Here is a 55308-nt window from a genome sequence, read left to right as displayed (position 1 = left end):
TCTTTTGACCCTCGTGATCCTCACCTTTCTGGCGATGCAGCCCGATTTCGGGCAGGCCGCGCTTGTTCTCTTTGGCTGGGGCGTGATGTATTTCGTGGCAGGGGCCCCGGTGACGTTGCTTTTGGGGATGGCAGGGGGCGTGGTGCTCGTGGGCAGTTTCGCCTATGCCAATTCCGAGCATTTCGCACGCCGGATTGACGGGTTTCTCAGCCCTGAGGTCGACCCGACCACACAGCTTGGCTTTGCCACCAATGCGATCCGCGAAGGCGGTTTCTTTGGCGTGGGCGTGGGGGAAGGGCAGGTCAAATGGAGCCTGCCGGACGCGCATACGGATTTCATCATCGCGGTCGCCGCCGAAGAATACGGGCTGGTTCTGGTGCTCTGCATTATTGCGCTTTATGCCAGTGTCGTGGTGCGCTCGCTTTTGCGCCTGATGCGGGAACGTGATCCCTTCATCCGCCTTGCGGGCACCGGCCTTGTGGTGATGTTCGGGGCACAGGCGATGATCAACATGGGCGTCGCCGTGCGCCTTCTGCCAGCCAAGGGCATGACCCTACCCTTTGTCAGCTATGGCGGTTCGTCGGTGGTGGCGGGAGGGATCGCCGTGGGTATGCTTTTGGCCTTTACCCGAACGCGGCCTCAGGGACAGATCGGGGATATCCTGCGGGGGCGCTCATGACTGCGCGACAGCCGCTGTTGATCATCGCTGCGGGCGGCACGGGTGGACATATGTTTCCCGCGCAGGCCCTGGCCGAGGTGATGCTGCGGCGTGGTTGGCGGGTGCGATTGAGCACGGATGCACGCGGTGCGCGCTATGTTGGCGGCTTTCCTCATTCGGTCGAAATTGAGCAGGTGGCAAGCGCCACCTTCGCGCGCGGCGGCCTGCTCAACAAACTGCTGGCACCGTTTCACATCGCGGGCGGCGTGTTGGGGGCAAGCCTGCGGATGATGCAGGACAAACCGGACGTGGTCGTGGGATTTGGCGGCTACCCAAGCATTCCGGCGCTCACGGCGGCGTGGCTGCTGCGCCGTCCGCGTATGGTGCATGAACAAAATGGGGTGCTTGGTCGGGTCAACCGGTTCTTTGCGCGCCGGGTCGATGTTGTTGCCTGTGGCACTTGGCCCACGACCCTGCCCGAGGGCACGCAGGCGGTGCATGTGGGCAATCCGGTGCGGGCCGCGGTGTTGGAGCGGGCGGGCGCGGGCTATATCGCGCCGGGCGATTATCCAATGTCGGTGCTGGTGATTGGCGGCTCACAAGGGGCGCGTATCCTCAGCGATATGGTGCCAGCCGCTGTCGCAGCCCTGCCGGAGGCGATCTTGCGCAATGTCCGGGTCAGTCATCAGGCGCGCGAGGAAGATATGGACCGCGTGGCGCGGTTTTATGCCGGGGCGGGGATTGATGCCGATGTGCAGCCATTTTTCCGCGATGTGCCTCGCCGCATGACCGAGGCGCAATTGGTGATCAGCCGGGCGGGCGCGTCGAGCATCGCTGATGTTTCGATCATCGGGCGGCCTGCGATCCTCATTCCTTATGCTGCTGCCGCTGGCGACCATCAGGCCGCCAATGCTCGTGGTCTGGCGGCGGCGGGTGGGGCAATCGTGATCCCCGAAAGCCGCTTGACTGAAACGGTGCTGCGCGAGCAGATCGGTGCTGTACTGGGCGATCCGACCGGCGCGTCGATGATGGCGCAGGCGGCGTTGAGTTGTGGCATGCCGGACGCCCCCCAACATCTGGCCGATATGGTCGAAGACCTTGCGAATAAAGGGCAAAAGCAATGAATGCAGCCACCAAGCTTCCGACTGATATCGGCCCCATCCATTTTGTCGGGATCGGCGGTATCGGGATGTCGGGCATTGCCGAAGTGTTGATCAATCATGGCTACCAGGTTCAGGGGTCTGACCTCAAATCCACGCCCATCACCGTGCGGTTGGCGGGCATGGGGGCTACGGTCTTTGAGGGGCAGCGCGCAGAAAACCTCGAGGGTGCCGCGGTGGTGGTCATCTCATCTGCCATCAAGCCCGGCAATCCTGAACTGGACGAGGCGCGCAAGCGCGGCTTGCCTGTCGTGCGCCGCGCCGAGATGCTGGCCGAACTGATGCGGCTCAAATCCAACATTGCGGTGGCGGGCACCCATGGCAAGACCACGACGACAACGCTGGTTGCAGAGCTTTTGGTCAAGGGCGGAATTGATCCCACGGTCGTCAATGGCGGCATCATCCATGCCTATGGCAGCAATGCGCGCATGGGGCAGGGCGAATGGATGGTGGTCGAGGCCGACGAGAGCGACGGCACCTTTAACCGCCTGCCGGCGACCATCGCCATCGTGACCAATATCGACCCCGAACATATGGAGCATTGGGGCAATATCGAGCGGTTGCGGCAAGGCTTTTACGACTTTGTCAGCAATATTCCCTTTTATGGGCTGGCGGTCTGTTGCACCGATCACCCCGAGGTGCAGGCCCTTGTGGGCCGCATCACCGACCGCCGCGTGATGACCTATGGGTTCAACGCGCAGGCCGATGTGCGGGCGGTCAATCTGCATTACGAAAAGGGTGTCGCGCATTTCGACGTGGCGCTTCAGGCTGAGGGGCGGATGATCGAAGGCTGCACCCTTCCAATGCCCGGCGATCACAATGTCAGCAACGCGCTGAGCGCGGTTGCAGTGGCGCGGCATCTGGGGATGAAAGGCGATGAAATTCGCACCGCTTTGGCAAGTTTCGGAGGCGTCAACCGGCGCTTTACCCGTGTGGGCGAAGTGAACGGCGTGACCATCATCGACGATTACGGCCATCACCCGGTCGAGATTGCCGCTGTGTTGCGTGCGGCGCGGCAGGCCACGACGGGGCGGGTTATCGCGGTACATCAACCGCATAGGTACACCCGGCTTTCGAGCCTTTTTGACGATTTCTGCGGTTGTTTCAACGAAGCCGATGTGGTGGCCATCGCCGAGGTCTATGCTGCGGGCGAAGATCCCATTCCCGGGGCCAGTCGCGATGATCTGGTGGCGGGGCTGATCCGCCACGGCCACCGCCACGCCCGTGCCATCCGCGACGAAGACGATTTGGAGCGTTTGGTGCGTGAGCAGGCGGGACCGGGGGATATGGTTGTCTGTCTTGGCGCGGGCACGATCAGTGCTTGGGCGAATGGTCTGCCAGCACGCCTTGAAGGGTTGGGATGACGCTCTCTTTGGTTCTGGCGTGTTGTTGGGCAGTCGCTGCGAATGTGCTGGCGATGCTGCCTAGCCGCAACAATTACTGGCGGCGGGCCTATGTGCTGATGGCCCTTGGTGTGCCGATCCTTGGCTTTGTCACGTGGCAGAATGGGCCGTGGGTTGGCCTATTTGTCATGGTTGGCGGGATGAGCGTGCTGCGATGGCCGGTGATCTACCTTGGGCGGTGGATGCGGCGGAAACTGGGGTAGGGAATGCGCAGGGCTTTACCTTGGGCGCGGCAAAAGGCAGAAGCGCTGTCATGATGACTATGCCACAGACACGGGGCGCGCTGACGCCCGACCGGCCCTTGGCTGACCTGACCTGGCTGCGTGTGGGCGGGCCTGCGGATTGGTTGTTTCAACCAGCAGATCTTGACGATTTGGCAGGGTTTCTTGCGGGGCTTGACCCCAGCCTGCCGGTGTTTCCCATGGGCGTGGGCAGCAACCTGATTGTGCGCGATGGCGGGGTGCACGCGGTGGTTATCCGGTTGGGGCGCGGGTTCAATAGCATTCGTGTTGAGGGCAGTCGCGTGATCGCCGGGGCTGCTGCCCTTGATGCGCATGTGGCACGGCGGGCAGCCGAGGCGGGCGTTGATCTGACGTTCTTGCGCACGATTCCGGGGAGCATCGGTGGCGCGGTGCGGATGAATGCGGGCTGTTACGGGGCCTATGTGGCCGATCATCTGATTGAGGCGAAAGCCGTGACACGGGGCGGCGAGGTGGTGACCCTCGCGCATGATGCGCTGCACTTCGCCTATCGGCACAGCGCTGTTCCTGACGGGTGGGTGATCGTAGAGGCAACCTTTGAGGGGGGCTTGGGCGATCCGTCGGCGCTGGAGGCCAAAATGGCCGACCAAATCGCCAAGCGTGACGCCACGCAGCCAACGAAAGAGCGCAGCGCAGGCAGCACTTTTCGCAATCCGGCGGGATTTTCCTCGACCGGGAGGGCGGATGACGTGCATGATCTGAAGGCGTGGAAAGTGATCGACGAGGCGGGATTGCGCGGCACACGGCGCGGTGGGGCGCAGATGAGCGAGATGCATCCCAACTTCCTGATCAACACCGGCGGGGCGTCTGCCGCCGATCTGGAAGGTCTTGGCGAAGATGTGCGAAAAAAGGTTTTTCAAATGCGTGGAATAGAGTTAGAGTGGGAAATCATGAGGGTCGGCGAACCGGCTCCGGGCGCAAGCCCACAGGCAGACTAACAAAAACAAATCGACAACAGGGCTGGTGAACCAGCCCGGGACATTGAGGCACATGGTGGTTGGTTCGAGCAGAACAACCCCGAAAGTGGCGGTGATCATGGGCGGCCCCTCAGCGGAGAGGGACGTGTCGCTCTCTTCAGGGCGTGAGTGCGCCGTCGCATTGCGGGAAGCAGGGTTTGAGGTGGTTGAGGTGGATGCCGCGGCCGACCTCTGCACATGTTTACAAGCGATAAAGCCGGACGTGGTATTCAATGCCCTGCATGGGCGTTGGGGCGAGGATGGGTGCGTGCAGGGGATGCTGGAATGGTTGCGCCTGCCTTACACCCATTCGGGCGTGCTGTCCTCAGCACTTGCCATGGACAAGGAACGCACCAAGGCGGCCTATCGCGCGGCTGGCCTGCCGGTGGTCGAGAGTGTGCTGGCGCGGCGCGATGAGGTGCGCACGCGCCATGTCATGCCCCCGCCCTATGTGGTGAAACCATGTAACGAGGGCTCTTCCGTCGGCATCTATCTGGTTGAGGCGGGCGCCAACAATCCACCCGCCCTGTCCGATGACATGCCCGAGGTGGTGATGGTCGAGGCCTATGCGCCGGGGCGCGAATTGACCACGACGGTTATGGGCGACCGCGCCCTGACCGTGACGGATATTCTGACTGATGGCTGGTATGACTACGACGCCAAATACAAACCTGGTGGGTCGCGCCATGTGGTGCCCGCTGAAATTCCGCAAGAGATTTTTGATGCCTGTCTGGATTATGCGCTGCGGGCGCATGCGGTGCTGGGGTGTCGCGGGGTCAGCCGCACTGATTTTCGTTGGGACGCGGCGCGTGGGCGTGATGGGTTGATCCTGTTGGAAACCAACACGCAGCCGGGAATGACCCCCACGTCGCTCGCCCCGGAACAGGCACAAGCGGTCGGCATTACCTTTCCCGAGTTGTGTCGCTGGATGGTGGAGGATGCGTCATGCAACCGGTAATTCCGCGCGCTGATCCTGCGCCGTCGCGCATGTCCTACCGTCTTCAGCGCCTGATGCTGACGCCGCTCTATCGGCGTCTGATCCGGTTTGGCTTGCCGATACTGGTGGTGGCGGGGATCGCTGGCGGATATCTCAGCAGCGAGACGCGGCGCACCGCCCTTGTCGAGCAGGTTGCCGAAATCCGCCACCAGATCGAAACCCGCCCCGAGTTCATGGTCAACCTTCTGTCAGTCGAAGGGGCGAGCACCAGCGTGCAAGAGGATATCCGCGAGATTTTCCCCTATGACCTGCCCGCGAGCTCGTTTGACCTTGTACTCGATGATATCCGCGTGATGATCGAAGAGCTGCCTGCGGTCGCGCGCGCCGAGGTGCGTATCCGTCAGGGCGGTGTTCTGGTCGCCGAAATCACCGAGCGGGTTCCGGTCGCTCTTTGGAAAACGCGCGACGCGCTCAATGTGATCGACATCGAAGGGCAGGTGATCGGCGTGGTCAAAGCCCGCGCCGAGCGTGCTGACCTGCCGGTGGTGGCGGGCGATGGAGCCCCGGATCAGGTGGCTGAGGCGATTGAACTTCTACGGGCGGCTGTTCCGCTTGGCATGGACCTGCGCGGTCTTGTGCGGATGGGAGAGCGGCGGTGGGATCTGGTGTTGGCGGATGGCAAACGCATCCTGTTGCCCGAAACCGGGGCGGTGCGCGCTTTGGAGCGTGTGATCGTGCTGCACGGGGCGCAGGATATGCTGGGGCGTGATCTGGCCTCGGTCGACATGCGCATTGCCGCACGCCCGACAATCCGCCTGAACGAGAATGCCATGGAAGACTGGTGGACCATAACACAGATGAGTTTGGGGACGAACTGAACCATGATCGAGCTCTACGAATCCCAACGGGCGATGCGCAACATGCGCAAGGCGGCGATGCAGCGGGGGGTGGTCGCTGTCCTGGATGTGGGCACTTCCAAGATAGCCTGCCTTGTATTGCGCTTTGACGGCACCGAGCGGCTGCACGAGGCCGAAGGCATCGGCCGGATGGCGGGACAAGCTGGCTTTCGGGTGATCGGTGCGGCCACGACACGGTCGCGCGGGGTGCGCTTTGGCGAGATCGACGCCATGGCCGAGACCGAGCGCGCCATTCGCACCGCCGTTCAGGCGGCGCAAAAGATGGCCAACATTCGTGTTGATCACGTCATTGCCTGTTTTTCGGGCGCAGGGCCGCGCAGTTATGGGTTGGCGGGGCAGGTCGAGCTTGAGGGCCATACCGTCAGCGAGCAGGACATCAGCCGCGTGCTGAGCGCCTGTGATGTGCCTGATTTTGGCGAGGGGCGTGAGGTGCTGCATGCGCAGCCGGTCAATTTCGCCTTGGATCACCGCAGTGGATTGATTGATCCGCGTGGGCAGATGGGGCAGGTGCTGGCCACCGATATGCATATGCTGACCGTTGATGGTGCGGCGATCCAGAACCTTGCCTATTGTGTCAAGCGCTGCGATCTGGAACTCGCAGGGGTTGCCAGCTCTGCCTATGTGTCGGGCATTGCCGCTTTGGTCGAGGACGAGCAGGAGTTGGGCGCGGCCTGTATTGATCTGGGTGGCGGCACCTCGGGCGTGTCCATTTTCATGAAGAAGCATATGATCTACGCCGACAGTGTGCGGATGGGTGGCGACCACGTCACCAACGACATTTCCATGGGCCTCCAAGTGCCGCAGGCCACCGCCGAGAGAATTAAGACCTTTTATGGCGGAGTGGTTGCCACTGGAATGGACGACCGCGAGATGATCGATATCGGTGGTGATACCGGCGATTACGAGCATGATCGCCGCCGCGTAAGCCGGGCCGAATTGATCGGCATTATGCGCCCTCGGGTCGAGGAAATTCTCGAAGAGGTGCGCGCACGGCTTGATGCGGCCGGGTTCGATCACCTGCCAAGCCAGCAGATTGTGCTGACCGGCGGCGGCAGCCAGATCCCCGGCCTTGACGGGCTGGCCAGCAAGATATTGGGACAGCAGGTACGGCTTGGGCGGCCTTTGCGGGTGCATGGTCTGCCGCAAGCGGCAACCGGGGCAGGCTTTGCCAGTGCCGTGGGCATGTGTCTCTTTGCGGCCAATCCGCAAGACGAATGGTGGGATTTCGAGATTCCGGTGGATCGCTATCCGGCGCGGTCGCTCAAGCGGGCAATGAAATGGTTTCGGGACAACTGGTGATCGCAAGATATGGCGTAGTCGGCGAAATCCCGCGAAAAAGGCTGGAAATATGACCATATTTAGTGGTCAAAACGTGTTTTTTAGGTGACGATTGGGCTAACCATCGGTAAGAATGGGCGCAATCAGGCGGAAAACAGCCCGCGAATGTGGGCATCAGGACAGGCGGACAAGCTATGACACTCAACCTCACTATGCCCGGACATGACGAGCTGAAGCCCCGTATCACCGTTTTCGGTGTGGGTGGGGCGGGTGGCAATGCCGTGAACAACATGATCGAAAAGCGTCTCGATGGTGTGGATTTCGTGGTGGCCAACACAGATGCGCAGGCCCTGAGCCAGAGCAACGCAGAGAGCCGCATCCAACTGGGTGTGAAGGTGACAGAGGGTCTGGGTGCAGGCGCGCGGGCTTCTGTCGGGGCCGCCGCCGCCGAAGAGAGCATCGAGCAGATCGTTGATCATCTGGCTGGCGCGCACATGTGCTTTATCACTGCGGGCATGGGCGGCGGAACCGGAACCGGTGCTGCACCGATCATCGCGCAGGCCGCGCGGGAATTGGGCGTACTGACGGTGGGTGTTGTCACCAAGCCGTTCCAGTTCGAAGGCGCCAAGCGGATGCGTCAGGCAGAAGAAGGCGTTGAGGCGCTGCAAAAGATGGTCGATACATTGATCATCATCCCCAACCAAAACCTGTTCCGTCTGGCGAACGAAAAGACGACCTTCACCGAAGCGTTCAGCATGGCCGATGACGTGCTCTATCAGGGCGTCAAGGGTGTGACAGACCTGATGGTGCGTCCGGGCCTCATCAACCTCGATTTCGCCGACGTGCGCGCGGTGATGGACGAGATGGGCAAGGCGATGATGGGCACAGGCGAGGATAGCGGCGAAGATCGCGCCATCCAGGCCGCCGAAAAGGCGATTGCCAACCCGCTCTTGGATGAAATCAGCCTGCGGGGCGCCAAGGGTGTGTTGATCAACATCACGGGTGGGCATGACCTCACGCTGTTCGAGTTGGACGAAGCCGCCAACCGTATCCGCGAGGAAGTGGACCCGGATGCCAATATCATCGTGGGCTCGACCCTTGATCCGTCGATGGAAGGCTCGATCCGTGTCAGCGTTGTGGCAACGGGCATCGACGTAAGCCAGGTAGCCGCCGATCTGCCAGTACCGCGCCGCTCGATGGCGCAGCCGCTCAAGCAGCACGTCAGCGCCGAGGCTGCCCCGGTGGCCAAGCCCGAGCCTGCACCGGTCGCCGCGCGTGTGGCAGAGCCGGAGCCGTCGCTCTTTGCGGCGATGGAGACGCAGCGCGCAGCCGCCGAAGATCAGATGGAAGATATTTTCGAAGAGGAAATCGCAGAAGACGATCTTCCGCCGCCTGCCTATCAGCCGCGTGTCGAAGAGTTTGCGCGCAACACCTATGACGATGAAGACGAGCTCGAAGCCTACCTTGCGCCGCGTGCACCGGCCCCCGGCACCCCCTCGCCCGAGGCGCTCCAACGGTTGCAGGCGGCTGTCGGTCGTGCCCCGGTACAGCCTCAACAGCGCCGCCCCGAGCCCGAGGCACGGGCCGCAGAAGAGCGTCCGCGCTTTGGCATCAACTCGCTCATAAACCGCATGACCGGCCATTCTGCCGAGCCAGAACGTGCGCAGCCTGTCGCGCGCCCGAGCCGCCAACAGCCAACCATGGGCGGCGCACAGCCCCAGCAGGCCCCGGCGCGTGCCCATGACGAGGACGAGCAGATCGAAATCCCAGCCTTCCTGCGTCGTCAGGCGAACTGATTATCGTTTCAAGCCAAATGAAAAAGCCGCCCATTTGGGCGGCTTTTTTATTTCATTTCGGTTTGGTGCGTCTCTTCACATCCGCAGGAGGATCTTGCCGTGGTGTTCGGCGGCCTCCATCAACCGATGCGCTTCTGCCGCCTCGGCCATCGGCAGGACGCGGTGCGTTACCGGGCGCAGCTTCTGAGCAGTGAAGAGAGGCCAAACCGTCTCGTGCAGGGCTTCGGCCACTTGCGTCTTGAAGCCTTCGGGGCGCGAGCGCAGAGTAGAGCCGGTATAGCTCAGGCGTTTGAGCATCACAGGCATCAAATCAATCTCGACCTTTGAGCCCATGTTGAATGCCAATTGGATGATCCGGGCATCGTGCCGCGCGGCTTTGATGTTTCGCGCTACATAATCGCCGCCTATGATATCGAGGATGATGTCGGCCCCGCCAGCCTCGCGAGTGAGAGCGACGAAATCCTCGGTGCGGAAATTGATGGCTCGGTCTGCGCCCAATTCGGTCACGAATTGCGCCGCTGCGTCATCGCCAATCGTCGTCAGCACCGTGAGGCCCATAGCCTTGCCCAATTGAACTGCGGTTGAGCCGATCCCACCTGCTCCGCCATGCACAAGGAAAACGCCGTCCTTGGGCAGATTGTGCCCCAGAAACACATTGCTCCAGACGGTAAAAAAGGTCTCGGGCAGGCCCGCGGCCTCGACCTCGTCCACACCGTTCGGGATGGGCAGGCAATGGCTGGCGTCGACCGCCACAAACTCGGCATAGCCCCCGCCGTTGGTCAGGGCGCAGATGCGGTCTCCGGGGTGCCATTTGGTGACACCCTCGCCACAAGCAACCACTTCGCCAGAAACCTCAAGGCCAAGGAGGTCCGACGCGCCCTTGGGTGGAGGGTAATGCCCGCGTCGCTGCACAAGGTCCGGACCGTTGACGCCAGCGGCGGTGACGCGGATCAGAACCTCGCCTGTGCCACAGTCGGGCAGGGCGCGCGTGCCCGGGATCAGAACCTCGGGGCCACCGGGGGCGGCCATTTCGATAACGCGCATGGTTTCGGGCAAGGCGCTCATCGGGCAGCCGCCTTTTGCGGTGTCTTGGCGCTCGCGCGTGCTACGGCGGCCACCACGTCATCGGCATGGGTTGCAATCTCGACCCCGGCACCGCGCAGACGCGCGATCTTATCCGCCGCCGTGCCACCGCCCAGAACCGAAAGCGTGCCAGCATGGCCCATCCGCCGCCCGCGCGGCGCATGGCGTCCGACCACAAGGGCAACGACGGGCTTGCCATAGTCCACCGCTTCGAGATAGGCGGCGGCCTCTTCTTCGCCGCGCCCGCCAATCTCGCCGATCATAACGACAGCCTCGGTCTCTGGATCGTCACGAAATGCCTTAAGACAGTCGACAAAGCCCACGCCATGCAATGTGTCACCCCCAATGCCCACGGTGGTCGATTGTCCAAGCCCCGCCTTGCTACATTGCGCAAGGATTTCCGAGGTAAGCGAGGCCGAACGTGAGGCAATACCGATATGGCCCGGCATTGCATTCACCGTCGGCATGACGCCGATTTTGCATTGGCCCGGGGTCAGGATGCCCTGCGAGTTGGGGCCAATCAATATGGTATCGGTGCCCGCAAGCGCCTGTTTGACGCGGCTCATGTCATGTTGTGGCACGCGCTCTGTCACGCAGACGACCACGCTGACCCCGGCCTCGATCGCCTCGATCATCGCGGGGCCAGCCTGAGGTGCGGGTACGATCACGAGGCTGGCGTTGGCCTGTGTCGCTTCAACCGCCTCGCGCACGGTGTTGAAAAGCGGCAGGCCCAGATGCCGCGCGCCGCCCTTGCCGGGGCGCACGCCGCCCACGCAGGTGGTGCCATAGCGCATCGCCTCATCGGTGTAGAAGGTGCCGGAGCGCCCGGTCATGCCCTGAACAATGAGCCGTGTTTCGGAATTGACAAAGATCGCCATCAGCGTGCCCTCCTCTGGCCTGCCAGCTCTACTACCCGTCCAACCGCAGCCGACAGCGTGTCGCAGCTCTCAACCGGCACTTTGCGTTCGCGCAGGATGCGGTGGCCCCAATCGGCATGTTTCCCCGAGATATAGGCAATCACCGGCAGCTTCCGCGTGGCTTTAGCATAGGCAAAGTTTACGCCTTCGGCTACCGTATCGGCAGAGGTCATGCCGCCGCCGTGAATGGTGAGCAGGATCGCCGATACTCGATCATCGGCGAGAAGTATCTCGACCCCGCGCGCCACATCCATACTGCTCGCGGTCGTGCGGATATCCATGAAGTTTGCAGCCTTGCCGCCAGCGTCTGTGATCATGTCATTAGTAGCAAGGCCAAGCCCCGCGCCATTGGCAACAACGCCGATGTTCCCCTCGAGCCGTACTAGGTTGATATTGTGTTTCTGCGCGGCCAACTCATCCGCTGGTGCGGGACGGTCCGCGACCATGGAGGCGAATTCGGGGCGGCGAAAGCCGGCGTTTGGATCAATCGCAACCTTGGCATCCACGGCCATCCAGCGGCCATCGGTCGTTCGGGCAAAGGGATTGATTTCGATAAGTGTCATGTCGTTTTCGGTAAAGGCGAGGCGGGCGGCAAAGATCGCGTCGATGGCCGCGTCTTGCGCTTCGCTGATCCCGACACCAGTCAGAAAGGGTGCAATCTTGGCGCGCGCCTCGGGGCTATCCGAAGGTAGCGGGCAGCTTTGAGCCGTGTCCTCGTCCATGCGGGCGCGCTGCTCGAATTCCACCCCGCCCGCACCCGAGGCCAAAAGCATGGGCTGCCCTGTTTCCGGGTCAAAGGCGATGGCGACGAAACAGCTTTGTGCGATGTCAATCGCCGCCTCGATCTGCACGAGGGTTACGGTCTCTCCTGCCGGTCCGGTCTGGTCTGTTACTAGGGTCGATCCAAGAAGGCGGCGCGCCTCGTCAGCCACGGCAGAGGGCGTCGCGGCAAAGCGGATACCCCCAGCAAGCCCGCGCCCACCTGCGCCGATCTGGGCCTTCACCACGTATTTTCGCGCGTCAATTTCCTTGCACAGGCGTTGCGCTTCGTCCGGGCTACGCGCGGGACGCCCGTCGGGGGCAAGCACGCCATATTGCGCGAGCAGCTCTTTAGACTGATATTCGGCGAGAAACATGGGATGTGCCTCCTGTTCGGCTATGGTTCTTGGTATACCAGGTGCCAGATCTAGTCAACGGATGCCATTCCATTCTGGGGACCGGCAGGCGGTTTCGGCCAGACTCTTTCCTCGTGCCGTTCTACCATGCGCTTGCCCTGCTCATTTGGCAATTTCTTGCAAGGTCAACTGTTCTACGGTGCGTTGCAACCCATCAAAGCCATGGCTTGCCCCTTTGACAGGAACATATGCGGCGGGAAGTCCACGCGCCTTGGCGGCGGTGACGAATGCTTCTGAGAATTCAGGGTAGGTATTCGTGTCCTTATCGCCCACGACCGCAAAAATACGAGTGCCACGCGCGATGGAACCGACATAGTCAGAAGGAGAGAGGCTGTTTTTCCAAGCGGATTTGCCACGTTTGGCGCGCCATGCGGGAATGTTGCAGGGGCAGGAGACAAGAATCACGCTGTCTAACAGGCCCGGATACAGACCGGCGATCGCCCCAAGTTGCGCGGCCCCGCCTGAATGGCCTACGCCGATTACCTTTGATGCTCCGACGGTTTTTGCAAGATTCTGGATTGTCTGTGCCACCAGTGCATTATTCTGCTTGGTGTAGTGATCGCTGCGCCCGTTGTTGGAGCCGGGGGATTTCTGACCCTTTTCACCCGTGTATCCGGGCCTTATGAGGGCAAAGACACTGGTCCCTTTGCCTTGCTTTGCGACCTGTTCCGCGAAATCATAATGATAGGTGGCTGGCCCGCCCTTGCTGACATCGCCGTGAACCACGACCACGAGAGCGCGGTTGCCTGCGCCAAACATCTGACCGTTCAGAGGCCCGGGGGACTGGGCCATCGCCATATTGGCGAGGCCCAGAACCAATAATGCACTTAGACGGAACAATGAGAGCGGTAGCGGCATGGTGAATTCCCTTCACGTTGTGCATGCGCTCCCATTGTTACCGGTCTTAAGTGATTCAGCCAATCGCCTTGAGCACGGCCTCGCCGAGGCCAGCGGGGCTTTCGGCCACGGTGATGCCGGCGGATTTCATGGCTTCGATCTTGCTCTCGGCGTCGCCTTTGCCGCCCGCGACGATGGCGCCGGCGTGGCCCATGCGGCGGCCCGGCGGGGCTGTGCGCCCGGCGATAAAGCCTGCGACAGGTTTTTTACGCCCGCGTTTGGCTTCGTCTTTCAGGAACTGCGCCGCCTCTTCTTCCGCGCTACCGCCGATTTCGCCGATCATGATGATCGACTGCGTTTCGTCATCGGCCAGGAACCATTCCAGCACGTCGATATGTTCGGTGCCCTTGATCGGGTCGCCGCCGATGCCGACGCAAGTCGACTGGCCAAGGCCCACATCCGAGGTCTGCTTGACCGCCTCATAGGTCAGCGTGCCCGAGCGGCTGACCACGCCGACGCTGCCGCGCCGGTGGATATGGCCGGGCATGATGCCGATCTTGCAGGCGTCGGGCGTGATGATGCCGGGGCAGTTCGGGCCGATGAGGCGCGATTTCGACCCTTCGAGCGCGCGCTTGACGCGCATCATGTCCAAAACCGGGATGCCTTCGGTGATGCAGACAATCAGCTCCATCTCGGCATCAATCGCCTCGAGAATGGAATCCGCAGCAAAGGGCGGCGGCACGTAGATGACGCTCGCATTGGCCTCTGTCACATGCTTGGCCTCATGTACTGAGTTGAATACGGGCAGGTCGAGATGCGTCGTGCCACCCTTGCCGGGGGTCACGCCGCCGACCATCTGGGTGCCATAGGCGATGGCCTGTTCAGAGTGGAATGTGCCCTGCGAGCCGGTAAGGCCCTGACAGATCACGCGGGTATGTTTGTCGACGAGGACTGCCATTTTGTTTGGCTCCTGAGTTCTGCGGCGGGGCCGCGTTATGGTATGGTCGGATGATCCGGGGCTCCGCCCGTTCGCGCCTCAAACGCTCCACCGGAGCGTTTGCCGGGGCCAAGGCCCCGGACCGGCGCTCACCCCTTGACGGCCTTAACGATCTTCTGCGCGCCGTCCTTCAGATCATCGGCGGCAATCACGTCGAGGCCGGAGGTGTTGATGATCTCCTTGCCCTTTTCCACGTTGGTGCCTTCGAGACGGACCACGAGCGGCACTTTCAGCCCCACCTCTTTGACCGCAGCCACCACGCCCTCGGCGATCACATCGCAGCGCATGATGCCGCCGAAGATGTTGACGAGGATGCCTTTGACCTGCGGATCAGAGGTGATGATCTTGAAGGCCTCGGTGACCTTTTCCTTGGTCGCCCCGCCGCCCACATCGAGGAAATTGGCGGGCTCGGCGCCATAAAGCTTGATGATATCCATCGTCGCCATCGCCAGACCCGCACCATTCACCATACAGCCAATCTCGCCATCGAGCGCGATATAGTTGAGGTCGTATTTCGAGGCCTCAAGCTCCTTGGGGTCTTCTTCCGAGGTATCGCGAAGTTCGGCGATATCGGCGTGGCGGTAGATCGCGTTGCCGTCAAAGCCAAGTTTGGCGTCGAGCACCATCAGATTGCCGTCGGTGGTAACGATCAACGGGTTGATCTCGAGCATCTCCATGTCTTTTTCGACAAAGGCACGGTAGAGCAGGCCCATCAAAGATACGCATTGTTTAATCTGACCGCCGGTCAAACCAAGCGCAAAGGCGATGCGTCGTCCATGATAGGGCATGTAGCCGGTGGCGGGATCGACAGCGAAGCTGAGGATTTTCTCAGGCGTTTCTGCGGCGACCTCTTCGATATCCATGCCGCCCTCGGTCGAGCAGACAAAGCTGATGCGGCTGGTCTGGCGGTCGATCAGCAGGGCAAGATAGAGTTCGCGCGCGATGGCCGAGCCGTTTTCGATGTAAATGCGGTTGACTTGTTTGCCCTCAGGTCCGGTCTGATGCGTGACAAGTGTACGGCCCAGCATGCGCTTGGCCTCTTCTGCCGCCTCGTTCACAGACTTGGCAATGCGCACGCCGCCTTTTTCTCCGGCACCCGCCTCTTTGAACTTGCCCTTACCACGGCCACCAGCGTGGATCTGCGCTTTGACCACCCAGACGGGGCCATCGAGCGCGCCAGCGGCGGTCTTGGCCTCTTCGCCGCGCAAGACGACCCGGCCCTCACTGACCGGTGCGCCATAACTGCGCAACAAGGCCTTTGCCTGATATTCATGGATGTTCACGCTCTTCCTCCCTTGGATAATACGACCGCGGCCGTCATTTGATCAGTGGCAACAGTTTCTTGAAGGCCGGTGTTCCAGCCTGGCCCAGCCATTCGAACACGACCATTTCCGTGGTGGCGATACCTGCACCCGCTGCGCTGAGCCGCGCGATGCAAGCATGTTCACTCTCCAACGTGCGTGAGGCGGTGGCATCTGAGACAACAAAAACCTCAAATCCCTCTTCGATCAGGCTTGCGGCGGTTTGCAGCACGCAGACATGCGCCTCCATTCCCGCAAGCACGGCTTGTTTGCGGCCAAGAGCGCGGAAATGCGCTGCAAAATGGGTGTCTTCCATACAGGAAAAATGCATTTTGCTGAGGACGACGGCATCTGGCCCCGGTTTGAGATCCGGGACGGTGCGACCAAGACCTGACGGATACTGCTCGGTCATCACCACGGGTACAGCCATTTCTTGCGCGCAGGCCATGAGAGTGCGCGCATTGCGAATCGTCCGCGCCGGAGCCTGCATGGCGGGGACGAGCCGCTCTTGCATATCAATGATCACAAGCGCGCTGTCGGCGGCACGGATAAGCATGATCGTCCCCCTGATGTCATCCACAAATGTGGTGTTCATTCTTGTGGTATTCCAAATACCACAGATGATTTTGCCCAGCAACCCAGCAATTTTCAGGCGTGATCTGCAGGTTTCAAGCTAAGACAATGCAAGACCCGGTGAAGCGGTTTCATTGTGCGATGCGATGCTGCAGTGCGACACGCGCGATGTGATTCGGTGAGAGTGGGCATCCTCTCTAGATTGTAATAAAATTAACAAAAAACAAATATAATCAGATATTTATCATTGCCTCGTTAGGATTGAGCCGTCGTCGATGACCGTTAGGTCCGCACGCCTGAATTCTGCTTGATAAACAAGGCTGTCATGGTCATTTCCGGTGAGTCATGCTGCACCTGCGGCGACGAATCTTGGAAAAATGATTTGCCCGACCTGATATGCTGGTCTATGGTATACCACAGAAATGAGCATGGCCGCCTAAGGGCGCGGGCGCATTGGAGGGATAACATGAAGCTACGCCCGATCGCGTCGAAATTCACGCTCAAGGATCATGTTTACGACCGTCTGCGCGAGGCGATCCTAGAGATGGATATCTACGATCAGAACGCAGAACTGCGGTTGGACGAGCGTTCGTTGGCGGAGCAACTGAATATTTCGCGCACCCCGCTACGGGACGCGATTGCGCGGCTTGAGTCTGATGGGCTGGTGACGGTGGTCCCGCGCAAAGGTGTGTTTGTTCAGCGCAAGAGTCTGGAAGAGATCCTGGAGATGATCGTGGCCTGGGCGGCGCTTGAGAGTATGGCGGCACGGCTTGCGGTTGATAATGCGACTGACACAGAGATTGCGACACTGCGCAAGATCGCCTCGAAATACAATGACGAGCTCTCCGCGACGCGGATCGCTGAATATTCTGACGACAACCTAAAGTTCCACATGCACATCTTGGAAATTTCGCATTGTGGCCTGCTCAAGACTATGGCGGAGGGGCTGTTTCTGCACATCCAAGCGGTGCGGCTTCGGTCTATGTGGGAGGGTGATCGCGTCAAGCGATCGGTTGTCGATCATGCTGAAATCATCGAGGCGTTGGAGCGTCGCGATGCCGAGGAGGCCGCTGAACGGGTGCGGGAGCATACGATGCAGTTGCATCAGCACCTTCGCAGAACTTGGGGCCGGCTGGAATTAACCCGCAACGCTGCGGCGAACACGGGCTGAACATCATCCTCACACCCGGCAGCATAGACGGGGTGAGACAGATTTGAAACGGGAGGGAAACCATGGCAGTCGCCAGCGCACACGTAGCACATAGCAAGGCACCTGAAGGGGATATCGAAAATCTCACAGATGGGTTTCACCTGCTGATTGATGCACTCAAACTCAACGGGATTGAGACGATCTATAACGTCCCCGGCATCCCGATCACCGACCTTGGCCGCTATGCGCAGGCACAGGGAATGCGGGTGATTTCCTTTCGGCATGAGCAGCATGCGGGCTATGCCGCGTCGGTTGCGGGGTTCCTCACGAAGATGCCCGGCGTATGCATGACAGTGTCTGCCCCCGGTTTCATGAACGGGCTGACCGCTCTTGCGAATGCGACCACGAATTGCTGGCCGATGATCCTGATTTCCGGTTCGTCCGAGCGCGAGATCGTGGACCTTGCCCAAGGCGATTACGAGGAAATGGACCAATTGGCCATGGCGCGGCCATTCTGCAAGGCGTCCTATCGCCTGACATACGCGCAGGACATCGGCATTGCTGTGGCCCGTGCCATTCGTTCGGCCATTTCCGGTCGGCCCGGTGGGGTCTATCTCGACATTCCCGGCGCGATGCTGGGGCAGGTGATGGATGCGGCTGAGGGCGCGCGCTCGCTTGTCAAGGTGATCGAGCCAGCGCAGCGGCAAATCCCGGCGAAATCCGCAATTGATCGCGCCATCGAAGTGATGAAGACCGCGAAGCGCCCGCTGATCGTGCTGGGCAAGGGCGCGGCCTATGATCAGTGTGATGATCTGATCCGCGAGCTTGTTGAAAAGTCCGGCTATCCTTTCCTGCCGATGTCGATGGCCAAGGGTCTGTTGCCTGACACCCATCCGCAATGTGCCGCGGCGGCGCGTTCGATGGTGCTCAAAGATTCTGATGTGGTCATCATGATGGGCGCGCGGATCAACTGGCTGCTCAGCCACGGTAAGGGCAAGCAGTGGGGCGAACCGGGGGCCAAACGCTTTGTCCAGATGGATATCGAGGCCGAAGAGATGGACTCGAACGTCGAGATTGCAGCCCCCATCGTGGGGGATGTCGGATCGTGCTGTGAGGCGCTGCTCAAGGCGATGGACGGGGCTGGGATCGCCCCGCCGAAAGAGTGGCTTGATGCGGTAAACTCCAAGGCCACGGCCAATATGGAGAAAATGGACGCACGCCTGCGCAACAACAATGATCCGATGGATTATCACGGCGCGCTCGGGGTGATCAAAGACGCGATCAACGACAATCCCGATACGATCCTTGTCAACGAGGGGGCCAATACGCTCGATATGTGTCGCTCTATCGTCAACATCCACAAGCCGCGTCACCGGATCGACGTGGGCACCTGGGGTGTGATGGGGATTGGCTTGGGTTCGGCCATTGCGGCCGCCATCGAGACCGGCAAGCGTGTGCTTGCGGTTGAGGGCGACAGTGCCTTTGGCTTCTGCGGAATGGAGATCGAAACGGTCTGCCGCTACAACCTGCCGATTTGCACGGTCGTGTTCAACAATGACGGTATCTATCGCGGTGATGGCGAAAATTGGGGCGGCGGCGATGATCCCGCGACCACGGTTTTTGTCAAAGGATCGCGCTATGACCTGATGATCGAGGCTTTTGGTGGCGTCGGTGTCATCGCACGTTCGCCGGATGAACTGCGCAAGGCGGTTTATGAGGCGCTCGACAGTGGCAAGCCGACGCTGATCAATGCAATCATTGACCCGGCAGCGGGCAAGGAAAGTGGCAATATCGGCAATCTCAACCCGCAATCTGTGGTGGCGCAACGCCTCTATCCGCAGGCGCGTAAAGACTGAATGAAAACGAAACTGGGGCGTGGGCACTAGGCCCACGTGACTCAGAAGATGGAGAACTCAATGAAAGCTCTTGAAGGCGTCAAGATCCTCGACTTTACCCATGTGCAATCAGGCCCGACCTGCACGCAATTGTTGGCATGGTTCGGCGCGGATGTGATCAAGGTCGAGCGCCCCGGTGTTGGTGATGCCACGCGCAAGCAGCTCGTGGACGTGCCGGGGGCGGATAGCCTCTATTTCACAATGCTCAACCACAATAAGCGCTCGATCGAGCTCAACCCCAAGAATGAGGCAGGTAAAGAGGTGTTGACGCGCCTTGTCGAGACTTGCGACGTGCTGGTTGAGAATTTCGCGCCGGGTGCTCTTGACCGTATGGGATTTAGCTGGGAGCGGATTCAGGAAATCAATCCGCGGATCATCATGGCCTCGGTCAAAGGGTTTGGCCCCGGCAAATACGAGGATTGCAAGGTCTACGAAAACGTCGCGCAATGCGCAGGCGGTGCGGCCTCGACCACTGGCTTCCTCGATGGTCCGCCGCTTGTGACCGGCGCACAGATTGGCGACAGTGGCACCGGCCTGCATCTAGCACTTGGCATCGTGACCGCGCTTTATCAGCGCGAGCGTTCGGGTCGGGGGCAAAAGGTGCTGGCGCCGATGCAGGACGGGGTGATCAACCTCTGCCGCGTCAAGCTGCGCGATCAACAGCGCCTCTCTGTTGGTCCCCTGACCGAGTATTCGCAATATGGCGCAGGTATCCCGTTTGGCGACTCGACGCCGCGCGCGGGCAACGATTCAGGCGGTGGTCAGCCGGGCCGCATCCTGAAATGTAAAGGATGGGAGACCGATCCCAACGCCTATACCTATTTCATCACTCAGGCGGCTGTCTGGGAAAAGGTCTGCGACGTGATCGGCGAGCCTGATTGGAAAGATGCGCCCGGTTATGCCACACCGGCCGAGCGGCTGGACAAGCTGGATGCGATTTTTGCGCGCATTGAAGAATGGACCATGACCAAGACGAAGTTCGAGGTGATGGACATCTGCAACCCGCATGACATCCCCGTGGGTCCGATCCTGTCGACCAAGGAAATCATGGAGGATGAGGGCCTGCGCAAGACCGGCACCATCGTCGAGGTCGATCACCCGACGCGGGGCCGCTACACCAGCGTCGGTTGCCCGATCAAGCTGAGCGATAGCCCGGTCGAGGTTACGCGGTCGCCCCTTCTTGGGGAACATACGGCGGAAATCCTGAAGGATGTGCTGGGCTATTCCGGCGAGGATCTGGCGCGGATCATGGAGTCCGGTGCCGTTGGCACAGCCAAGCAGGCTGCAGAATAACGAATAGGTGTCGGTAAGGCCGGCGTAGACCGGCCAACCGCACAAACGGGAGGAGCGAATGCGACTTATAGTGATGGGGCAACAGGCCTTTGGCAAAGATGTGCTGGCCAAATTGCTCGACACCGGGACAGACGAAGTTGTCGCGGTCTATTGCGAACCTGATCGGGATGGAAAACCTGTCGATCCGATCAAGGAGCTTGCGCTGGAAAAGGGCCTGCCGGTCCACCAGCCTGCCAATTTCGATGATCCTGCCTCGCTTGAGGTGTTGGCGGGGCATAAGGCGGACCTGATGGTCATGGCCTTTGTGAATGTCTTTGTCCCTGAGGCTGCGCGCGATACGCCGACCCATGGCTCGATCTGCTTTCACCCCTCTTTGTTGCCGCTGCATCGTGGGCCGTCTGCCGTCAACTGGCCCATCATCATGGGATCCACCAAATCTGGCTATTCGTGGTTCTACCCGTCGGATGGGTTGGACGAGGGCGACAGCCTTTTGCAGTGGGAATGCGAGATCGGGCCCGATGACACGGTGATCGACCTCTATTTCAAAAAGATCTATCCGCATGCTGTCGACAGCGTGCTGACGGTCTGTGATCTCTTTCGGGCAGGTAATCCGCCGCGCATCGTGCCCGACGAAGATCAGGCAACGTACGAGCGCCGCTGCACGCGCACCCATGCGCGGATCGAATGGCATCGACCGGTCAAACAGGTCTATGACCTCATCCGGGGAACCAATCCGGCCCCCGGGGCCTGGACCACGCTGAATGGCGCAGAGGTTGATGTTTACGATTGCGCGATCGTGGCGGGGGACGGGATTTCGGGCCGCGTGCGTGACGTGTCTGATGCGGGCGTTGCGGTGCAATGCGTGGGCGGGCGTATCCTGATCAAGCGGGTGCGACCGGCAGGCGGAGCCAAGATGCCCGCAAGTGATTGGGCGGCATCGGTCGGGCTTGCACCGGGGGCCACCCTCGGAAGCTGATTTCGACACCAGAGCAATGGGAGCGCATCATGGCTGATTTGGACCATTCCCACGCCACCACAGGAGGGCCAAGGCAGATTGCCGATAGCCCAAAGGGTCGAGGTCTGACAGGCTGCACCATCGTGACCGCGCCGATTTCGGGCGACATGCCTTTGGCGCGGTTCCTATCCACCAACGCCGCAGGCGTTCCCAACGGGTTGTATTGATCATGGGCAAGAGCACACTTCACACCATCATGATGCCGGTTCGCGAAGACGGGCGGGGGCCGATCCTGTTTGCCCATGCCGCAGCCCTCGCCAAGCGCTATGACGCCCATGTGCGGGTGGTCCATTGTCACCCTAAGGCCGAAGATATGATGCCCTATGGCGTGGTTATCCCCGCGTTCCTGCGAAAGCAGTTGGAAGAAGCCAGCCAGAAACGGGCGGATTACGAGCAAGGCTATATGCGCGACAAGTTTCTTGAGGATGCCAAGCGTCACGGCATCAGCGTAGAGCCGCGCGCCATCGGCAAGGCCACGGCTGCCTTTCGCGAATACGAGGGCAAGCAAGTCGAGGTGGTGCGCCACTACGGACGTCTGGCCGATCTAATCTGTGTGGCGAAGCCGAGCCAAGAAGAGAACCTTGGGTATAACACATTGAAATCGGCACTCTTCACGTCTGGGCGCCCAGTTCTTGTGTGTCCCGAAACCGAGGTAGTGGCCCCGGATATCGGCAGCCATGTGGCGATTGGCTGGAACGGCTCACTCGAGGCCTCGCGGGCGGTGGCCATGGCGATGCCACTCATCGAGGGTGCGGACCAGGTGACGATCCTGACCGGAGGCCGAATCGATCACACCGCCACGCCCGAGGAATTCCGCCATTATCTCGCGCAGCGGGGGATAACATCGCAGATTAACACCTTTGAGCGCAGCGGAAACGTTGGCCGGACGCTTTTGGAAAAATGCACCGAAGTAGGGGCAAACATGCTGATCATGGGTGCCTATCATGAGAGTTATGAGCGGGAGTCGCTCTTGGGCGGCAATTCCGCAACGATTGTCGCGGAAGCGAAAATCCCCGTCGTCATGGTGCATTGAGGCCGCGAGCAAGCGGGTCGGAAAAGTTCTGGACAGAAAAGGGAGGACGACAGCAAACTAAAATCTGGTTCGGATAAGCCCCAAAAAACATGGCCGAGGAGGGTCAAGGGCATGTCAGAACCTCTAACGCATCTGGCCAAACAAACAGGCCATCAACGGGAGGAAGACATGAATATTCTAAAGACGTTAGCAGTCGGCATCGCCGCGCTCGGGCTCTCTGCCCCAGCCGCCATGGCCGAATGGCAGCCGCGCAAGCCCATCGACTTTGTCATCATGGCGGGTCCGGGTGGTGGTGCAGACCAGATCGCCCGCTTTATTCAGTCTGTGGCTGAAAAGAAGGACATGACAAACCGTCCGCTCATCCCCAACAACAAGGGTGGCGGTTCTGGTGCAGAGTCGCTGATCTGGCTCAATTCTACCAACGATCCGGATCACACAATTCTGGTGACGCTGAACTCGTTCTTCTCTACGCCGATCCGTCAGCCAGAGCTGGGCATCGACATCCAGACCTTTACGCCGATTGCGATGATGGGCGTTGATCCTTTCGCCCTCTGGGTCCACAAGGACAGCGGCATCGAGACCTTCGAGCAGTGGCTTGATGCGGTCAAGGCGGCGGATGGCGAGTATGTCACTGGCGGCACCGGAACGGGGCAGGAAGACAGCATCGTTTTCGCCTACATGAACAACGCGTTTGACCTCAAGACGAAGTATATTCCCTTCGACGGTGGTGGCGCGGTTGCGGCGGCCCTTGCAGGCAAGCAGATCATGGCGACTGTGAACAACCCGGCTGAAGCGCGCGGTTTCTTCCAGTCGGGCGATGTACGTCCGCTTCTGGTGTTTTCGGACGAGCAGATGAGCGCCTATCCGGGCATTCCGACGCTCAAGGAAAAAGGCCAAGACTTCAGCTACTACAACCAGCGGGCCGTCGTGGGCGCGCCGGGCATGTCGGACGAGGCTGCAGCCTATTACCAAAAGCTGTTTGAGGACATCTTCAACTCGGAAGAGTGGCAGGGTTACTTGGAAGCTGAATCCCTCTCGCCGCTGTGGATGAACGCCGACGAGCAGCGTGCGTACTGGCAGTTGCAGGTGGAAAACCACACCAAGCTGCTTGAAGGCATGAAGTGATCTGAACCGAAACTGAAAACAAGGAGGGCTGGCCATGCGGGTTGGCGAACTAGTGACGGCGGGCGTGCTGGCCCTCCTCTCCATCTATCTGATGTACAAGTCATCGGCGAACGGGATCGGCTTTGTTGCCGGAACCGGACCACAGGGCGGCTTCTGGCCATTCTGGCTGTCGCTTGGCATGCTGATCTCGACCGGTTTTATCGCCCTGAACTGGGTGCGGGGCACGTCTCCGCAATCCCAGTCGGACGAACCGGTTCTCGACTCTTACGGGCTCAAGACATTGTTGCTCGTAGGGGGCGGTATCATAGGCTTTGTTGCCCTGATCGACATTGTGTCGATGTATGGCGCGGTTGCGATCTTCATGATTTACTACCTCAAAGTCCTCGGCCGACATGGCTGGTTTCTGACCAGCATGATGGTCGTGATGTTCCCGCTCGGACTGTTCTTCTTCTTCGAAGGGCTGATGCAAATCTCGATGCCAACAGGCATGGGATTCACCGAGCCGGTGTTCAATGTCCTCTACGAAATCATCTACTGAGCCGGTCACGGCCTAGCTGACAAAAAGGGCGACCAAACCCATGGAAATTCTATCTCTACTTGGCGACGGCATATTTGTCGCATTGCAACCTCTTAACCTTTTGCTCATCTTTGTTGGCGTGACTCTCGGGCTCTTTATCGGCGCAATGCCGGGTTTGGGTTCGGTGAACGGTGTGGCAATCCTGTTGCCGATCACCTTTCTTGTCCCGCCGGGATCAGCAATCATCTTCTTGGCCGCCATCTACTATGGCGCCATGTATGGGGGGGCGATTTCGTCGATTACCTTGGGTATTCCCGGGGCCTCGACGGCGGTCGCAACCACCTTTGACGGACGACCACTGGCCCTCCAAGGCAAGGCGCGTCTTGCCCTCGTGGCGGCAGCGATCGCGTCTTTCGTCGGGGGAACGGTATCTGTTGTTCTCTTCACCGGTTTTGCCCCGCTCTTGGCAACGGTGGCGCTCAGCTTTGGTCCGCCAGAAATCTTTGCGCTGATGCTTTTGGCCTTTGCCACATTCGTGGGCCTCGGCGGCGACGATATCCCCAAGACGGTGTTTTCGATCTGCTTTGGCCTCGTGCTGGCAACAGTGGGCTTTGACCAGATTTCCGGTGCGCCGCGTTTGATCCTGCTCGACATGAACGGGTTTCTGGGCGGTATCAGCTTTCTGGTTCTGGCCATCGGTGTCTATGGCATCGGCGAGATGATCTGGACGATTGAATCCACACGCGGGGAAGTGACCAATACCGAAGCAAAGATCTCGGTTAAAGGGATCATTGAGGATAGTGGCACGACCATCAAAAAGGGGTGGAAAGGCATATCTGTCGGTTCGTTCCTTGGCTTCTTTGTTGGCGTGCTTCCTGCTGCAGGGGCAACCCCGGCCTCGCTCATGTCCTATGGCGTGACCAAGATGCTCTCGAAACGCCCCGACGAATTCGGCAAGGGCCATGTTGGTGGTGTGGCCGCCCCTGAAGCGGCAAACAATTCTGCTTCGACCGGGTCCATGCTGCCGATGCTGACCTTGGGTATCCCAGGGTCTCCGACCACGGCCATTCTGCTCGGCGGGATGGTCATCTGGGGTCTGACACCTGGTCCGCGCCTCTTTGTGGAGCAGTCGGATTTCGTCTGGGGTTTGATTGGGTCGTTCTATGTGTCCAACCTGTTTGCCCTGATCGTGAACCTTGCCTTCATCCCGCTCTTTATCTGGATGCTGCGCATGCCCTTTACGGTGCTGGCACCACTGATCTTTGTGTTGTCGGTCGTTGGCGGCTATGCGGCGATGCAGGATATGTTCGACATCTGGCTGCTGCTGATCTTCGGCTTTGGCGCGTTCTTCCTGCGCAAGTTCGACTATCCGGTGGCTCCTGCGGTTCTGGCCATCGTGCTGGGTCCGATTGCCGAACCGACGCTGCGCCAATCGCTGCTGTTGTCTTCGGGTGATCCCTCGATTTTCTTCACCCGTCCGATTTCGGCACCGATCATGATCGTGGCGATCGTCCTGATCCTGATGCCCGCGTTCAAGTATCTGCGCCCGCGCCGGGCCAAGCCGGCCGAATAAAGACCTATCGAGTAAAATGGAAAGGGGGGCCAATCGGCCCCCCTTTCAGCTTTCATACCGGGTGCTGCCGCGCCGGTTCTCGTCAATCGGCAATTCCATCAACAAGGGCTGATGTGCGCGCTGCGAACAGGCCTGACGCGGACAAAGGTTGCAATTGAGGCCGATAGGCGCATAGAGCTTGGGGTCGTCGAAATTGTAGCTCGATGCATAGCGCAGGCGGTGCGCGTATTTCGCCTCGCATCCAAGGGCAAGTGTCAAGCGGCGGTCCTGCGTTTCCTCACTGAAAACGGGGCGGTGCACCGTGCGGCTGACCGTGAAATAGCGCGCGCCATCGGGCATTTCGACGAATTGCGGCATCATCACGCCGGGTTGGTAAAACGCCGTGTGAATATTCCAGACCGGGCAGGAGCCGCCATATTCCGCCAAGTGGAACGAGGTGGAATTGAACCGTTTGGTAACATTTCCAGCCTTGTCGATCCGCAAGAAGAAGAACGGCACACCACGCGCGCCCTCACGTTGCAGAGTGGTCAGGCGTTGACAGACCTGTTCAAACGAAGTGCTGAAGACGGCGGCAACGCGGTCGATGTCATAAGCGGCCAACTCAGCTTCGCGCAGAAAGGCGTCATAGGGCATGAGAAACGCGGCGGCAAAGTAATTGGCTAATTCCACCCGGAGCCGCGCCAATGCATGCTGCGAGCCAAGACCGCTGCGGTCCACGACCCCTAACAATACGTCAGGATAGGCGACAAGGCAGAGCACATGCGCCAGCTGAAAGGCACGGTTGGAGGTATCAAGCGCCTGTGACAGATGCACAACGCCCGTTGCCTCATCGTAGTAGCGCAGCGCGTCGCCCATCTCTCCGATCCGTCGAATGCGTACGCTGATGCCATGGCGTGTTCTCAGGCGTTCGCGCAGGTCGAAATAGCGATCTTCGGGCGAAGAAAAGTCACCTTCGCGCGCGCTCTCAGCGGCGCGTTCCAACTCGGGAAAGTGGTTTTCGTGGTCGCGGAAGAAGTTGTGGATCACGGTCTCGGGCGAACTGCGCAAGAGTTCATCGGCGGCGTTCTCTCCGGCGAGGCTCAGGATCTTTTCCAGCGCGGTGCGATAGGCGCCATGCAGTTCAAGAAAAAGATCGACAAGCCGGGGGGCGTGATCGACGGCACCGCGCAATTCCTGCAGGTCTGGGCGGTCTAAGGCAAATACTGGATCGCGCACAGCATGGCGCAGATCCGCCACCCGTCTTGCGGTCTCGTCTCGGGTCAGGTCACGCCAGTCTACCGCATAGGCATCGGCAATCGACATCAGCATCTGGACGGAAAGGCTACGCTGGTTGTTTTCCAGTAGGTTGATGTAGGACGGGCTGACGTCCAATTTGCGCGCCATATCGGCCTGAGTTTGCCCACGTTCGCGCCGCAACTGCCGCAGACGAGGACCAATGAGGGTCTTTGCCATAGAGAAACCTTACAACATTACAGATTTTCGCATTGTAAAGTTTACCGTACACACATTGACATAAATTTCGTAGTGAAATCGCGGGGCTCCTGTATAGTAAATTCATCACCTACACGCGCAAGATTCTTTCGAAAGGACTATCATGGCATATCGTATCGTTATCCTAGGGGCCTCTTATGGCTCTTTGCTTGGCACCAAGCTCTTGATGGCCGGGCAGGATGTGACGCTCGTCTGTCGTCAGTCCACTGCTGACCTCATCAATTCAGAGGGCACGGATGTGCGTATCAAGCTGCGAGATGAGGCAGAGCACCGTTCGTTCCGCTCCCATGACCTTCCGGGCAAATTGAATGCCTTGACGCCTGAGGATGTGAATCCTGCCGATTATGATATGGTGGCGCTTGCCATGTCAGAACCGCAGTATTGTGCTGACAATATCGTTGATCTGTTGGGCCGGATCGCGGCTGCGGGCACGCCGTGCCTGTCGATCATGAACATGCCGCCGCTGCCTTATTTGCGTCGGGTGCCGGGGTTGGATACCTCGAAACTTGAGGCCGCTTACACCTGCCCGCGGGCATGGGCTGCGTTCAAACCGGGCACTGTGACACTTTGCAGCCCCGATCCGCAGGCCTACCGCGTCGCAGAGGATGGTGCCAACACCCTGCATGTTGGTTTGCCCACCAATTTCAAAGCCGCGATTTTTGAGGATGAAGCCCATAACCGCATCTTGCGCGACCTTGAGGCTGCGATTGATGCGGTGACGGTTGAAGGCAAAGATGTGCCGGTCAAGCTGCGCGTGTTCGACTCGATCTATGTGCCTTTTGCCAAGTGGAGCATGCTTCTTACGGGCAATTATCGCTGCGTGCTGCCCGAAGGGGCGCGGCCGATCAAAGAGGCGGTGCATGGTGACGTGGCGCTGTCGGAAAAGATCTATAGCACGGTCGACGAGGTTGTGCGCCGCTTGGGTGCAGAGGCGGACGACGCCGTGCCCTTTACCAAATATGCCAGTGCTGCCAATGGCTTGCTCAAGCCGTCCTCAGCCGCGCGTGCGATTGAAGGTGGGGCAGACCGGATCGAGCGCGTGGATATGCTGGTCAAGCTGATTGCTGATCAGCAGGGTCTTGATTGCGCTGAGTTTGCTGGGATCGTTGACACCGTTAATGCACGGCTCAAGGCAAATCGGCGCGACGCCGCTTGAGAATAGATCAGTGCTCGCGGCTCAGGCCGCGAGCCCTTTGGTTCCCATTCGCAGGAATTTTTCGCGCCGATCCTTTATAAGGGCGGCGCGATCCTTTTTCGCCAACTCGCTGAGCATGGCTTCGATTGTCTTACCCACGGCGGCGATGGTGCGGGCGGGATCGCGATGCGCGCCGCCCAAAGGTTCGTCAATCACCCGATCCGCAACGCCAAGTCGTGTCAGATCCTGTGCCGTCAGGCGGAGTGCTTCGGCAGCCTCGCGCATTTTCTCGGAATCTTTCCACAGGATTGAGGCGCAACCCTCGGGGGAGATGACGGAATAAACGGAATGTTCCAGCATCGCCACACGGTTGGCCGAGGCAAAGGCCACGGCACCGCCTGATCCACCCTCACCGATAATCACACTGACCAACGGCACACCGATGGCAAGGCAGGTTTCAGTGGCGCGGGCAATAGCTTCGCTTTGGCCGCGTTCCTCTGCCCCTTTGCCGGGATAGGCGCCGGGGGTGTCCACCAGCGTGACAACCGGGAGGCCGAAACGGTCGGCCATTTGCATCAGGCGGACGGCCTTGCGATAGCCCTCGGGGCGGGCCATGCCGAAATTACGTGCAATCCGGCTTTTTGTATCATTGCCTTTCTCATGGCCGATCACCATCACGGGATTTCCATTGAGCCGGGCAAGACCACCCATGACCGCGTGATCCTCGCCAAAGGCGCGGTCGCCGGCCAGCGGGGTGTAATCGGAAAACAGCGCCTCGACATAATCGCGGCAATGCGGGCGGTCAGGGTGACGGGCCACCTGACATTTTCGCCATGGAGTCAAAGTCTTATAAAGATCGCGCAACATTTCGGCAGCCTTGGCATCCAGTGCTGCAGCCTCTGCTTCGACGTTCATTTCGGCATTTCCGCGCGCAATGGCGCGCAGCTCTTCGGCCTTGCCTTCAATCTCGGCCAGCGGCTTTTCGAAATCGAGGTAGTTGGTCATCGCAATGCTGTCTCCACGGTTGCCGTGGCGTTATATGGCTGCAAGAGCGGTGATTTGCAATCACAACCCGGTCAGGTGGGCCAAAGGACGGGGATAAGGGTTGCGATCAGCAGGCTGGCCATGATCCAATTGAAGATGCGTAAGCGAGTTTGGTTCTTGAGGAGGCGGCGGAGTTGTTGGCCGAGCAGGGTCCAGCTTGTGGTGCTGACCATGGATACCGCAACATATACCCCTGCCACCCAGAGAACCGAGGCCAGATCACGGCCAGTAGCATAGAGGGTGATGGCCGAAAGAGCCATGCTCCACGCCTTTGGATTGACCCATTGAAACGCCGCAGATTGTAGGAAAGTCAATGGCTTACCAGACGCTTCTGCGTCGCGGGGCGGGGCGGCGTTGGCAATTTTCCACGCCAGATAGACGAGATAGGCGACGGAACCGATCTTGAGCAGGGTGTAGCTGAGCGGCCATAGGTCAAAGACCTGCATCACGCCAAGGCCCACAAAGGCCACCATTAGCGGAAAGCCCAAACCAACCCCCAACATATGGGGAATTGAGCGGGAAAAACCGAAGTTTGTCCCTGATGCCATGAGCATGAGATTGTTCGGTCCCGGTGTCATGACCGTGACAAAGGCGAAAGTGGCGAGGGCGGTGAGCAAATCGAGTGTCATAGCCGCAATCCTATGCGATAATGGTAGGCATGGAATTGCGTTTTGTTGTGATGGTAATCAAAACATGCAATATAATTCGGCCATGGACAAAATTAGCGAACGTATATTGCAAGAGTTAACGCGCGATGGTCGGATCAGCAATCTGGAGCTGGCCGAGCGGGTGGGGCTGTCGGCTTCGGCTTGCTTGCGGCGGGTGCAAGACCTAGAGCGGCGCGGGGTGATTGCAGGCTATCGTGCCGTGCTGGATCGGGGCGCGCTTGGCATCGGATTTCTGGCCTATGTCACGGTCGGTTTGAACAGCCATACCAAGGCCAGTCAGGTGGCGTTTGAGCAGGCAATGGGCCGGGCACCCGAGGTGGTGGAATGTCACAACATCACCGGCGCGGTGGAGTATATCCTGCGGGTCGAAGTAGCGGATCTGGTGGCCTACAAACGGTTTCACACCGATGTTCTGGGCACCTTGCCGCAGGTCAATGCGATCACGTCTTATGTGGTGATGGGATCGCCAAAGGATGGCCGCGGATAAACTGAGCGCCTAAAAATGAAAGGGGGCCGTTGGTTCGGCCCCTCGATCATTCCTGCCATCGTAACTGTGAAACCCTGTAAGGTCAGGGTGTTGGAAGGTTGAGAACCTGACCGACGCGCAAGCGATCAGTCGGTTGCATTGTGTCTGCGTTGGCGGCGAGGATATCAGCCTGCCGCCCGAAATCACCATAAAAACGATAGGCGATAGAGGCGAGACTGTCGCCTGTGGCCACGGTGTAGCTATTTGGCACGCGAGGGCGGGCGGGCTGTGACAGGGCGCTGAGCAGGAGGGCCGTATCAACCCGGCCTTCGGCGGTCACAAGACCTTGGGGAACCTCGACCTTGCCCTTCTTCGCGGCGTCATTCACGAGCGCGTCAATGTAGGTTTCGGACTGGCCTTGTTGCAGGGCCCCAAGCACCATGGATTCAAGCGCTTGCCCAACCGGCATGGAAGCCTGAGGTGCGGCAGCGGGGGTGGGTGTGGGGTCTGGTAGCGCCGGACGCGTGGCAACGGTCGTGCCGTTTACCAATGGCTCAGGGGCCAAGGCGGGCGCGGCGAGCGTTGAGAGGTCTGGCGCTGCGCGGGTGACATCGCTGTCGGTCACGGGGGGCAGGTCCGCCAGAGTGCGCGGTTTTCCGGGTTGAATGAGGATCAGCGCAAGGGTGATGGCGACAAAACCCGCCGCGATCAGTGTCGCACGCAACATATGAAAACCTCACTAAAATCAATACATTGGGAAAGGCTGGTCCGGGATGGGCAGCAGCCATAGCCTAGCTCTGCTTGGCCAGTGACGTGATAGTGCACGGCGCTTCCCCCCTTGATGATTATGCAGTCCGGCGGGCACGAAAGCCGGTTTTTATTGCCTATATCTAGTCTGAATTTCACGATTTCGTCAATATGGGGTGATTCGGAAAGAGCCCAAAACGGCCCGAAAAGCCGTTAAATGCGCCGATTTCTGTCGCAGCGTCGCAGGGAGGGGGCAACCTTACAATCTGTAAGGTTGTTACGTGGATTTTGTAAGCTTTTTGCGTGTGTCCGGTTCGTTCCGCTTTGCCAAAAAGCGCCTAGCCGTTCTCGCGCAGAATTCCGCCAGCGAGATAGAGCGACCCGCAGATCAAAATTCGCGCCTCGGGGCAGATTTTCACGATGTCGGTGACAGCGGCAAGGGCGGTATCGGCGGTGTTGGCGGGAAGGCCTGCGGCGCGGGCGGCCTCTGCCGTTACTTCGGCGGGTAGGGTGTTGGCCTCGCCGGGAATTGACAGGGCGGTGAGGGCGGTGGCATGGGCGGCCAGCGGTGTGAGATAGCCCGCGATGTCCTTGGTGTTGAGCATGCCGCAGATCAGATAGGTCGGGCGTGCGGGCAGGCTGGCCAGATGGCGGGCGAGCGCCTGCCCGGCGGCGGGGTTGTGGCCCCCGTCCAGCCACACCTCGGCGTGCGGGGCGGCATCGGTCAGCGGGCCGGTTTGCAGGCGTTGCATGCGGGCAGGCCAGAACGCACGCGTAACGGCGGCCTCAAAGGCGGCATCGCCCATGGTCAAATGGCGCAGGGCGGCAAGGGCGGCACCGGCATTCTCGATTTGATGCGCGCCGGGAAGATTGGGCAGGGGCAGATCAAGCAAGCCAGTTTCGTCCTGATAGATCAGGCGGCCGCGTTCTTGGGTGACGTGCCAGTGCTGGCCATGGGCCAAGAGAGGCGCGCCGTGGCGGGCGGCGACGGCCTCGATCACCTCCAGAGCCTCATCTGGTTGCGGGCCGACAACGCAGGGCACGCGGCGCTTGATGATCCCGGCCTTCTCAGTGGCGATTTTGGCCAGCGTGTCGCCCAGATATTGTTCGTGGTCGATGGAGATGGGGGTAATGACGCTGAGCGCCGGTTGGTCGATCACATTGGTGGCGTCAAGCCGCCCGCCAAGACCCACCTCAAGCAAGGTATAGTCGGCGGGTGTTCGGGCCATGGCGAGAAGGGCGGCGCAGGTGGTGATCTCGAAATAGGTGATCGCATCGCTGCCATTGGCGGCGTAGCATTCATCCAAGACGGCGGTCAGGTGCTCTTCGGTGATCAAGTTGCCTGCAAGGCGGATGCGTTCGTGAAAGCGCGCGAGATGGGGCGAGGTATAGGCATGCACGGTCTTGCCCGCCGCCTCGAGCCCTGCACGGATCATCGCCTGAGTGCTGCCTTTGCCATTGGTGCCTGCGATATGGATCACGGGCGGCAAATCGTTCTGGGGATTGCCCAAAGCATCGAGCAAACGCCAGACGCGATCGAGCGTGAGGTCGATGATCTTGGGGTGCAGCGCCATCATCCGGGCAAGGATGGCGTCAGATGTGGGAGCGGTCATTTCTGGGTGGCATCCTGCGGTTTGGCATCGGGCGTGGGCGCGGGCAGGTCGCCCTTGATCGCGGGGGGCAGGCCCATGAGCATGCGGGTGATGGTTATCAACTCGTCGCGCAATTGGGTGCGGGGGGTCACGCGGTCGAGCATGCCGTGATCCAGCAGGTATTCGGCGCGTTGAAAGCCCTCGGGCAGTTTCTCGCGGATGGTTTGTTCGATGACGCGCGGGCCGGCAAAGCAGATGAGCGCGCCCGGTTCGGCAATCTGGACATCGCCCAGCATCGCATAGGATGCGGTAACGCCGCCGGTGGTGGGGTGGGTCAGCACGACGATATAGGGCAGGTTCGCCTCTTTCAGCATCTGCACGGCGACGGTGGTGCGGGGCATTTGCATGAGGCTGAGAATCCCCTCTTGCATGCGCGCGCCACCGGCGGCGGAAAAGAGGATGAGCGGGCGCTTGAGCTTAACGGCTGTTTCGGCGGCGGCGATGATGGCATTGCCCACATACATGCCCATGGACCCCGCCATGAAGCTGAAATCCTGTGCGGCGGCGACGATGGGCGTGCGGCCCATTTCGCCGGTGGCGACGAGCATCGCCTCTTTCTCGCCGGTGGCCTTTTGGGCGGCGCGCAGGCGGTCGGGGTATTTCTTTTGGTCGCGGAAATGCAGCGGGTCGGGGGTAGGGGCGGGCACGTCCACCTCGGAGAAGATGCCGCCGTCAAACAGCCCCACGAAGCGGGCGCGCGGGGTGATGGCCATATGGTGGCCGCAGTTGGTGCAGACGTTGAGATTGTCCGAGAGTTCGCGGTGGAACAGCATGGTTCCGCATTCGTCGCATTTGGTCCAGAGGTTTTCGGGGATTTCGCGGCGCGAGAAGATCGAGTTGATCCGCGGGCGCACGTAATTGGTGATCCAGTTCATCGGGTCAGGTCCCTCTGGTGACGATTGCGCCCTCACATAAGCGGGGCGCGGGTGAAATGCAATCAGCGGCGCAAGCTGAGGCGAATGGCGAGCCAGCCGCAGACGAGGATCAGCAGGTCGAGCGGCATCATGGCCCAGAGGGCCTCGGCATTGTCGAGGGTGAAGGGGTAGGCGTAGAGCGCCAGCCCGTCGAATTGCCCGCGCGGGGCCGCGATCATGATGGCACTGAAATTGTTGACGAAATGCAGCGCTGTGGCGGGGCCAAGCGTGCCGGCGCGGGCGGTCAGGTCTGCGGCGGCAAGGCCAAAGGTGGCGGCCCAGGCGACGACGACCCAGGCGTTGGCGCCAAAGCTGACGGGATCGTAATGCAGAATGGCAAAGCTGAGGGAGGGCAGCACCATCCATACAAGAGGCGATGCAAAGCGCGCGGCAAGCTGGCTTTGCAAATAGCCGCGAAACACCAGTTCTTCGGCAAAGACCTGAAGGAAGAGGCCGGTGAGCGCGAGCGGCAGGAGCATGAGCCAATGCGCCGGGGTGAGATTGGCAACGGGGTCCATCCCTTCGGGCATCGGCAAAAAGAGGAGGGCACCGTAGAGCAGCAACATGACGCCCATCGCGCGGGCGAATTGGCGGATGGCTAGGGCGCGGGGGCCGATAATGCTCCAGAGGCTGCGGCGGTGGATGATGCGCAGGGTCAGGCCAAGTGCCACGATCAAGAGGCCGAACACGAAGAGGTTGATCAGCACGCCTTGGGGGTTTGAGGCGGTCTCGATTCCCGGTGCGATTTGCGCCCAAGCCTCGGGGCCAAAGAGGATGGGGAGCAGCGCGGCATAGCCAAAGCTGAGCGCCACGAAGACCGGCACGCCAAGCGCAATGCCCGCCAGCAGGCGGGCGGGATGGGCGGTGCTGCGGGCGGGGCCGACAAGGATTTCATGGGCGTCATATCTCATGGGCGCACGCTATAGGCAGGGCTGAGGGGTTGCAATCGGCTTGCCCCCGTCGCGTCGCTGGCCTAGACCGATTTCAGCAAATTTCGGGAGGCCCCTCATGACCAAGTTCGACAAAGCCAAACTGCCCAGCCGTCACGTGACCGAAGGGCCCGAGCGCGCGCCGCATCGGTCCTATTACTATGCCATGGGCATGACCGAGACGGAAATTCATCAGCCGCTCGTGGGCGTGGCGACCTGCTGGAACGAAGCAGCCCCCTGCAACATCGCGCTGAACCGTCAGGCGCAGGCGGTCAAGGGTGGCGTGAAAGAGGCGCATGGCAGCCCGCGTGAGTTTACCACGATCACGGTCACGGACGGGATTGCGATGGGGCATGAGGGCATGCGGTCGAGCCTTGCGAGCCGGGAGGCAATTGCCGATACGGTGGAATTGACCATGCGTGGACATTGCTATGACGCGCTGGTTGGTTTGGCGGGTTGTGACAAATCCCTGCCTGGAATGATGATGGCGATGGTGCGGTTGAACGTGCCGTCCGTGTTCATTTATGGCGGGTCGATCCTGCCGGGCAAGGCCCCGCAGGTCGAGGAGATTCCGGCGGATTTCCGCAGCCGTGATCTGACCGTGCAGGACATGTTCGAGGCGGTGGGGCGGCATCAGAACAACGAGATGTCCGACAAGGCGCTGGATATGCTGGAGCGGGTGGCCTGCCCATCGGCGGGGGCCTGTGGCGGGCAGTTCACCGCCAACACCATGGCCTGTGTTTCTGAGGCGATTGGTCTGGCGTTGATGAATTCCTCGGGTATGCCTGCCCCTTATGAAAGCCGCGATCAATATGCCGAGGCGTCTGGTCGTGCGGTGATGCATCTTTTGGAGCGCAACATCCGGGCGCGGGACGTGGTGACGCTCAAGTCGTTGCAGAATGCGGCGCGGGTTGTGGCCTGCACCGGTGGCAGCACCAATGCCGGTTTGCACCTGCCTGCGATTGCGCATGAGGCGGGGATTGATTTCTTTCTCGAAGATGTCTGCGACATCTTCCGCGACACGCCCTATTTCGTCGATCTGAAACCGGGCGGGGCCTATGTGGCCAAAGACCTTTATGATGCCGGTGGTATCCCGGTTGTGATGAAGGAATTGCGCAAGGCCGGTCTGATTCATGAGGATTGCATCACCGCGAGCGGGCGCAGCATCGGCGAGGAGCTGGACCTGATCGAGCGCGAAGCCGATGGCAAGGTCATCTATCCGATTGAAACGCCGATCACCAAGACGGGGGGCGTTGTCGGTCTCAAGGGCAATCTGGCCCCGACCGGCGCGATTGTGAAAGTGGCGGGCATTGCGCCCGAGCATCAGGTCTTTACCGGCCCGGCGCGGGTGTTTGAATGTGAAGAAGACGCATTCGAGGCCGTCAAAGCGCGCGCCTATAAAGAGGGCGAGGTGATCGTCATCCGCAATGAAGGCCCGGCAGGCGGCCCCGGCATGCGCGAGATGCTGTCGACCACAGCGGCGCTGAGCGGTCAGGGCATGGGCAAGAAGGTGGCGCTGATCACCGACGGGCGGTTCTCTGGGGCGACACGCGGGTTCTGTGTGGGCCATGTTGGACCAGAGGCCGCGCATGGTGGCCCGATTGCCTTGATTGCCACGGGCGACATGATCACGATTGACGCGATCAAGGGGGAATTGTCGGTTGATCTGAGCGACGAGGAACTGGCCAAGCGCAAGGACGCTTGGGGCGGGCCGCGCGAGACGATCTATACCAGCGGGGCGCTGTGGAAATATGCGCAATTGGTGGGCGAGACCTATAAGGGCGCTGTGACCCATCCCGGCGCAGCGTTCGAGCGGCATGTCTATATGGACCTCTGAGCAAGGTAGGGTCCGGGCGCATGCGTTCCGGACCCTGCTAGGGCTGGGGATGATGGCCCTTGCGGGCTGTCTGGCCGTGCCTGTGGAGAAAAAGCCGCAGGCTATAGCGGCTGTGGCGTTTTATGACGGTGATGTGGTGGTCACGGGCCCCCGTGGCTATTGTGTGGATGCCGCCAGTGTGCGGCGCGGGGCGTCGGGCAGTTTTGCGCTGATGGCCAGCTGTGTGAGCCTAGGCCAGACGGGGGGCGTCTATGCTGATCCAGCGGTGATGACGGTTTCGGTGCTGGCCCGCGCGGCGTCGACCCAAAAGCCCGATGCACAGGCCATGGCGCGGGCCTTGGCCCCGGCCAAGGTGCGGGTGGCGCAGGACGATGAGGGGCTGGCGCTGGTTCAGGTGATGCAGGGCGGCGATGCCGCGTTGCCGGGGGGCGACCCGGTGCATTGGCGCGCGGGGCTGGTGATCAACGGGCATCTGGTGGGCTTGGCGGTTTATGGACCTGCGGGGCAGGGCGTGTCTGGGTCTGACGGGCAGGCGTTGTTGCAAGCCTTGGCGCGGGCGATGCGGGCGGCAAGCCCGAAATCCTGATCTTTGGGATGGATTGTTTCCTCTTTTGAATTAATGCTATGCAAGGATTTGGGACGTAGCATTGCGGCACGACCGCGCGTGCGAATAGTGGCAAGGGTGCGCTCTGCATGAAATTACTGGACGTGTTGACGCATCGCCACAGCCTGCGCAAATGGCGTCAGACTGCGCGCAATGCCCCGATGATGGGATTGGCGGAGTTGCGGCGCGCGCGGGCGCGGGCGCGCAAGCTGATGTATTCGCTGAACGAGGTGATCTCGATTTCCGATAACCGGCTGGCGCTGCCGATGATCGGGTCAAATTCGTTTTCCCGCCCGCATGGCACCGATTGGGCATGGCGGCCCGAATTGTGGCGCGAGCCGCTGCCTGTGCCGGGTATGGCCTCGGTTCGGTCCAAGTCTATGCTGGGCCGCGAGGTGACGCTGTTTCACGATTGCGCCCGGTCGGAGCTGTGTTTGCGCCAATTGCGCAACAGCCGCGAGGCGGATCTGGCGCCTTACGGCTTGCGGATGGATGTGTTTGCCTTTGACGGATCGTTTCTGTCGGTGGTGCTGGATTTCCCGCAGCAGGCGGTGAACGGGCTGACCAAGCGGCATCTGTTGCGGATGGATACGATCGTAGAGCTGGAAAAGCCGCTGGAGATTTTTGCGCGGCTCAATATCAAACATGGGCCGAACACCGAACAGATCGTGCGGGAATTGCCGCTGAATGCAGAGGAAATCATGGTTGAGTTCGATCTGGCCTATTCCAACCTGAACGAAAAGCGGGTGGAGCGGGCGTGGATCGACCTGATTTTCGAGAATCCGCAGATGAGCCAGCTTGTGTTGCGGGATGTGACGTTCAGTCGCCGTCCGCGCGCGGCGCTATAGGGGAGTGCGGCGATGAACGAGTGGACATTGACCAAGACGCGCCTGTTTGAAGGCGTTTGGGAAGGTGTTTTGACGCGGGCGGGCGAGGCCGAGGCCGCGCCCGAGATCGAGGTCACGCATCAGCAAGAGCCGGTGGCGGGGGTTGCGGTAACGGCCAAGCCTGAGGAAAAGCTCTGGGTGGTGCGGGTGCCGGTGCCGGTGGAAAAGATCGCGGATGGGGTGCAGACCTTTGTCATCCGGGATCGGCGGAGTGGTGAGGTTCTGGACAGTTTCGCGCTATTGTCGGGGGATGTGCTGAGCTATGACATCCGTGCTGAAATGGCGCTCTTGCGCGAGGAATTGGACCTGCTCAAGCGGGCGTTTCGGCGGCATTGTCTGGATACGATGTAGGGGGCCAAGGCCAGCCGTGACCTGCGCGTCAAAGCCGGTCGAGATCGCCCTTGCGCGGCAAAAGCTGTTGCACGATGCCCGCAAAGAGCAGGTAGATGCTGGTGACGACAAGCCCCCAATGTGCCCAGCTTTGGGGATCGAAATGCACCCACGCGGCCCAGCCTGCGAAGAAGGTCCAAGCCAAGGCCATCGGCAGGGTCAGCCAGCGCCAGCGTTCGGTGCGCACGGGGTGCACGAATTTGAGCGGCAGGAACATCGCCACCGCCAGCACCACCACCAGACCGAGGATGATCCAGAAATTCGGCTCGAGCGCGAAGAGCACCAGGACCAGCATGTTCCAGCAGCCGGGGAAACCGGAAAAGGAATTGTCCTTGGTTTTCATCCGTGTGTCGGCGAAATACATCGCACTGGCAAAAGTGATGACGATGATGGCAAGCCAGCCCGTCCAGCCCGGCAGCAGGTCTGATTTGAAGAGCGCGAAGGCCGGGATAAAGACGTAGGTGAGATAGTCGATGATGAGATCAAGCAGCACGCCATCAAATTCGGGGGCGTGTTGTTGGACATCGTATTTGCGTGCCAATGGACCGTCGATACCATCCACCGCAAAGGCCACCACGAGCCACAGGAACATCAATTCCCATTTGTGATCAACCGCCGCCAGCATCGCCAGCATGGCAAACACGGCGCCGGTGGCGGTGAAAAGGTGAACAAGAAGGGCGCGCATCTGCTGGGTCATCCGGGTTTAATGACGCAGAGATGAGGGATTTGCAAACAAAAGCCCGGCCCCCAAGCAGGGACCGGGCCAATTTTCTGACAGGGTGCTTAGTTTGCCAGCCGGACCTCTTCCAGCGGATAGGCCATCATGTCTTGTGCCTCCCATGCGACGTGGCAGTCATGGCAGAAGCTTTGCTTGAATTTCATCGGCTTGCCGTCCGGCTGAATGCCGGCATAGACCCAATCGGCGGTCTCTGGCGCGCTGCCGGCTTCGCCCTTGGTCATGATAAAGAGCGGGCCTGTCACGGCGGCTTTTTTCTTGGCGCTGATGGTGATGCTTTCCTTGGCCAGCACAGACCCGACGGGCATGATGACGCCGTCGTCTGCATATTTCAGGTATTGCTCGGCGGCGATGTCATTGGCGAAGGTGTAAAGCAGGCGGTTGCCATGGGCACCGGCCACGGCGGGGCGGCTCGATGTTACGGTCCAATCGCGATAGGCACCCGCCACGGCATCGCCCTCTTTGGTGTAGCTTGCAACCATCTCGTCCTTGATGCAGGAGTAGATTTCTTCGATTGCGGCGGCTTCGAGGGCAAAGGGATCCTCGACCGCGACGGCACAATCGGCCGCGTGGGCGGTCTGAGCGACGCTGAGGCTGGCTATCACGGTTGCGGCGGCGAAAAGCTGGCGTTTCATTTTATATCTTCTCCATTGAAATCATGTGTCAGGCGTTAATCCCCGCAGACCTATGCACGAATTAACTGTAACGGAACTTAACTATTGTGTGAGGCATTGAAGGAATTGGCCCCTGGGTGGGGCTGGGTTTGCGCGATTGCTGCAATGCAGCAACACTCTGCGGTCGCTGTGTGGGGATGGGCGATTTCCGAGGGGATTCGCGCTATATTATCCCAAGGGAGGGAACCTGTCCGATCCGGGAAAGGGAACCCAAATGGGCGATACCGACCTGACGACTCGTTTCATGCCCGCCAATTGGCGGCACGATCTGGATCTTTTTCTGGTGGAGCGCGCTGCCGGAATGAATGGCTATCTGCTGGCGCGGCCACGGCTGGCAAGCGTGGCGCATCTCCAAAGTCTGAGCGCTTCGGAGTTGGAGGCGATGGGGCTGACGCGCGCCGATATCGCCGCCTTTGTATTCGAGGACATTCTGCCTGACTGAGCGCGTCGCACGGGCGTTGATGCAGCTTGACAGTTTCGGCGGCAACGGCCAACTCTCGCCCCATGTTCGACATGCGACCCGTGGGATATCTCGTTGGCCTGATGGTCATGGCCATGGGCCTGACCATGGCGCTGCCGCTCTTGGTGGATATTGCCGAGGGGCGCGAGCATTGGCCTGTGTTTGCCGAGAGCTTGATCGTGACCTGCATCGCGGGCGGATTGGTGGCGCTGTCGTGCAAGAATTCGATGGGCCAGCCGTTGACGATCCAACAGGCGTTTTTGCTGACCACGCTGGTCTGGGTGGCGCTGCCGCTGTTCGGGGCGTTGCCATTCATGCTTGGCGAGACCGATCTGGAGTTCATCGACGCCTATTTTGAAGCGATGTCAGGCGTGACCACGACCGGCGCGACGGTGATTGAAGGGCTGGATACCCTGCCCAAGGGGCTTTTGCTGTGGCGGGGCATCTTGCAATGGTTGGGCGGTCTGGGGATTGTGATCGTGGCCTTGGTGTTCCTGCCCGAAATGCGGGTTGGGGGGATGCAATTTTTCCGTGCCGAAGGGTTCGACACCTTTGGCAAGGCCCTGCCGCGCACCATCGATATCTCGAAGGGTGTGTTGAACATTTATCTTTTACTGACCGCAACCTGCACGCTGACCTATCTTGCGCTTGGGATGGGGGCGTTTGACGCGACGGTGCATGCGCTGACTACCGTGTCGACGGGTGGATTTTCCAGCATGGATAGCTCGTTTGCGGCCTTTCCCGGTGGGCCTCAATATGCCTGTGTGCTGTTCATGGTGTTGGCCAGCCTGCCTTTTGTGCGGATGATGCAGGGGGTGCAGGGCAACCTTTTGCCGCTTTATCGCGATACGCAGGTGCGCACCTATCTGCGCTGGATTTTCTACGCCGTCGCCATGGTGGTGGGCTATGATTTTGTGATGAACGGGCAGTTTACGGAAGAAAGCCTGCGCCTGCGTCTTTTCAACATCGTCTCGATCTTTACCGGCACCGGCTATGGCGATGGCGATGTGACCGCCTGGGGCACATTCCCCTTTGTCGTTCTGATCGTGGTGGGGGCGATTGGCGGCTGCACCGGGTCTACGGGCTGTTCGATCAAGATTTTCCGCTACCAGCTGATGATGCGGGCGATGGGCCAACAGGCGCGGCGGATTTTCAACCCGTCGAGCGTGATGATCCTGCGCCATGAGGGGCGGCGGGTTGAGGATGAGGTGCTGCAATCGGTGATGCTGCTATTCACCGTCTATATTCTGTCGCTCGGGTTTTTCTCGGTCGCGCTGGAGTTGACGGGGCTGACGCTGATGGAATCTGTCACGGGGGCCTGGACGGCGATTTTCAATGTGGGGCCTGCCTTTGGTCCCAGTGTTGGGCCGACCGGGTCGCTTATTGCGTTTCCGGATTCGGCCAAGGCGCTGATGATCCTTGCCATGCTGATGGGGCGGTTGGAGATTCTGGCCGTGATCGTTCTTATCCTGCCGTCGTTCTGGCGTCCGTGACACCCTGATCTGAAAAGGAGCCTGAGATGGCTGAGAAATCCGACGAGTTCCGCGCCCAAGCGCCTTTGGGGGCGCAGATCAGCCATATGCTGAAATCGCGCGGGGTCGCGGTGATTTTTGGCATTCCGGGGGTGCATAACCAAGAGATGTATCGCGGGATCGAAGAGGCCGGGATCACGCATGTGTTGGCGCGGCATGAGCAGGGGGCCGGGTTCATGGCCGATGGCTATGCGCGGGCCACGGGCCAGCCGGGGGTGGCCTATGTGATCACCGGGCCGGGGCTGTGCAATATCCTGACGCCGCTCGGGCAGGCGTGGTCGGACAGTGTGCCGGTGCTGGTGCTGTCGTCCTGTCTGGATGAGACAGCAGCGCAGCATGGGCAGTTGCACCAGATGCGCGATCAGCGGGCGGCGGCGGGCTGTGTTACAGAATGGAGCGTTGAGGCGCGCGATGCGGCCAGTGCCTATCGGTTGATTGACCGCGCGCTTGTGGAATTTGCCACGCGGCGCGGGCGGCCCCGGCATATTCAGGTGCCGATTGCGACGCTGGAAGGGATGGCCGAGGCGGCGCCTGCGGCCCTGCCATTGGTGGATGTGCCGGAAATCGCCACCGAGGTGGTGGCGGAGGTGGCCGAGGCGTTGCGGGCTGCGCGCAAGCCGTTGATCATCTTGGGCGGCGGGGCTGCGCAGAGTGCCGAGGCCTGGCGCGAGATTGCGACGCGGTTGGGGGCGGCAACCTTTACCACCTATGCCGGGCGCGGGATCATGGGGGCGGCGGCCCCGCTTGATTTCGGGGCCTATCTGGCGCGGCCTGATAGCGCGACGGTGATCGGCGAGGCCGATCTGGTGCTGGTGGTGGGCAGCGAGTTGTCGCAAAACGATCTGTGGCGGGCAGAGTTGGGGCATCGTGCGCCGCTGATCCGGGTGGATATGGACCCGGATGTTCTGGGTGGTGCTGTGGCCGGTGATCGCCGGGTTTTGGCAGAGGCCGGGGCGTTGGCGCGGGGGCTCTTGGCGCAGGATTTGCCGTCACGCGGCGGTTGGCGGCCCGAAGAGATCACTGCCGCGCGGGCCCGCTGGCGGGCTGAGAGCGACGCGGAGCGGCCGGGGATTGCCAGCATTTGCGATGCCCTGCGCGCAGCCTTGCCCGAGGACACGATGATCTATTCCGACATGACGCAATTCGCCTATGTCGCCAAAGAGGTCTGGCCGATGGCGCGGCCCGGTCATTGGCACCATCCCACAGGCTTTGGCACCTTGGGCTATGCGTTGCCTGCGGCGATTGGCGGCGCGATGGCGCGGCGGGGCAAGCCCACCATCGCCATCGCGGGCGATTACGGGTTTCAGTATACGGTGCAGGAACTGGGCACGGCGGTAGAGCAGGGGCTGGCCCTTCCAATTCTGGTCTGGGACAATACCAAGTTGAAAGAGATCGAGGACAGCATGGTGCGGGCGCAGATCGCGCCCAATGCGGTCAAGGCGCATAACCCCGATTTCTGCGCGCTGGCGCGGGCCTATGGCGCCCATGCCGAGGCCCCGCAAAGCGTGGCGGCGTTGCAAGAGGCGGTGCAGGCGGCGCTGCGCGCGGACCGCCCCACGTTGATCCATATGACGCCGATTCTGTCGGTGCCGGCTTAGTAAACATCGCCGCGACCGGTCACCGAAATATAGGCCGGGCAACCGGGCCGGGCGGTGTTGATGATCAGATACCAGACGGTTTCGCCGGGCCGCCCGGTCCGCGAATATTCGCAGCCCGAGGGATGCGTCCACCATTGGCCCTGATGGCTGACGGGGGGCATGACGCTGGATTTGCCGACCTTGATCTGGCTGGCGCGGCCGATCGTTTTCGACACATCCGCCTGAGCGATGCCGGTGAGGCCGAGCGTGAGGGCGGTGACGAGTGTGAGGATGGTTTTCATTGGCGGGACTCCGTTACAAGTTTTGCATTCCGGCCTTCACTCCACTGCCCGCCGGGGGCGCGTTGGCGTCAGGACCATGTCAAAAGAACGGCGCTTGCCGAGGATTATTCCCAAATTTTTGCAAAGAGTGCGCAGTGTTGCGCGCGCAAACCCGTGGTATAAGAGGGGCATGTCGCTCTTTTATGGGCTGACACGCTTTGAACATGGATCACAGGCGCGATCATGCCCATTGTCACCTTTCATATCGGCATGCCGAAATGTGCGACGACCACGATCCAGAGCTTTCTGGCGGAGGGTGCCGCGTGGCTGGCGGCGCAGGGGCAGGTCTATGAGCATCATCCCGAGGACCGCACGCGCAATCAGGGCAATGCGGCGCAACTGGCGGCCTTTGGTGTGGCACAGGATAGCGCGCGGATGGCGGCGCATCTGGGCTATTTCCTGCGCTCGGGGCGCGATGTGGTGCTGAGCAGCGAGGTTTTGTTTGACCTTTGGCGTCAAGACAGGTTTGTGCCGTTGCGCGATGCGGTGCAGCGGTTGGGCTATGAGCTGCGCGTGGTGGTCTATCTCAAGCGGCAGGATCTGTGGATCGAGAGCGATTTCAAGCAGCATGTGAAGGGGCGGAGCGACTGGGCTGGCAGCTTTGAGCACCTGCTGGAGCGGCGGCTGTCGCGGGGGACGTTGGACTATCATCGGCTTTCGGGGGCATGGGCGGCGCAAGTGGGGCGCGAGGCGATGACCGTTGTGCCGCTCAACCCGTCGCAGCCACAGGATTTTGCCGTGCGGCGGTTTTTGGAGATCATCGGCGTGGCCCCGCCCGAGGGGGCATTGGGACTAGCGCCGCAGAATGTGAGCCCGCCTGCGGCGATGATCGAGGCTGCGCGGCACATCAAGGCCGCCCTCCTTGCGCGGGGGCTGAGCGGGCCAGAGATTGCACCGCTCTTGGCGCAGTTTATGGCGCAGGTGCCAGAGCGGGCGCAGACCGGCGCGGCGCAAGAGATCCTGAGCCCCGAGGCGCGGCGCGACCTTTTGGAGCGCTGCGCGGCGTCCAATGCGGCGCTCGCGCAAGAGTTTCTTGCCGGGCAGGTGCCCTTTGATCCGCCAGAGCCGGTGGGGGCGTGGGTGCCGCTTTCGGAGCGGGCGGTTGCGATCCTGGCAGAGCGTGTGTCGCAAGAGATGCTTGGATCTGCGCCCGAGGCCAAGCCCGATAGTTCGTTCATCGGGCGCTGGCGGGCGGCGCGGCGCGGCAAGACGTAGTGTAATCTTTTGCCGAGGTGGCGCAAATTGGGCTGGTCTCGGGCCGGTGGCGCGATTAGGTAGATGGGCGATAGCGACGCAACGGAGTGAGCCCAGACATGGCTAAAATCACCTATATCGAGCATAATGGCACCCGGCATGAGGTCGAGGTGGCCAATGGCCTGACCGTGATGGAAGGCGCACGCGACAACAATATCCCCGGCATCGAGGCCGATTGCGGCGGGGCCTGCGCCTGTTCCACCTGTCATGTCTATGTCGATCCGGCTTGGGTGGGCAAACTGCCTGCCAAGGATGACATGGAAGAGGACATGCTCGATTTCGCCTATCAGCCGGACCCGGCGCGCTCGCGTCTGACCTGTCAGCTCAAGGTGACGGAGGCGCTGGATGGTTTGGTGGTGCAGATGCCGGAAAAACAAATCTGAGATGCGCGGCGCGGCGGCGGTCTTCGGGGCGCTGCTGCTTGCGGGGCCAGTTCTGGCCGAACCTTGGGTGACGAGCGGCGGTGGCAGCATCGCCGCTGCGCGCTTTGAAGCCCCTGATGACAGCTATCCGCATCGGATCATGGGGCAGATACACGAGCGCCGTGTCTTGGCGGTGCGCGATGCCTCTGGAGTTGAAATCCGGTATGACCTGCGGCAGGGGCCGGAACCCAGCCATGTGTTCGAGGATATAGCCCCGCGTCTGGTGGATGCCGATGGCGATGGGCAGACTGATGTGGTGGTGGTGGAATCCAGCCCCACGCAGGGCGCCCAGCTGGCGATTTACAGTCTGCGGCGCGGGCACTTGGTGAAATCCGCCGCCACGCCCCACATCGGGACACGGTTTCGCTGGCTGGCGCCTGCTGCGATTGCCGATCTGAATGGCGACGGGATCACCGATATCGCCTATGTCGAGACGCCGCATCTGGGCAAGACCCTGCGCGTCTGGAGTTGGGCACCGGGGGGCTTGACGCAGGTTGCGAGCCTGAAGGGCGTGACCAATCACCGGATCGGGGATGAGGTGATCTGGGGCGGGGTGCGCGACTGTGGTCTAGGGCCCGAGATCATCGTCGCGGATGCTGGATTCCGCGAAGTTGTGACGGTGGCGTTTGACGGCGCTGACCTGACGGCGCGGCCCTTGGGGATCATGGCCACCCCGGAGGGGTTCGCGCAGGCGCTGGCCTGCGGCTGAGGTTCATCTGGCCAAAAATACCTCGGGGGTGTGGGGGCTGGCCCCCACGCAGGGCGCAGTTCAGAGTGCGCGCCAGCCGATGTCGCGGCGGCAAAACCCCTCGGGCCAGTCGATCTGGTCCACCATGGCATAGGCGCGCTCTGCCGCCTCTTGCAGGGTGGTGCCACGGGCTGTGGCGGCCAGAACCCGGCCGCCGGTGGCGGTGATTTGCCCCTCTGCGCGGGTGGTGCCGGCGTGAAAGACCATGTGAAAGCTGTCCTCGGGGCAATTCTCGAGCCCGTTGATGACGCTGCCTTTTTCATAGGTGCCGGGATAGCCGCGGGCGGCCAGAACGACCGTCAGGGCGTGATCTTCGGCCCAGTTGACCGAAATATCGCCCAGCCGTCCTTCGGCGGTGGCGAGCAGCAGGTCGAGCGCCTGCGCGCCCAAGCGCATCATCAGCACCTGACATTCTGGATCGCCAAAACGGCAGTTGTATTCGACAAGGCGCGGTGTGCCGTCCTTGATCATCAGCCCGACAAAGAGCACGCCTTGGTAGGGCGTGCCGCGCCGTGCCATTTCGGCCAAGGTGGGGCGGACGATCTGATCGAGCGCCTGTTGGGTCACGGCGTCGGTCATCACGGGCGCAGGGGAATAGGCCCCCATGCCGCCGGTGTTGGGGCCGGTGTCGCCCTCGCCCACACGTTTGTGGTCTTGGGCGGTGCCGATGGGGAGCGCCGTCTCGCCGTCGCAAAGGACGAAAAAGCTGGCCTCTTCGCCCTCCATGAACTCCTCGATCACCACTTCGGCCCCGGCCTGCCCGAATTCGCCGCCGAACATATCCTCCAGCGCGGCGAGGGCCTCATCCTCGGTCATGGCCACGATGACGCCTTTGCCCGCGGCCAGACCGTCGGCCTTGACCACGATGGGGGCCCCTTGCGCCGTGACATAGGCGCGGGCAGCGGCAAGGTCGGTGAAATGGGCATAGGCGGCGGTGGGCGCGTTTGCCGCGTCGCAGATGGCTTTGGTAAAGCTCTTGGACGCCTCAAGCCGGGCGGCGGCGGCGGAGGGGCCAAAGACCAGCAATCCCGCCTCGCGCAGGCGGTCGGCGACACCGGCGGCAAGCGGGGCCTCGGGGCCGATGATGACGAAATCAATCGCTTCGGCCTCGCAGAAGCCTGCAATCGCGCCGCCGTCGAGGATATCGAGTGCGGCACATTCGGCGATTTCTGCAATGCCCGCGTTGCCGGGGGCCACGATCAGCCGGTCGCATTTGGGATTTTGCAGCACGGCCCAGCCAAGCGCATGTTCCCGCCCGCCTGATCCGAGGATGAGAATATTCATGGCGGCAACTCCTGCTTGGCCTTGGTTGGCCTGCGTTCTAAGATGGCGGGCAGGCAGACACAAGGCAGGAGGGGCGCGCGCATGTCCGATCTGATCGACGATCCCCAAGAGGGCGGTAATGCCCCGGAGTTTTCCGTCTCGGACCTGTCGGGGGCGATAAAGCGGATGATCGAGGGCGAGTTTTCGCATGTGCGGGTGCGCGGCGAATTGGGCCGTATTTCGCGGCCACGGTCGGGGCATATCTATCTGGACCTCAAGGACGATTCGGCGGTGTTGGCTGGGATCATCTGGAAAGGTGTGGCCACGCGCCTTGCGGTGCAGCCCGAAGAGGGGATGGAGGTGGTGGCCACGGGCCGTTTGACCACCTTCCCCGGTCAATCGCGCTATCAGATCATCATCGAGGATATGAAGCCAGCGGGCATGGGCGCGCTGATGGCGATGTTGGAAAAACGCAAGGCGGCGCTGGCGGCGGAAGGGCTGTTCGCGTCCGAGCGCAAGCAGGCGCTGCCCTATCTGCCCGAGATTATCGGGGTTGTCACATCGCCCTCGGGCGCGGTGATCCGCGATATTCTGCACCGGCTGCGCGACCGGTTTCCGCGCAAGGTGCTGATTTGGCCCGTCGCCGTGCAGGGTGACAAATGTGCAGCCGAGGTGGCGCGGGCGATCCGGGGGTTCAATGCGATGACGCCGGGGGGCGCGCTGCCGCGCCCTGATTTGATTATCGTGGCGCGCGGTGGTGGATCGGTCGAGGATCTGTGGGGGTTCAACGAGGAAATCGTGGTGCGCGCGGCGGCGGAAAGTGCGATTCCGCTGATCTCTGCCGTGGGCCATGAGACGGACACCACGCTGATTGATTTCGCCTCGGACAAGCGCGCGCCGACGCCGACGGCGGCGGCGGAATTGGCGGTGCCGGTGCGGATGGACCTTTTGGCCTGGGTTGAGGGGCAGGGCGCGCGGCTGAGCCATGCGCTGAGCCAAGGGGTGCGTTTGCGCGGTCAGCGGTTGCGCGATCTGGCGCGGGCCTTGCCACGGGCCGAGGTTTTGCTGGATGGGCCGCGGCAGCGGCTGGATGCCTTGGGCGAGCGCCTGCCTGCGGCGCTGATCCGGTCGGTGCAGGTGCGACGGGTGCATCTGTCAGAGACGGCGGGGGCGTTGCGCCCGGCGCTGTTGCGGCGGGCGGTTGAAGGGGATCGGCGGCGGTTGCAGGCGACGGCGGCGCGGCTGAATGTGCATGCGCTCAACCGCGATATTGCGCAGAAGCGGCGCGATTTGGATCAGGTCTCGGCGCGGTTGTCGGATGTGGCGGGGCGGCAGGTGCGGGGCTGGCAGGATCGGCTGGCGGCGCTGGAGCGGTTGCGCGAGACGCTGGGTTACAAGGCCACGCTGAGCCGTGGCTATGCGGTGGTGCGTGGCGATGGGGCCGTGATGACGACACGGGCGGCGGCAGCAGGGGCGGCGGCGCTGCAGATTGAATTTGCCGATGGCGTGCTTGATGTGTCGGGGTCGTCCGCCGCTGCGCCCAAGCCCAAGCCCAAGACCCCGCCTGCGGGGCAAGGCAGCCTGTTCTGACGGGGTCAGTCCGGTTTTTGCCCGCCAATGCGCTGGGTGAGTTCGGCTGCGGCCTCGGCCACTTGACGCCCGACGGTGTCGAGCCGGGCATCGGGCAGACGTGCGGCCAGACCCGAGACCGAGATGGCGCAGACCGCTTCGGCCTGTGGTGACCAGACCACGGCGGCCAAGCAGCGTAAGCCCGTCACATGTTCCTCGTCATCGAGTGCAAAGCCTTGGGCGCGGATGCGTTTGATATCGACCATGGCTGTGGTCAGGCTGCGGTGTGAGCGTTTGGTCATCGGGTGAAACCCGGTGCGGGCCACGAACTCGGCTATATCGGCATCGGGCCATGTGGCGAGAATCGCCTTGCCCATGCCAGAGCAAAAGGCGGGCACGCGCCCGCCGGGGGGCGAGATGGCGCGCATGATTTCGCGGCTTTCGACCTGTGAGAGGGTCACAAGCTCGTCCTGATCGAGAATGCCGAGATTGGCGGTCTCGCGCGTGGCATCGCGCAGGTGGCGCAAGAGCGGCAGGGCCGGGGTGACGAAATTATGCCGCCGGGCAAAGGCGGTGCCAACGGAAAACGCGCCCCGTCCGACATGCCACAGCGCGCGCTCTGAATCGAATTGTGCGAAGTGCTGCAATTCGAGCGTGGTCAGCAGGCGGTGCGTGGTCGAGACCGCAAGACCGGCCAGCCGGGCCAAATCCGACACGCGCGCGCCTTCGTCCTGCTGGCTGAGCAGGTGCAGCAGGCGCAGGGCGCGGGCGACGGACTGGACGCCTTGGGATTGGGGGTCGGTCATGTTCGGTATACCTTTCCATACAATGGAAAACATTTTTCCCGTTCTTACAAGTCCCGCAGCACTGAAGTAGCTGCAAAACCCGATGATTTCCTGAAATACTGGAGCGATACCATGACCACCTATGTTGACCGTCACGGCCTGAGCGTGGCCGCACCGCTGGCCCGTTTGATCGAAGATGAGGTGCTGCTTGGGCTGAGTGCCGATCAGTTCTGGTCCGGCTATGCCGCGCTGTTGCGGGATCTTGCGCCCAAGAACGCGGCCCTTTTGGCCAAGCGGCGGGAGTTGCAGGTGCAGATTGACGGCTGGCACCGCGCGCGGCGCGGGCAGCAGTTTGATGGTGACGCGTATCGCGAATTTCTGACCGAGATCGGCTATCTGGTGCCGGAACCTGAGGCGTTTGAGCTGGGCACGCAGAATGTGGATGCCGAGATTGCACAGGTTGCGGGGCCGCAATTGGTGGTGCCGGTGATGAATGCGCGGTTCGCGCTCAATGCCGCCAATGCGCGTTGGGGCAGTCTTTATGATGCGCTTTATGGCACGGATGCGATTGCGGGCCGGGCAGAGGGGCCGGGCTATGATGCTGCGCGGGGCCGCCAAGTGATTGCCTGGGCGCGGGCGCATCTGGACAAGGTGGCCCCCTTGACCGCCGGGTCCTGGGCGGATGTCGCGGCGTTCGAGGTGGACGGCGCGTTGCGTGTTACCGTGGGCGGGAACGTCACGGGGTTAGCTGACGCAGGGCAGTTTGCAGGCACTACGGCGGGCGGCAACGTGATGCTGCGGGTCAATGGGTTGATGATCGAGATCGTGATTGACCGGGCGTCGGCCATTGGCCGCGATGATCCGGCGGGAATTTCGGATGTGCGGATCGAAAGCGCGCTGACCGCTATACAGGATTGCGAGGATTCGGTCGCGGCGGTGGATGCTGACGATAAATGCGTGGTCTATGGCAATTGGCTGGGTCTGATGAGTGGCGACCTGCAAGAGCGGTTCGAGAAGGGCGGGCGTCTGCTCACCCGGGCGCTGAACCCGGATGTGACCTATCTTGATCCGCAGGGGAACGAGGTGGTGCATCCCGGGCGTGCGCTGATGCTGGTGCGCAATGTCGGGCTTTTGATGACCACTGATGCGGTGCTGCTCGATGGCAAGGAGACGCCTGAGGTGATGCTGGATGCCGCCGTGACGGTTGCGGCGGCGATGCATGATCTGGCGCGCGGTCCGGAGGGCAATTCGCGGGCGGGATCGGTCTATGTGGTGATCCCCAAGCTGCATGGGCCGGAGGAATGCGCCTTTGTCGATACGCTCTATGGGCGGGTCGAAGAGGTGCTGGGCCTGCCGCAAAATACTGTCAAGCTGGGCGTGATGGATGAGGAGCGGCGGACCTCGGCGAACCTTATGGCCTGTATCAAGGCGGTCAAGGATCGCTGTGTGTTCATCAACACCGGGTTCCTTGATCGGACCGGCGACGAGATTCACACCTCGATGCAGGCGGGGCCGGTCATTCCCAAGGGCGAGATGCAAAAGGCTATCTGGCTTGCGGCCTATGAGGCCGGGAATGTCGATGCGGGCCTTGCAGCCGGCATGACCGGGCGCGGGCAAATCGGCAAGGGCATGTGGGCCAAGCCCGATGCGATGGCCGATATGCTGGAGGTCAAGATCGGGCATCCCAAGGCTGGGGCGAATACGGCTTGGGTGCCGTCGCCCACAGCGGCGACGCTGCATGCCACGCATTACCATCAGGTGGATGTGGCCGGGCTGCAAGCGGCGCTCAAGGGCCGGGATCGCGCGGCGCGGGCTGATCTGCTGACACCGCCGCTGATGGTGGGGCGCAACCTATCGGGCGAAGAAGTGCGGCGCGAGCTGGACAATTCCTGTCAGTCGATTCTGGGCTATGTCGTGCGTTGGGTCGATCAGGGGATCGGCTGTTCCAAGGTGCCGGACATCAACGATGTGGCGCTGATGGAGGATCGCGCGACTTTGCGGATTTCGTCGCAATATCTGGCCAATTGGCTGATCCACGGGATATGCACGGCGGAAGAGATTGACGCCTCGTTGCGGCGTATGGCACCCAAGGTGGATGCGCAGAACGCGCAGGACCCGGCCTATCGCCCGATGGCCCCCGATTTCGATGGGGCGGCGTTCAAGGCGGCGCGGGATCTGATCTTTGAAGGGGCCAAGCAGCCCTCGGGCTATACAGAGCCGCTGTTGCATGCGGCGCGGCGCGGGGTCAAAGCGGCATAGGGGGAACGGTTTATGCTGACGGTAAAAAGGCTCGATCTGGCGGACGCTGGGGTGCTCTTGGCGGGAGCGCGCGCCAAGGCGGTGGAGATCGGCGTGCCGATGTGCATCGCCATCACCGACGAGGGCGCCAATCTGGTGGCGTTTGAGCGGATGGACGGGGGCAAGGTTACGTCGATCACCATTGCGATCGACAAGGCCTTTACCGCCGCCGGAGCCAAGAAAGCGACGCATGAGTATGGCGAGCTGAGCCAACCCGGCAAGCCCGCCTATGGCATCGCGGCGGCCATTGGCGGGCGGTTGATGGTGGTGGGCGGCGGCCTGCCCGTGGTTGTGGAGGGCGATGTTGTGGGCGGCATCGGCGTGAGTTCGGGCACGCCGATGCAGGACCGCGAGGTTGCAGAAGCTGGTATTGCGGCGTTTCTGGCGGGGCTCTAAACCTCTGCCGGGGCGACCACCTCTTGAAAGTTGGTGAAAAACTGCGCGGCGAGCTTTTTCGCCGTGCTTTGAATGAGGCGACTGCCCAATTGCGCGAGCTTGCCGCCGATGTCGGCGCGGGCATGATAGCGCAGGGTGGTGACGCCGTTTTCTTCGGTCAGCGTTACATCCGCGCCGCCCTTAGCATGGCCCGCAGCGCCGCCATTACCTTGGCCCGTCAATGAAAACGCATCCGGCGCACCCGAGGTGTCGAGCGTGACCGTACCGGTAAAGCGTGCCTTGACCGGGCCGATCTTGAGCACGACGCGGGCCTCTAATTCGGTATCGGAATGTTTGATCAGTTCCTCGCATCCCGGAATGCTCTGGCGCAGAATCTCGGGATCGTTGAGCGCGGCATAGACGCGGGATTTGGGCGCATTGAGCGTGATTTCATCGGCGAGGTCCATGGGGGTCTCCTTGATATTTAGGGGGAATGTCAGATCTGGCGCTGGCCCTGGCGGCGGTGCTGGACGATCTGGGCCAGAATTGAGAGCGCGATTTCCTCGGGGGTGACAGCGTTGATTGCTAGGCCGGCCGGGGAATGGACGCGCGCCAGCGTCTCTGGCGTGGCATCGAGCCGCGCGGCGAGGGTTGTGAATTTGCGGCGGCTGGCGACGAAGCCGATATAGTCGGCGTCAGAGGCCAGTGCCGTGCGCAGGGCGTCGAGATCGCCAGCCCCTTGGGTGGCGATGACCACCATCCGCGCATGGTTGGCGGCGGGCAGGGGGCCAGAATCGGGCTGGGTATCGGGTGTGGTGATGTCAAACCCAAAGGGCAGCGCAAGCGTGGCGAGGGCAAGCGCCACAGGCGAGGCACCAAGGATCACGAGTTCGGGGCGGGGCAGGACCGGTTCCACGAAAATCTCCATCGCGCCCTTGCTGGGACAGCCGTTGCGGGCGATGTCGCGGCCCTGATGGTGTTCGCCGGGGGTCAGGCCCTGCGCGGTCAGGTCTTCGTCAGGCTGAATGGAAATGAGGCGCGGCGTGCCTTCGGCGAGGGCGCTTTGGGCGGCGCGGGCCACCGCACCCCGCACGCAGCCGCCACCAATCCAGCCCTCTGATATGGTGCCATCGGCGAGGATCAGCGCCCGTGCGCCGGGTTTGGCGGCAGTGGCCCCCACGGTGCGGATGACCGTGGCAATGGCATAGGGGGTGCGGGTGGCGTTCAGGCGGTGGGTGGCGGTGTTGAGCGTGTCAGAGATCATGTCAGGCGCTCCAGCTGCGGGCCGAGGGCCGCCAGATCGTTCAGCGTCGTGGCCGCGGCAAAGAGATCGAGATGCGGCAGGGCTGCGGCCATGGCGGCGGTGACGGGCGCGTAATCTGCCCAACCTTTCAAGGGGTTGAGCCAGATGATCCGCCCACCTCGTTTGCGCAGACGGATGAGGGCCTCGGTCAGGGCGGCGGGCGCGTCAGTGTCATAGCCGTCCGACAGGATCACCACGACCGTGCGGGAATTGACGCCGTGCCGCGCGGGGCCACGGGCGAAATCTGCCAGCGATGCGCCAATCTTGGACCCGCCGCCAAAGCCATCGGCCAGAAGCGACAGGCGGTTGAGGGCGCGCAGTGGGTCAGGATCGCGCAGCGCGTCCGAAATACGCACAAGGCGGGTATGAAAGAGCCAGGCATCCGTGGCGTCATCGGCGCGAACAAGGCCGGTGAGAAAGGCCAAAAACACCCGCGCATAGATCGTCATCGAGCCAGAGACATCGCAGAGGGCGACGATCCGCATCTGACGATCCGGGCGTTTCTTGCGCGGGAGCGTCAGGGGTTCGCCCCCGGTGGCAAGGCTGGCGCGGATGAGGCGGCGAAAGTGGATCTGATCGCCCCGATGGGCGGCCCGGCGGCGGCGGGACCGGCGGTAGGCGAGGGATTGCGCAAGGCGTCGGGCGATGGATTCAGCCTCGGCAATATCCTGCGGGCTGACCAGTTTGCGCATGTCGTGATGCATCAGGCTTGCGGTGCGGCTGGCGATGAGCGTGCCGGTGCCGTCGCCATGGGCCGCACCCCTGCCATCGTCGGGGGCGTGGATTTGCCCGCGCGCGGTGCTGTTTTCGCCGCTGGCATCGCGGCTGTTGCGGCTATGGGCATTGCCGCTGCGCTCTGACGGGGCGAATTTCTCGCGCACGCGGCCTGCGTTCAGCCAATAGCTGTCAAAGAGCGCGTCGAACTGGGCCACCTCATCGGCGGTGCTGGCGCAGACTGATTTGAGGGCGCGGCGGGTCTCGTCGGGGTTGGCCGCGTTGATATGGCTGAGGGCTGTAAGGGCTGTTTGTGTTTCGCCCACGCCTAACCGCAGGCCATTGGCGCGCAGATGGGCGATGAAGCCCGCGATACGTGCGGATGGCCCCGGATCGCGGGCGGCAAAGCGGGTGACGCGGCTCATGCGGCCTGCCCTGCGAGGCGTTGCGCCACTTCGGTGGTGATATTGGCGCGGTCTGTTTGCGTCTTGAGCAGGGTCGCAAGCGCGGCTTGCAAGATCACCGGATCGTGGGTCAGATCGTTGATGCCAAGGCCCGCAAGAGCCGCAGCGAAATCGAGGGTTTCGGCGATGCCGGGAGTTTTCTCAAGGTCCTCGCGGCGGAGGGCCTGCACGAAGCTGACG

At 61.5% G+C, this 55308-nt stretch carries 56 protein-coding genes (2 of these 56 only partly in view); 33 read left to right on the top strand and 23 right to left on the bottom strand.

The genetic code is table 11. The features are described 5' to 3' along the window. From RAK1035_RS19195 to ftsZ, 9 genes are all read left to right on the top strand, one after another. Positions 1-679: the 3' portion of a peptidoglycan glycosyltransferase FtsW gene (locus RAK1035_RS19195; RefSeq protein ID WP_008280521.1), read on the top strand. It extends 485 nt beyond the left edge of the window; 679 of the gene's 1164 nt are visible here — the last part of the coding sequence; the start codon falls outside the window, past its left edge; it ends in the stop codon at positions 677-679. Then, complete coding sequence (locus tag RAK1035_RS19190; RefSeq protein ID WP_008280520.1) at positions 676-1782, top strand: UDP-N-acetylglucosamine--N-acetylmuramyl-(pentapeptide) pyrophosphoryl-undecaprenol N-acetylglucosamine transferase; 1107 nt, start codon at positions 676-678, stop codon at positions 1780-1782. Before RAK1035_RS19195 ends, RAK1035_RS19190 begins: the two co-directional genes overlap by 4 nt. Continuing rightward, positions 1779-3182 carry a UDP-N-acetylmuramate--L-alanine ligase gene (gene murC, locus RAK1035_RS19185; RefSeq protein WP_008280519.1) on the top strand — a complete coding sequence of 468 codons (1404 nt, stop codon included), beginning with the start codon at positions 1779-1781 and terminating at the stop codon, positions 3180-3182. The genes RAK1035_RS19190 and murC overlap by 4 nt, the downstream gene beginning before the upstream one ends. Beyond that, complete coding sequence (locus RAK1035_RS19180) at positions 3179-3424, top strand: DUF2484 family protein (RefSeq protein WP_008280518.1); 246 nt, start codon at positions 3179-3181, stop codon at positions 3422-3424. The genes murC and RAK1035_RS19180 overlap by 4 nt, the downstream gene beginning before the upstream one ends. 50 nt (positions 3425-3474) lie before the next feature. Next, on the top strand, positions 3475-4419 hold the full coding sequence (gene murB / locus RAK1035_RS19175) for a UDP-N-acetylmuramate dehydrogenase (protein ID WP_037297442.1): 945 nt from the start codon (positions 3475-3477) through the stop codon (positions 4417-4419). A gap of 52 nt (positions 4420-4471) precedes the next feature. Then, positions 4472-5395 carry a D-alanine--D-alanine ligase gene (locus RAK1035_RS19170; RefSeq protein ID WP_198133582.1) on the top strand — a complete coding sequence of 308 codons (924 nt, stop codon included), beginning with the start codon at positions 4472-4474 and terminating at the stop codon, positions 5393-5395. Next, the gene (locus tag RAK1035_RS19165) at positions 5383-6252 is read left to right on the top strand and encodes a cell division protein FtsQ/DivIB (protein WP_008280515.1); all 870 of its coding nucleotides are present in this window, start codon (positions 5383-5385) and stop codon (positions 6250-6252) included. The genes RAK1035_RS19170 and RAK1035_RS19165 overlap by 13 nt, the downstream gene beginning before the upstream one ends. A gap of 3 nt (positions 6253-6255) precedes the next feature. Next, positions 6256-7590: a cell division protein FtsA gene (gene ftsA / locus RAK1035_RS19160; protein ID WP_008280514.1), complete on the top strand. Its 1335-nt coding sequence runs from the start codon at positions 6256-6258 to the stop codon at positions 7588-7590. Between the two features lie 173 nt (positions 7591-7763). Next, positions 7764-9365 carry a cell division protein FtsZ gene (ftsZ, locus tag RAK1035_RS19155; protein WP_037297441.1) on the top strand — a complete coding sequence of 534 codons (1602 nt, stop codon included), beginning with the start codon at positions 7764-7766 and terminating at the stop codon, positions 9363-9365. Between the two features lie 75 nt (positions 9366-9440). Here ftsZ and RAK1035_RS19150 read toward each other — a convergent pair whose 3' ends face one another. The 7 genes from RAK1035_RS19150 to RAK1035_RS19120 all read right to left on the bottom strand — a co-directional run bounded on the left by RAK1035_RS19150 (position 9441) and on the right by RAK1035_RS19120 (position 16270). Beyond that, entirely contained in the window at positions 9441-10430 is a 990-nt protein-coding gene (locus RAK1035_RS19150; RefSeq protein ID WP_008280510.1) for an NAD(P)H-quinone oxidoreductase, read from the bottom strand. Next, a complete protein-coding gene (gene sucD, locus RAK1035_RS19145; protein ID WP_008280509.1) occupies positions 10427-11326 on the bottom strand; it encodes a succinate--CoA ligase subunit alpha in 900 nt (299 codons plus the stop codon). Before sucD (RAK1035_RS19145) ends, RAK1035_RS19150 begins: the two co-directional genes overlap by 4 nt. Next, positions 11326-12501, bottom strand: coding sequence for an ATP-grasp domain-containing protein (locus RAK1035_RS19140; RefSeq protein ID WP_008280508.1), 1176 nt, complete (start codon positions 12499-12501; stop codon positions 11326-11328). The genes sucD (RAK1035_RS19145) and RAK1035_RS19140 overlap by 1 nt, the downstream gene beginning before the upstream one ends. A gap of 141 nt (positions 12502-12642) precedes the next feature. Further along, positions 12643-13398: an alpha/beta hydrolase family protein gene (locus RAK1035_RS19135; RefSeq protein ID WP_050775746.1), complete on the bottom strand. Its 756-nt coding sequence runs from the start codon at positions 13396-13398 to the stop codon at positions 12643-12645. Between the two features lie 55 nt (positions 13399-13453). Continuing rightward, the gene (sucD, locus tag RAK1035_RS19130; protein ID WP_008279485.1) at positions 13454-14335 is read right to left on the bottom strand and encodes a succinate--CoA ligase subunit alpha; all 882 of its coding nucleotides are present in this window, start codon (positions 14333-14335) and stop codon (positions 13454-13456) included. 128 nt (positions 14336-14463) lie between these two features. Continuing rightward, positions 14464-15657 carry an ADP-forming succinate--CoA ligase subunit beta gene (sucC, locus tag RAK1035_RS19125; RefSeq protein WP_008280506.1) on the bottom strand — a complete coding sequence of 398 codons (1194 nt, stop codon included), beginning with the start codon at positions 15655-15657 and terminating at the stop codon, positions 14464-14466. A gap of 34 nt (positions 15658-15691) precedes the next feature. After that, complete coding sequence (locus RAK1035_RS19120; protein WP_008280505.1) at positions 15692-16270, bottom strand: hydrolase; 579 nt, start codon at positions 16268-16270, stop codon at positions 15692-15694. A gap of 444 nt (positions 16271-16714) precedes the next feature. On the opposite strand from RAK1035_RS19120, the gene RAK1035_RS19115 reads away from it, so the two are divergent. From RAK1035_RS19115 to RAK1035_RS19080, 9 genes are all read left to right on the top strand, one after another. Then, positions 16715-17419 carry a GntR family transcriptional regulator gene (locus RAK1035_RS19115; RefSeq protein WP_008280504.1) on the top strand — a complete coding sequence of 235 codons (705 nt, stop codon included), beginning with the start codon at positions 16715-16717 and terminating at the stop codon, positions 17417-17419. Between the two features lie 62 nt (positions 17420-17481). After that, positions 17482-19254, top strand: coding sequence for an oxalyl-CoA decarboxylase (oxc, locus tag RAK1035_RS19110; protein ID WP_008280503.1), 1773 nt, complete (start codon positions 17482-17484; stop codon positions 19252-19254). A gap of 60 nt (positions 19255-19314) precedes the next feature. Further along, complete coding sequence (gene frc, locus RAK1035_RS19105; RefSeq protein WP_008280502.1) at positions 19315-20586, top strand: formyl-CoA transferase; 1272 nt, start codon at positions 19315-19317, stop codon at positions 20584-20586. 58 nt (positions 20587-20644) lie between these two features. Next, a complete protein-coding gene (locus tag RAK1035_RS19100) occupies positions 20645-21562 on the top strand; it encodes a methionyl-tRNA formyltransferase (protein ID WP_232279177.1) in 918 nt (305 codons plus the stop codon). A 29-nt stretch (positions 21563-21591) separates the two neighbouring features. Beyond that, on the top strand, positions 21592-21768 hold the full coding sequence (locus RAK1035_RS20295; RefSeq protein ID WP_157132401.1) for a hypothetical protein: 177 nt from the start codon (positions 21592-21594) through the stop codon (positions 21766-21768). Positions 21769-21770: 2 nt separating this feature from the next. After that, complete coding sequence (locus tag RAK1035_RS19095) at positions 21771-22634, top strand: universal stress protein (protein ID WP_008280500.1); 864 nt, start codon at positions 21771-21773, stop codon at positions 22632-22634. 168 nt (positions 22635-22802) lie between these two features. Further along, a complete protein-coding gene (locus RAK1035_RS19090; protein WP_037297528.1) occupies positions 22803-23759 on the top strand; it encodes a Bug family tripartite tricarboxylate transporter substrate binding protein in 957 nt (318 codons plus the stop codon). A gap of 34 nt (positions 23760-23793) precedes the next feature. Continuing rightward, positions 23794-24297 carry a tripartite tricarboxylate transporter TctB family protein gene (locus RAK1035_RS19085; protein ID WP_008280498.1) on the top strand — a complete coding sequence of 168 codons (504 nt, stop codon included), beginning with the start codon at positions 23794-23796 and terminating at the stop codon, positions 24295-24297. 40 nt (positions 24298-24337) lie between these two features. Continuing rightward, positions 24338-25849, top strand: coding sequence for a tripartite tricarboxylate transporter permease (locus tag RAK1035_RS19080; protein WP_037297440.1), 1512 nt, complete (start codon positions 24338-24340; stop codon positions 25847-25849). Positions 25850-25894: 45 nt separating this feature from the next. On the opposite strand, the gene RAK1035_RS19075 is transcribed toward RAK1035_RS19080, so the two are convergent. Further along, positions 25895-27301, bottom strand: a complete 1407-nt coding sequence (locus RAK1035_RS19075) for a helix-turn-helix domain-containing protein (RefSeq protein ID WP_008280496.1) — start codon at positions 27299-27301, stop codon at positions 25895-25897. A 142-nt stretch (positions 27302-27443) separates the two neighbouring features. Here RAK1035_RS19075 and RAK1035_RS19070 point away from each other — a divergent pair, with 142 nt between their 5' ends. After that, positions 27444-28496 carry a ketopantoate reductase family protein gene (locus tag RAK1035_RS19070; RefSeq protein WP_008280495.1) on the top strand — a complete coding sequence of 351 codons (1053 nt, stop codon included), beginning with the start codon at positions 27444-27446 and terminating at the stop codon, positions 28494-28496. 21 nt (positions 28497-28517) lie between these two features. On the opposite strand, the gene RAK1035_RS19065 is transcribed toward RAK1035_RS19070, so the two are convergent. Beyond that, positions 28518-29480 (bottom strand): acetyl-CoA carboxylase carboxyltransferase subunit alpha, encoded by a 963-nt coding sequence (locus RAK1035_RS19065; protein ID WP_008280494.1) that lies wholly within the window; start codon positions 29478-29480, stop codon positions 28518-28520. Between the two features lie 71 nt (positions 29481-29551). Then, the gene (locus RAK1035_RS19060) at positions 29552-30148 is read right to left on the bottom strand and encodes a LysE family translocator (protein WP_008280493.1); all 597 of its coding nucleotides are present in this window, start codon (positions 30146-30148) and stop codon (positions 29552-29554) included. 82 nt (positions 30149-30230) lie between these two features. Here RAK1035_RS19060 and RAK1035_RS19055 point away from each other — a divergent pair, with 82 nt between their 5' ends. After that, the gene (locus RAK1035_RS19055) at positions 30231-30674 is read left to right on the top strand and encodes an Lrp/AsnC family transcriptional regulator (protein WP_037297527.1); all 444 of its coding nucleotides are present in this window, start codon (positions 30231-30233) and stop codon (positions 30672-30674) included. A gap of 82 nt (positions 30675-30756) precedes the next feature. On the opposite strand, the gene RAK1035_RS19050 is transcribed toward RAK1035_RS19055, so the two are convergent. The 4 genes from RAK1035_RS19050 to RAK1035_RS19035 all read right to left on the bottom strand — a co-directional run bounded on the left by RAK1035_RS19050 (position 30757) and on the right by RAK1035_RS19035 (position 34877). Beyond that, complete coding sequence (locus RAK1035_RS19050) at positions 30757-31380, bottom strand: LysM peptidoglycan-binding domain-containing protein (protein ID WP_008280491.1); 624 nt, start codon at positions 31378-31380, stop codon at positions 30757-30759. Between the two features lie 358 nt (positions 31381-31738). Then, entirely contained in the window at positions 31739-33013 is a 1275-nt protein-coding gene (locus tag RAK1035_RS19045) for a bifunctional folylpolyglutamate synthase/dihydrofolate synthase (protein WP_037297439.1), read from the bottom strand. Next, the gene (gene accD / locus RAK1035_RS19040) at positions 33010-33927 is read right to left on the bottom strand and encodes an acetyl-CoA carboxylase, carboxyltransferase subunit beta (RefSeq protein ID WP_008280489.1); all 918 of its coding nucleotides are present in this window, start codon (positions 33925-33927) and stop codon (positions 33010-33012) included. The genes RAK1035_RS19045 and accD overlap by 4 nt, the downstream gene beginning before the upstream one ends. A gap of 62 nt (positions 33928-33989) precedes the next feature. Next, the gene (locus RAK1035_RS19035) at positions 33990-34877 is read right to left on the bottom strand and encodes a CPBP family intramembrane glutamic endopeptidase (protein WP_008280488.1); all 888 of its coding nucleotides are present in this window, start codon (positions 34875-34877) and stop codon (positions 33990-33992) included. Positions 34878-34974: 97 nt separating this feature from the next. On the opposite strand from RAK1035_RS19035, the gene ilvD reads away from it, so the two are divergent. The 4 genes from ilvD to RAK1035_RS19015 all read left to right on the top strand — a co-directional run bounded on the left by ilvD (position 34975) and on the right by RAK1035_RS19015 (position 38574). Beyond that, positions 34975-36732, top strand: a complete 1758-nt coding sequence (gene ilvD / locus RAK1035_RS19030; RefSeq protein WP_008280487.1) for a dihydroxy-acid dehydratase — start codon at positions 34975-34977, stop codon at positions 36730-36732. Positions 36733-36781: 49 nt separating this feature from the next. Continuing rightward, complete coding sequence (locus RAK1035_RS19025; protein ID WP_008280486.1) at positions 36782-37318, top strand: hypothetical protein; 537 nt, start codon at positions 36782-36784, stop codon at positions 37316-37318. Between the two features lie 107 nt (positions 37319-37425). Next, positions 37426-38184: a DUF6478 family protein gene (locus RAK1035_RS19020; protein WP_008280485.1), complete on the top strand. Its 759-nt coding sequence runs from the start codon at positions 37426-37428 to the stop codon at positions 38182-38184. Between the two features lie 12 nt (positions 38185-38196). Then, a complete protein-coding gene (locus tag RAK1035_RS19015; RefSeq protein ID WP_008280484.1) occupies positions 38197-38574 on the top strand; it encodes a hypothetical protein in 378 nt (125 codons plus the stop codon). Positions 38575-38602: 28 nt separating this feature from the next. On the opposite strand, the gene RAK1035_RS19010 is transcribed toward RAK1035_RS19015, so the two are convergent. Both RAK1035_RS19010 and RAK1035_RS19005 read right to left on the bottom strand, forming a co-directional pair. Then, the gene (locus tag RAK1035_RS19010; RefSeq protein WP_008280483.1) at positions 38603-39310 is read right to left on the bottom strand and encodes a CDP-alcohol phosphatidyltransferase family protein; all 708 of its coding nucleotides are present in this window, start codon (positions 39308-39310) and stop codon (positions 38603-38605) included. An 86-nt stretch (positions 39311-39396) separates the two neighbouring features. Then, entirely contained in the window at positions 39397-39984 is a 588-nt protein-coding gene (locus RAK1035_RS19005) for a cytochrome P460 family protein (RefSeq protein ID WP_008280482.1), read from the bottom strand. Between the two features lie 253 nt (positions 39985-40237). Between RAK1035_RS19005 and RAK1035_RS19000 the strand changes: the two genes are divergently transcribed. From RAK1035_RS19000 to RAK1035_RS18990, 3 genes are all read left to right on the top strand, one after another. Further along, the gene (locus RAK1035_RS19000) at positions 40238-40465 is read left to right on the top strand and encodes a hypothetical protein (protein ID WP_008280481.1); all 228 of its coding nucleotides are present in this window, start codon (positions 40238-40240) and stop codon (positions 40463-40465) included. 62 nt (positions 40466-40527) lie between these two features. Continuing rightward, complete coding sequence (locus RAK1035_RS18995) at positions 40528-41976, top strand: TrkH family potassium uptake protein (protein ID WP_008280480.1); 1449 nt, start codon at positions 40528-40530, stop codon at positions 41974-41976. Between the two features lie 26 nt (positions 41977-42002). Next, complete coding sequence (locus tag RAK1035_RS18990) at positions 42003-43613, top strand: thiamine pyrophosphate-binding protein (protein WP_008280479.1); 1611 nt, start codon at positions 42003-42005, stop codon at positions 43611-43613. On the opposite strand, the gene RAK1035_RS18985 is transcribed toward RAK1035_RS18990, so the two are convergent. Further along, complete coding sequence (locus RAK1035_RS18985) at positions 43610-43894, bottom strand: hypothetical protein (RefSeq protein WP_008280478.1); 285 nt, start codon at positions 43892-43894, stop codon at positions 43610-43612. The two genes, RAK1035_RS18990 and RAK1035_RS18985, sit on opposite strands and share 4 nt — an antisense overlap. A 222-nt stretch (positions 43895-44116) precedes the next feature. Between RAK1035_RS18985 and RAK1035_RS18980 the strand changes: the two genes are divergently transcribed. From RAK1035_RS18980 to RAK1035_RS18970, 3 genes are all read left to right on the top strand, one after another. Further along, positions 44117-45148: a hypothetical protein gene (locus RAK1035_RS18980; RefSeq protein ID WP_008280477.1), complete on the top strand. Its 1032-nt coding sequence runs from the start codon at positions 44117-44119 to the stop codon at positions 45146-45148. A 98-nt stretch (positions 45149-45246) separates the two neighbouring features. Beyond that, positions 45247-45570, top strand: coding sequence for a 2Fe-2S iron-sulfur cluster-binding protein (locus RAK1035_RS18975; RefSeq protein WP_008280476.1), 324 nt, complete (start codon positions 45247-45249; stop codon positions 45568-45570). 1 nt (position 45571) lies between these two features. Then, positions 45572-46318, top strand: coding sequence for an FG-GAP repeat domain-containing protein (locus RAK1035_RS18970; protein WP_008280475.1), 747 nt, complete (start codon positions 45572-45574; stop codon positions 46316-46318). A gap of 60 nt (positions 46319-46378) precedes the next feature. Here the strand turns inward: RAK1035_RS18970 and purD are convergent, their stop codons facing one another. Beyond that, positions 46379-47641 (bottom strand): phosphoribosylamine--glycine ligase, encoded by a 1263-nt coding sequence (gene purD / locus RAK1035_RS18965; RefSeq protein ID WP_008280473.1) that lies wholly within the window; start codon positions 47639-47641, stop codon positions 46379-46381. A gap of 81 nt (positions 47642-47722) precedes the next feature. Here purD and xseA point away from each other — a divergent pair, with 81 nt between their 5' ends. Then, positions 47723-49210 (top strand): exodeoxyribonuclease VII large subunit, encoded by a 1488-nt coding sequence (gene xseA / locus RAK1035_RS18960; RefSeq protein WP_008280472.1) that lies wholly within the window; start codon positions 47723-47725, stop codon positions 49208-49210. A 5-nt stretch (positions 49211-49215) separates the two neighbouring features. On the opposite strand, the gene RAK1035_RS18955 is transcribed toward xseA, so the two are convergent. Further along, entirely contained in the window at positions 49216-49995 is a 780-nt protein-coding gene (locus RAK1035_RS18955; RefSeq protein ID WP_008280471.1) for an IclR family transcriptional regulator, read from the bottom strand. Between the two features lie 111 nt (positions 49996-50106). Between RAK1035_RS18955 and RAK1035_RS18950 the strand changes: the two genes are divergently transcribed. Together RAK1035_RS18950 and RAK1035_RS18945 are read left to right on the top strand one after the other, a co-directional pair. Beyond that, a complete protein-coding gene (locus RAK1035_RS18950) occupies positions 50107-52233 on the top strand; it encodes a malate synthase G (protein ID WP_008280470.1) in 2127 nt (708 codons plus the stop codon). Positions 52234-52245: 12 nt separating this feature from the next. Further along, complete coding sequence (locus tag RAK1035_RS18945; RefSeq protein ID WP_008280469.1) at positions 52246-52668, top strand: GlcG/HbpS family heme-binding protein; 423 nt, start codon at positions 52246-52248, stop codon at positions 52666-52668. Here RAK1035_RS18945 and RAK1035_RS18940 read toward each other — a convergent pair. The 4 genes in view from RAK1035_RS18940 to RAK1035_RS18925 are tightly spaced (at most 29 nt apart) and all read right to left on the bottom strand, a layout consistent with a single transcriptional unit that may run on beyond the window. Continuing rightward, on the bottom strand, positions 52665-53114 hold the full coding sequence (locus RAK1035_RS18940) for a CoxG family protein (protein ID WP_008280468.1): 450 nt from the start codon (positions 53112-53114) through the stop codon (positions 52665-52667). The two genes, RAK1035_RS18945 and RAK1035_RS18940, sit on opposite strands and share 4 nt — an antisense overlap. Positions 53115-53143: 29 nt before the next feature. After that, a complete protein-coding gene (locus tag RAK1035_RS18935) occupies positions 53144-53911 on the bottom strand; it encodes an XdhC family protein (protein ID WP_008280467.1) in 768 nt (255 codons plus the stop codon). Next, a complete protein-coding gene (locus RAK1035_RS18930) occupies positions 53908-55089 on the bottom strand; it encodes a vWA domain-containing protein (RefSeq protein ID WP_008280466.1) in 1182 nt (393 codons plus the stop codon). Before RAK1035_RS18930 ends, RAK1035_RS18935 begins: the two co-directional genes overlap by 4 nt. Next, on the bottom strand, positions 55086-55308 hold the final stretch of the coding sequence (locus RAK1035_RS18925) for an AAA family ATPase (protein WP_008280465.1). The gene runs 656 nt beyond the window's last position; the window shows 223 of its 879 coding nt (coding positions 657-879); its start codon lies beyond the right edge, outside the window — the gene reads right to left on this strand; its stop codon occupies positions 55086-55088. The genes RAK1035_RS18930 and RAK1035_RS18925 overlap by 4 nt, the downstream gene beginning before the upstream one ends.

The sequence above is a fragment of the Roseovarius sp. AK1035 genome (assembly GCF_003288315.1).
In the GTDB taxonomy this organism is placed as follows: domain Bacteria; phylum Pseudomonadota; class Alphaproteobacteria; order Rhodobacterales; family Rhodobacteraceae; genus Roseovarius; species Roseovarius mucosus_A.
The sequence above is the reverse complement of the archived record's forward strand: the minus strand, read 5'-3'. Positions and strand labels throughout refer to the sequence as shown.

Excerpts from the sequence above, each read along its gene's own strand:
- RAK1035_RS19190 (WP_008280520.1), top strand. The coding sequence starts at position 676 with ATGACTGCGCGACAGCCGCTGTTGATCATCGCTGCGGGCGGCACGGGT.
- murC (WP_008280519.1), top strand. The coding sequence starts at position 1,779 with ATGAATGCAGCCACCAAGCTTCCGACTGATATCGGCCCCATCCATTTT.
- RAK1035_RS19180 (WP_008280518.1), top strand. The coding sequence starts at position 3,179 with ATGACGCTCTCTTTGGTTCTGGCGTGTTGTTGGGCAGTCGCTGCGAAT.
- murB (WP_037297442.1), top strand. The coding sequence starts at position 3,475 with ATGATGACTATGCCACAGACACGGGGCGCGCTGACGCCCGACCGGCCC.
- RAK1035_RS19170 (WP_198133582.1), top strand. The coding sequence starts at position 4,472 with ATGGTGGTTGGTTCGAGCAGAACAACCCCGAAAGTGGCGGTGATCATG.
- RAK1035_RS19165 (WP_008280515.1), top strand. The coding sequence starts at position 5,383 with ATGCAACCGGTAATTCCGCGCGCTGATCCTGCGCCGTCGCGCATGTCC.
- ftsA (WP_008280514.1), top strand. The coding sequence starts at position 6,256 with ATGATCGAGCTCTACGAATCCCAACGGGCGATGCGCAACATGCGCAAG.
- ftsZ (WP_037297441.1), top strand. The coding sequence starts at position 7,764 with ATGACACTCAACCTCACTATGCCCGGACATGACGAGCTGAAGCCCCGT.
- RAK1035_RS19150 (WP_008280510.1), bottom strand. The coding sequence starts at position 10,430 with ATGAGCGCCTTGCCCGAAACCATGCGCGTTATCGAAATGGCCGCCCCC.
- sucD (WP_008280509.1), bottom strand. The coding sequence starts at position 11,326 with ATGGCGATCTTTGTCAATTCCGAAACACGGCTCATTGTTCAGGGCATG.
- RAK1035_RS19140 (WP_008280508.1), bottom strand. The coding sequence starts at position 12,501 with ATGTTTCTCGCCGAATATCAGTCTAAAGAGCTGCTCGCGCAATATGGC.
- RAK1035_RS19135 (WP_050775746.1), bottom strand. The coding sequence starts at position 13,398 with ATGCCGCTACCGCTCTCATTGTTCCGTCTAAGTGCATTATTGGTTCTG.
- sucD (WP_008279485.1), bottom strand. The coding sequence starts at position 14,335 with ATGGCAGTCCTCGTCGACAAACATACCCGCGTGATCTGTCAGGGCCTT.
- RAK1035_RS19120 (WP_008280505.1), bottom strand. The coding sequence starts at position 16,270 with ATGAACACCACATTTGTGGATGACATCAGGGGGACGATCATGCTTATC.
- RAK1035_RS19115 (WP_008280504.1), top strand. The coding sequence starts at position 16,715 with ATGAAGCTACGCCCGATCGCGTCGAAATTCACGCTCAAGGATCATGTT.
- oxc (WP_008280503.1), top strand. The coding sequence starts at position 17,482 with ATGGCAGTCGCCAGCGCACACGTAGCACATAGCAAGGCACCTGAAGGG.
- frc (WP_008280502.1), top strand. The coding sequence starts at position 19,315 with ATGAAAGCTCTTGAAGGCGTCAAGATCCTCGACTTTACCCATGTGCAA.
- RAK1035_RS19100 (WP_232279177.1), top strand. The coding sequence starts at position 20,645 with ATGCGACTTATAGTGATGGGGCAACAGGCCTTTGGCAAAGATGTGCTG.
- RAK1035_RS20295 (WP_157132401.1), top strand. The coding sequence starts at position 21,592 with ATGGCTGATTTGGACCATTCCCACGCCACCACAGGAGGGCCAAGGCAG.
- RAK1035_RS19095 (WP_008280500.1), top strand. The coding sequence starts at position 21,771 with ATGGGCAAGAGCACACTTCACACCATCATGATGCCGGTTCGCGAAGAC.
- RAK1035_RS19090 (WP_037297528.1), top strand. The coding sequence starts at position 22,803 with ATGAATATTCTAAAGACGTTAGCAGTCGGCATCGCCGCGCTCGGGCTC.
- RAK1035_RS19085 (WP_008280498.1), top strand. The coding sequence starts at position 23,794 with ATGCGGGTTGGCGAACTAGTGACGGCGGGCGTGCTGGCCCTCCTCTCC.
- RAK1035_RS19080 (WP_037297440.1), top strand. The coding sequence starts at position 24,338 with ATGGAAATTCTATCTCTACTTGGCGACGGCATATTTGTCGCATTGCAA.
- RAK1035_RS19075 (WP_008280496.1), bottom strand. The coding sequence starts at position 27,301 with ATGGCAAAGACCCTCATTGGTCCTCGTCTGCGGCAGTTGCGGCGCGAA.
- RAK1035_RS19070 (WP_008280495.1), top strand. The coding sequence starts at position 27,444 with ATGGCATATCGTATCGTTATCCTAGGGGCCTCTTATGGCTCTTTGCTT.
- RAK1035_RS19065 (WP_008280494.1), bottom strand. The coding sequence starts at position 29,480 with ATGACCAACTACCTCGATTTCGAAAAGCCGCTGGCCGAGATTGAAGGC.
- RAK1035_RS19060 (WP_008280493.1), bottom strand. The coding sequence starts at position 30,148 with ATGACACTCGATTTGCTCACCGCCCTCGCCACTTTCGCCTTTGTCACG.
- RAK1035_RS19055 (WP_037297527.1), top strand. The coding sequence starts at position 30,231 with ATGGACAAAATTAGCGAACGTATATTGCAAGAGTTAACGCGCGATGGT.
- RAK1035_RS19050 (WP_008280491.1), bottom strand. The coding sequence starts at position 31,380 with ATGTTGCGTGCGACACTGATCGCGGCGGGTTTTGTCGCCATCACCCTT.
- RAK1035_RS19045 (WP_037297439.1), bottom strand. The coding sequence starts at position 33,013 with ATGACCGCTCCCACATCTGACGCCATCCTTGCCCGGATGATGGCGCTG.
- accD (WP_008280489.1), bottom strand. The coding sequence starts at position 33,927 with ATGAACTGGATCACCAATTACGTGCGCCCGCGGATCAACTCGATCTTC.
- RAK1035_RS19035 (WP_008280488.1), bottom strand. The coding sequence starts at position 34,877 with ATGAGATATGACGCCCATGAAATCCTTGTCGGCCCCGCCCGCAGCACC.
- ilvD (WP_008280487.1), top strand. The coding sequence starts at position 34,975 with ATGACCAAGTTCGACAAAGCCAAACTGCCCAGCCGTCACGTGACCGAA.
- RAK1035_RS19025 (WP_008280486.1), top strand. The coding sequence starts at position 36,782 with ATGATGGCCCTTGCGGGCTGTCTGGCCGTGCCTGTGGAGAAAAAGCCG.
- RAK1035_RS19020 (WP_008280485.1), top strand. The coding sequence starts at position 37,426 with ATGAAATTACTGGACGTGTTGACGCATCGCCACAGCCTGCGCAAATGG.
- RAK1035_RS19015 (WP_008280484.1), top strand. The coding sequence starts at position 38,197 with ATGAACGAGTGGACATTGACCAAGACGCGCCTGTTTGAAGGCGTTTGG.
- RAK1035_RS19010 (WP_008280483.1), bottom strand. The coding sequence starts at position 39,310 with ATGACCCAGCAGATGCGCGCCCTTCTTGTTCACCTTTTCACCGCCACC.
- RAK1035_RS19005 (WP_008280482.1), bottom strand. The coding sequence starts at position 39,984 with ATGAAACGCCAGCTTTTCGCCGCCGCAACCGTGATAGCCAGCCTCAGC.
- RAK1035_RS19000 (WP_008280481.1), top strand. The coding sequence starts at position 40,238 with ATGGGCGATACCGACCTGACGACTCGTTTCATGCCCGCCAATTGGCGG.
- RAK1035_RS18995 (WP_008280480.1), top strand. The coding sequence starts at position 40,528 with ATGTTCGACATGCGACCCGTGGGATATCTCGTTGGCCTGATGGTCATG.
- RAK1035_RS18990 (WP_008280479.1), top strand. The coding sequence starts at position 42,003 with ATGGCTGAGAAATCCGACGAGTTCCGCGCCCAAGCGCCTTTGGGGGCG.
- RAK1035_RS18985 (WP_008280478.1), bottom strand. The coding sequence starts at position 43,894 with ATGAAAACCATCCTCACACTCGTCACCGCCCTCACGCTCGGCCTCACC.
- RAK1035_RS18980 (WP_008280477.1), top strand. The coding sequence starts at position 44,117 with ATGCCCATTGTCACCTTTCATATCGGCATGCCGAAATGTGCGACGACC.
- RAK1035_RS18975 (WP_008280476.1), top strand. The coding sequence starts at position 45,247 with ATGGCTAAAATCACCTATATCGAGCATAATGGCACCCGGCATGAGGTC.
- RAK1035_RS18970 (WP_008280475.1), top strand. The coding sequence starts at position 45,572 with ATGCGCGGCGCGGCGGCGGTCTTCGGGGCGCTGCTGCTTGCGGGGCCA.
- purD (WP_008280473.1), bottom strand. The coding sequence starts at position 47,641 with ATGAATATTCTCATCCTCGGATCAGGCGGGCGGGAACATGCGCTTGGC.
- xseA (WP_008280472.1), top strand. The coding sequence starts at position 47,723 with ATGTCCGATCTGATCGACGATCCCCAAGAGGGCGGTAATGCCCCGGAG.
- RAK1035_RS18955 (WP_008280471.1), bottom strand. The coding sequence starts at position 49,995 with ATGACCGACCCCCAATCCCAAGGCGTCCAGTCCGTCGCCCGCGCCCTG.
- RAK1035_RS18950 (WP_008280470.1), top strand. The coding sequence starts at position 50,107 with ATGACCACCTATGTTGACCGTCACGGCCTGAGCGTGGCCGCACCGCTG.
- RAK1035_RS18945 (WP_008280469.1), top strand. The coding sequence starts at position 52,246 with ATGCTGACGGTAAAAAGGCTCGATCTGGCGGACGCTGGGGTGCTCTTG.
- RAK1035_RS18940 (WP_008280468.1), bottom strand. The coding sequence starts at position 53,114 with ATGGACCTCGCCGATGAAATCACGCTCAATGCGCCCAAATCCCGCGTC.
- RAK1035_RS18935 (WP_008280467.1), bottom strand. The coding sequence starts at position 53,911 with ATGATCTCTGACACGCTCAACACCGCCACCCACCGCCTGAACGCCACC.
- RAK1035_RS18930 (WP_008280466.1), bottom strand. The coding sequence starts at position 55,089 with ATGAGCCGCGTCACCCGCTTTGCCGCCCGCGATCCGGGGCCATCCGCA.